The 56,065-nt window shown below is 58.8% G+C and carries 58 protein-coding genes (1 of these 58 cut by a window edge); 30 read left to right on the top strand and 28 right to left on the bottom strand.

Annotated features, from left to right (window positions below; all coding sequences use genetic code 11):
- Positions 1-759, bottom strand: the beginning of a protein-coding gene (gene mobF, locus CXQ94_RS18835; protein ID WP_104092132.1) for a MobF family relaxase. The gene continues 2,793 nt to the left of window position 1, outside the view; only the first 759 of its 3,552 coding nucleotides appear in the window; it begins with the start codon at positions 757-759; its stop codon lies off the left edge, out of view.
- Positions 760-839: 80 nt separating this feature from the next.
- On the opposite strand from mobF, the gene CXQ94_RS18830 reads away from it, so the two are divergent.
- A complete protein-coding gene (locus tag CXQ94_RS18830) occupies positions 840-1,244 on the top strand; it encodes a hypothetical protein (protein WP_104092131.1) in 405 nt (134 codons plus the stop codon).
- A 295-nt stretch (positions 1,245-1,539) separates the two neighbouring features.
- Here CXQ94_RS18830 and CXQ94_RS22725 read toward each other — a convergent pair whose 3' ends face one another.
- The gene (locus CXQ94_RS22725) at positions 1,540-1,689 is read right to left on the bottom strand and encodes a hypothetical protein (protein WP_181034306.1); all 150 of its coding nucleotides are present in this window, start codon (positions 1,687-1,689) and stop codon (positions 1,540-1,542) included.
- A gap of 65 nt (positions 1,690-1,754) precedes the next feature.
- On the opposite strand from CXQ94_RS22725, the gene CXQ94_RS22285 reads away from it, so the two are divergent.
- A complete protein-coding gene (locus CXQ94_RS22285) occupies positions 1,755-2,027 on the top strand; it encodes a hypothetical protein (RefSeq protein WP_146070365.1) in 273 nt (90 codons plus the stop codon).
- 275 nt (positions 2,028-2,302) lie between these two features.
- On the opposite strand, the gene CXQ94_RS18825 is transcribed toward CXQ94_RS22285, so the two are convergent.
- Positions 2,303-2,566, bottom strand: a complete 264-nt coding sequence (locus CXQ94_RS18825; protein WP_104092130.1) for a hypothetical protein — start codon at positions 2,564-2,566, stop codon at positions 2,303-2,305.
- A gap of 433 nt (positions 2,567-2,999) precedes the next feature.
- On the opposite strand from CXQ94_RS18825, the gene CXQ94_RS18820 reads away from it, so the two are divergent.
- Entirely contained in the window at positions 3,000-6,362 is a 3,363-nt protein-coding gene (locus tag CXQ94_RS18820; RefSeq protein WP_258067233.1) for an NACHT domain-containing NTPase, read from the top strand.
- 129 nt (positions 6,363-6,491) lie between these two features.
- Here CXQ94_RS18820 and CXQ94_RS18815 read toward each other — a convergent pair whose 3' ends face one another.
- The 9 genes from CXQ94_RS18815 to CXQ94_RS18775 all read right to left on the bottom strand — a co-directional run bounded on the left by CXQ94_RS18815 (position 6,492) and on the right by CXQ94_RS18775 (position 14,646).
- Positions 6,492-7,625, bottom strand: a complete 1,134-nt coding sequence (locus tag CXQ94_RS18815) for a DUF4192 domain-containing protein (RefSeq protein ID WP_104092128.1) — start codon at positions 7,623-7,625, stop codon at positions 6,492-6,494.
- A 24-nt stretch (positions 7,626-7,649) separates the two neighbouring features.
- Positions 7,650-8,618: a hypothetical protein gene (locus tag CXQ94_RS18810; RefSeq protein ID WP_104092127.1), complete on the bottom strand. Its 969-nt coding sequence runs from the start codon at positions 8,616-8,618 to the stop codon at positions 7,650-7,652.
- Positions 8,618-9,094 carry a hypothetical protein gene (locus CXQ94_RS18805; protein ID WP_146070363.1) on the bottom strand — a complete coding sequence of 159 codons (477 nt, stop codon included), beginning with the start codon at positions 9,092-9,094 and terminating at the stop codon, positions 8,618-8,620. Before CXQ94_RS18805 ends, CXQ94_RS18810 begins: the two co-directional genes overlap by 1 nt.
- Before the next feature lie 271 nt (positions 9,095-9,365).
- Positions 9,366-9,869 (bottom strand): SRPBCC family protein, encoded by a 504-nt coding sequence (locus tag CXQ94_RS18800; RefSeq protein WP_146070362.1) that lies wholly within the window; start codon positions 9,867-9,869, stop codon positions 9,366-9,368.
- A 350-nt stretch (positions 9,870-10,219) separates the two neighbouring features.
- Positions 10,220-10,615, bottom strand: coding sequence for a hypothetical protein (locus CXQ94_RS18795; protein WP_104092124.1), 396 nt, complete (start codon positions 10,613-10,615; stop codon positions 10,220-10,222).
- Positions 10,615-11,418, bottom strand: coding sequence for a hypothetical protein (locus CXQ94_RS18790; protein WP_146070361.1), 804 nt, complete (start codon positions 11,416-11,418; stop codon positions 10,615-10,617). The genes CXQ94_RS18795 and CXQ94_RS18790 overlap by 1 nt, the downstream gene beginning before the upstream one ends.
- A 736-nt stretch (positions 11,419-12,154) precedes the next feature.
- Positions 12,155-12,586 carry a VOC family protein gene (locus tag CXQ94_RS18785; RefSeq protein WP_104092122.1) on the bottom strand — a complete coding sequence of 144 codons (432 nt, stop codon included), beginning with the start codon at positions 12,584-12,586 and terminating at the stop codon, positions 12,155-12,157.
- A 351-nt stretch (positions 12,587-12,937) separates the two neighbouring features.
- A complete protein-coding gene (locus CXQ94_RS18780; RefSeq protein WP_104092121.1) occupies positions 12,938-13,435 on the bottom strand; it encodes a DUF2975 domain-containing protein in 498 nt (165 codons plus the stop codon).
- Positions 13,436-13,839: 404 nt separating this feature from the next.
- Positions 13,840-14,646 carry a DUF1206 domain-containing protein gene (locus CXQ94_RS18775; protein ID WP_104092120.1) on the bottom strand — a complete coding sequence of 269 codons (807 nt, stop codon included), beginning with the start codon at positions 14,644-14,646 and terminating at the stop codon, positions 13,840-13,842.
- Positions 14,647-14,919: 273 nt separating this feature from the next.
- Between CXQ94_RS18775 and CXQ94_RS22720 the strand changes: the two genes are divergently transcribed.
- Positions 14,920-15,258: a hypothetical protein gene (locus CXQ94_RS22720; RefSeq protein WP_181034305.1), complete on the top strand. Its 339-nt coding sequence runs from the start codon at positions 14,920-14,922 to the stop codon at positions 15,256-15,258.
- Positions 15,259-15,358: 100 nt separating this feature from the next.
- On the opposite strand, the gene CXQ94_RS18765 is transcribed toward CXQ94_RS22720, so the two are convergent.
- The 6 genes from CXQ94_RS18765 to CXQ94_RS18740 all read right to left on the bottom strand — a co-directional run bounded on the left by CXQ94_RS18765 (position 15,359) and on the right by CXQ94_RS18740 (position 21,855).
- On the bottom strand, positions 15,359-16,009 hold the full coding sequence (locus CXQ94_RS18765) for a DUF1345 domain-containing protein (RefSeq protein WP_104092119.1): 651 nt from the start codon (positions 16,007-16,009) through the stop codon (positions 15,359-15,361).
- A gap of 117 nt (positions 16,010-16,126) precedes the next feature.
- Positions 16,127-17,230, bottom strand: a complete 1,104-nt coding sequence (locus CXQ94_RS18760) for an enolase C-terminal domain-like protein (RefSeq protein WP_104092118.1) — start codon at positions 17,228-17,230, stop codon at positions 16,127-16,129.
- A 2-nt stretch (positions 17,231-17,232) separates the two neighbouring features.
- A complete protein-coding gene (locus CXQ94_RS18755) occupies positions 17,233-19,026 on the bottom strand; it encodes a thiamine pyrophosphate-requiring protein (RefSeq protein ID WP_104092117.1) in 1,794 nt (597 codons plus the stop codon).
- Between the two features lie 62 nt (positions 19,027-19,088).
- A complete protein-coding gene (locus CXQ94_RS18750; protein ID WP_104092116.1) occupies positions 19,089-20,729 on the bottom strand; it encodes a GMC family oxidoreductase in 1,641 nt (546 codons plus the stop codon).
- Positions 20,726-21,373 (bottom strand): gluconate 2-dehydrogenase subunit 3 family protein, encoded by a 648-nt coding sequence (locus tag CXQ94_RS18745; protein ID WP_104092115.1) that lies wholly within the window; start codon positions 21,371-21,373, stop codon positions 20,726-20,728. Before CXQ94_RS18745 ends, CXQ94_RS18750 begins: the two co-directional genes overlap by 4 nt.
- On the bottom strand, positions 21,370-21,855 hold the full coding sequence (locus tag CXQ94_RS18740; RefSeq protein WP_104092114.1) for a hypothetical protein: 486 nt from the start codon (positions 21,853-21,855) through the stop codon (positions 21,370-21,372). Before CXQ94_RS18740 ends, CXQ94_RS18745 begins: the two co-directional genes overlap by 4 nt.
- A gap of 144 nt (positions 21,856-21,999) precedes the next feature.
- Here CXQ94_RS18740 and CXQ94_RS18735 point away from each other — a divergent pair, with 144 nt between their 5' ends.
- Positions 22,000-22,557: a MarR family winged helix-turn-helix transcriptional regulator gene (locus CXQ94_RS18735; protein WP_258067231.1), complete on the top strand. Its 558-nt coding sequence runs from the start codon at positions 22,000-22,002 to the stop codon at positions 22,555-22,557.
- Position 22,558: 1 nt separating this feature from the next.
- Here CXQ94_RS18735 and CXQ94_RS18730 read toward each other — a convergent pair whose 3' ends face one another.
- The 3 genes from CXQ94_RS18730 to CXQ94_RS18720 are packed head-to-tail and all read right to left on the bottom strand — an operon-like array spanning position 22,559 to position 25,686.
- The gene (locus CXQ94_RS18730) at positions 22,559-22,894 is read right to left on the bottom strand and encodes a hypothetical protein (protein WP_104092113.1); all 336 of its coding nucleotides are present in this window, start codon (positions 22,892-22,894) and stop codon (positions 22,559-22,561) included.
- Entirely contained in the window at positions 22,891-23,913 is a 1,023-nt protein-coding gene (locus tag CXQ94_RS18725) for an SDR family oxidoreductase (protein ID WP_104092112.1), read from the bottom strand. Before CXQ94_RS18725 ends, CXQ94_RS18730 begins: the two co-directional genes overlap by 4 nt.
- A gap of 9 nt (positions 23,914-23,922) precedes the next feature.
- On the bottom strand, positions 23,923-25,686 hold the full coding sequence (locus CXQ94_RS18720) for a glycoside hydrolase family 15 protein (protein WP_104092111.1): 1,764 nt from the start codon (positions 25,684-25,686) through the stop codon (positions 23,923-23,925).
- Between the two features lie 403 nt (positions 25,687-26,089).
- Between CXQ94_RS18720 and CXQ94_RS18715 the strand changes: the two genes are divergently transcribed.
- A complete protein-coding gene (locus CXQ94_RS18715; protein WP_306418918.1) occupies positions 26,090-27,553 on the top strand; it encodes a sugar porter family MFS transporter in 1,464 nt (487 codons plus the stop codon).
- A 44-nt stretch (positions 27,554-27,597) separates the two neighbouring features.
- The gene (locus tag CXQ94_RS18710) at positions 27,598-28,524 is read left to right on the top strand and encodes a diacylglycerol kinase family protein (protein WP_104092109.1); all 927 of its coding nucleotides are present in this window, start codon (positions 27,598-27,600) and stop codon (positions 28,522-28,524) included.
- A 34-nt stretch (positions 28,525-28,558) separates the two neighbouring features.
- On the opposite strand, the gene CXQ94_RS18705 is transcribed toward CXQ94_RS18710, so the two are convergent.
- A complete protein-coding gene (locus CXQ94_RS18705; RefSeq protein ID WP_104092108.1) occupies positions 28,559-29,164 on the bottom strand; it encodes a hypothetical protein in 606 nt (201 codons plus the stop codon).
- Positions 29,165-29,527: 363 nt separating this feature from the next.
- Between CXQ94_RS18705 and CXQ94_RS18700 the strand changes: the two genes are divergently transcribed.
- The 7 genes from CXQ94_RS18700 (at position 29,528) to CXQ94_RS18675 (ending at position 35,209) form a co-directional block, all read left to right on the top strand.
- Positions 29,528-29,746: a hypothetical protein gene (locus tag CXQ94_RS18700; RefSeq protein WP_146070360.1), complete on the top strand. Its 219-nt coding sequence runs from the start codon at positions 29,528-29,530 to the stop codon at positions 29,744-29,746.
- A gap of 256 nt (positions 29,747-30,002) precedes the next feature.
- Positions 30,003-32,321, top strand: a complete 2,319-nt coding sequence (locus tag CXQ94_RS18695) for an FdhF/YdeP family oxidoreductase (protein WP_104092106.1) — start codon at positions 30,003-30,005, stop codon at positions 32,319-32,321.
- Between the two features lie 88 nt (positions 32,322-32,409).
- Positions 32,410-32,988, top strand: a complete 579-nt coding sequence (locus CXQ94_RS18690) for a hypothetical protein (protein WP_104092105.1) — start codon at positions 32,410-32,412, stop codon at positions 32,986-32,988.
- Positions 32,989-33,019: 31 nt separating this feature from the next.
- Positions 33,020-33,346, top strand: a complete 327-nt coding sequence (locus CXQ94_RS18685) for a hypothetical protein (protein WP_104092104.1) — start codon at positions 33,020-33,022, stop codon at positions 33,344-33,346.
- A 66-nt stretch (positions 33,347-33,412) separates the two neighbouring features.
- A complete protein-coding gene (locus CXQ94_RS22275; protein ID WP_219817089.1) occupies positions 33,413-33,637 on the top strand; it encodes a hypothetical protein in 225 nt (74 codons plus the stop codon).
- Positions 33,638-34,290: 653 nt separating this feature from the next.
- Positions 34,291-34,854 (top strand): Dps family protein, encoded by a 564-nt coding sequence (locus CXQ94_RS18680; RefSeq protein ID WP_104092103.1) that lies wholly within the window; start codon positions 34,291-34,293, stop codon positions 34,852-34,854.
- 85 nt (positions 34,855-34,939) lie between these two features.
- The gene (locus CXQ94_RS18675; RefSeq protein WP_104092102.1) at positions 34,940-35,209 is read left to right on the top strand and encodes a GlsB/YeaQ/YmgE family stress response membrane protein; all 270 of its coding nucleotides are present in this window, start codon (positions 34,940-34,942) and stop codon (positions 35,207-35,209) included.
- A gap of 567 nt (positions 35,210-35,776) precedes the next feature.
- On the opposite strand, the gene CXQ94_RS18670 is transcribed toward CXQ94_RS18675, so the two are convergent.
- On the bottom strand, positions 35,777-36,229 hold the full coding sequence (locus CXQ94_RS18670; RefSeq protein ID WP_104092101.1) for a hypothetical protein: 453 nt from the start codon (positions 36,227-36,229) through the stop codon (positions 35,777-35,779).
- A gap of 292 nt (positions 36,230-36,521) precedes the next feature.
- Between CXQ94_RS18670 and CXQ94_RS18665 the strand changes: the two genes are divergently transcribed.
- Positions 36,522-36,782: a DUF4235 domain-containing protein gene (locus CXQ94_RS18665; protein ID WP_104092100.1), complete on the top strand. Its 261-nt coding sequence runs from the start codon at positions 36,522-36,524 to the stop codon at positions 36,780-36,782.
- A gap of 53 nt (positions 36,783-36,835) precedes the next feature.
- On the opposite strand, the gene CXQ94_RS18660 is transcribed toward CXQ94_RS18665, so the two are convergent.
- Entirely contained in the window at positions 36,836-37,792 is a 957-nt protein-coding gene (locus tag CXQ94_RS18660) for a cation diffusion facilitator family transporter (RefSeq protein WP_258067229.1), read from the bottom strand.
- A 417-nt stretch (positions 37,793-38,209) separates the two neighbouring features.
- Between CXQ94_RS18660 and CXQ94_RS18655 the strand changes: the two genes are divergently transcribed.
- The 6 genes from CXQ94_RS18655 to CXQ94_RS18630 all read left to right on the top strand — a co-directional run bounded on the left by CXQ94_RS18655 (position 38,210) and on the right by CXQ94_RS18630 (position 41,567).
- Entirely contained in the window at positions 38,210-38,476 is a 267-nt protein-coding gene (locus CXQ94_RS18655) for a Rho termination factor N-terminal domain-containing protein (protein ID WP_104092142.1), read from the top strand.
- Between the two features lie 70 nt (positions 38,477-38,546).
- Positions 38,547-39,023, top strand: a complete 477-nt coding sequence (locus tag CXQ94_RS22715; protein WP_181034304.1) for a hypothetical protein — start codon at positions 38,547-38,549, stop codon at positions 39,021-39,023.
- Positions 39,024-39,108: 85 nt separating this feature from the next.
- Positions 39,109-39,333: a CsbD family protein gene (locus CXQ94_RS18645; protein ID WP_104092099.1), complete on the top strand. Its 225-nt coding sequence runs from the start codon at positions 39,109-39,111 to the stop codon at positions 39,331-39,333.
- A 199-nt stretch (positions 39,334-39,532) separates the two neighbouring features.
- Positions 39,533-40,264 carry a GAF and ANTAR domain-containing protein gene (locus CXQ94_RS18640; RefSeq protein WP_181034303.1) on the top strand — a complete coding sequence of 244 codons (732 nt, stop codon included), beginning with the start codon at positions 39,533-39,535 and terminating at the stop codon, positions 40,262-40,264.
- A 15-nt stretch (positions 40,265-40,279) separates the two neighbouring features.
- On the top strand, positions 40,280-40,555 hold the full coding sequence (locus CXQ94_RS18635; protein WP_104092097.1) for a hypothetical protein: 276 nt from the start codon (positions 40,280-40,282) through the stop codon (positions 40,553-40,555).
- Positions 40,556-40,757: 202 nt separating this feature from the next.
- Positions 40,758-41,567 carry a GAF and ANTAR domain-containing protein gene (locus CXQ94_RS18630; RefSeq protein ID WP_104092096.1) on the top strand — a complete coding sequence of 270 codons (810 nt, stop codon included), beginning with the start codon at positions 40,758-40,760 and terminating at the stop codon, positions 41,565-41,567.
- 46 nt (positions 41,568-41,613) lie between these two features.
- On the opposite strand, the gene CXQ94_RS18625 is transcribed toward CXQ94_RS18630, so the two are convergent.
- Entirely contained in the window at positions 41,614-42,222 is a 609-nt protein-coding gene (locus tag CXQ94_RS18625) for a flavodoxin family protein (protein ID WP_104092095.1), read from the bottom strand.
- A gap of 49 nt (positions 42,223-42,271) precedes the next feature.
- Entirely contained in the window at positions 42,272-43,636 is a 1,365-nt protein-coding gene (locus tag CXQ94_RS18620; RefSeq protein WP_104092094.1) for an Nramp family divalent metal transporter, read from the bottom strand.
- Positions 43,637-43,946: 310 nt separating this feature from the next.
- Here CXQ94_RS18620 and CXQ94_RS18615 point away from each other — a divergent pair, with 310 nt between their 5' ends.
- The 9 genes from CXQ94_RS18615 (at position 43,947) to CXQ94_RS18570 (ending at position 53,741) form a co-directional block, all read left to right on the top strand.
- Positions 43,947-44,417: a GNAT family N-acetyltransferase gene (locus CXQ94_RS18615; RefSeq protein ID WP_104092093.1), complete on the top strand. Its 471-nt coding sequence runs from the start codon at positions 43,947-43,949 to the stop codon at positions 44,415-44,417.
- Complete coding sequence (locus tag CXQ94_RS18610; protein WP_104092092.1) at positions 44,417-44,791, top strand: hypothetical protein; 375 nt, start codon at positions 44,417-44,419, stop codon at positions 44,789-44,791. The genes CXQ94_RS18615 and CXQ94_RS18610 overlap by 1 nt, the downstream gene beginning before the upstream one ends.
- 60 nt (positions 44,792-44,851) lie before the next feature.
- Complete coding sequence (locus tag CXQ94_RS18605; protein ID WP_146070358.1) at positions 44,852-45,928, top strand: aromatic acid exporter family protein; 1,077 nt, start codon at positions 44,852-44,854, stop codon at positions 45,926-45,928.
- 611 nt (positions 45,929-46,539) lie between these two features.
- Complete coding sequence (locus CXQ94_RS18600) at positions 46,540-48,066, top strand: MFS transporter (RefSeq protein WP_104092090.1); 1,527 nt, start codon at positions 46,540-46,542, stop codon at positions 48,064-48,066.
- A 2-nt stretch (positions 48,067-48,068) separates the two neighbouring features.
- Complete coding sequence (locus tag CXQ94_RS18595) at positions 48,069-48,524, top strand: universal stress protein (protein WP_104092089.1); 456 nt, start codon at positions 48,069-48,071, stop codon at positions 48,522-48,524.
- A 1,434-nt stretch (positions 48,525-49,958) separates the two neighbouring features.
- On the top strand, positions 49,959-50,159 hold the full coding sequence (locus CXQ94_RS18585) for a hypothetical protein (RefSeq protein WP_104092141.1): 201 nt from the start codon (positions 49,959-49,961) through the stop codon (positions 50,157-50,159).
- Positions 50,156-50,524 (top strand): type II toxin-antitoxin system death-on-curing family toxin, encoded by a 369-nt coding sequence (locus CXQ94_RS18580; RefSeq protein ID WP_104092087.1) that lies wholly within the window; start codon positions 50,156-50,158, stop codon positions 50,522-50,524. The genes CXQ94_RS18585 and CXQ94_RS18580 overlap by 4 nt, the downstream gene beginning before the upstream one ends.
- 738 nt (positions 50,525-51,262) lie before the next feature.
- Positions 51,263-52,288 (top strand): hypothetical protein, encoded by a 1,026-nt coding sequence (locus CXQ94_RS18575; RefSeq protein WP_219817088.1) that lies wholly within the window; start codon positions 51,263-51,265, stop codon positions 52,286-52,288.
- A complete protein-coding gene (locus CXQ94_RS18570) occupies positions 52,281-53,741 on the top strand; it encodes a hypothetical protein (RefSeq protein ID WP_104092085.1) in 1,461 nt (486 codons plus the stop codon). Before CXQ94_RS18575 ends, CXQ94_RS18570 begins: the two co-directional genes overlap by 8 nt.
- A 99-nt stretch (positions 53,742-53,840) precedes the next feature.
- Here CXQ94_RS18570 and CXQ94_RS18565 read toward each other — a convergent pair whose 3' ends face one another.
- Both CXQ94_RS18565 and CXQ94_RS18560 read right to left on the bottom strand, forming a co-directional pair.
- Positions 53,841-54,896 carry a hypothetical protein gene (locus tag CXQ94_RS18565; protein WP_104092084.1) on the bottom strand — a complete coding sequence of 352 codons (1,056 nt, stop codon included), beginning with the start codon at positions 54,894-54,896 and terminating at the stop codon, positions 53,841-53,843.
- 892 nt (positions 54,897-55,788) lie between these two features.
- On the bottom strand, positions 55,789-56,065 hold a 277-nt coding region (locus tag CXQ94_RS18560; RefSeq protein ID WP_146070357.1), incomplete at its 5' end, for an IS3 family transposase.

Raw genomic sequence — 56,065 nt, 5'->3', positions numbered from 1 at the left:
CGGATTCCGGTCATGACCAGCCGGGGGCCGAAAACCAGACACTGCTCCCAGCCTGTCTTGCAACCGGTCAAAGAGGAGCCCGTTGTAGTGCACGCTGGCGGCCACCGTGGCTCTATAGAGGGTTCGTGAATCCAAGGTGGCCCACGCTTGGTCGGTGATTCTTTGCGCCCTGTTAGCGATGACGACGTGCGTGTGGAGCTGGGGATCGCGGGCGCGAGATTCCCAATGGTCAAAGGCGGCAGCAATTGCGCCGACGGTTCCGACGTGGGCGACGCCTCCTCGTCCAGTGCGAGTATGAATGGCAGATTCTTCTAACCAGGCAAGGACTTCGTTGACGGCTTCATGGTGAGCGGCGAGGATCTGCCGTTGGGCCTCTTGCGGGGCCAGCGCCCATAGCGTGGAGACAGACTTAGGAACGCTGAAGGTTAGGTCGAAGCCAGCAACGGCATAGCGTTGAATCTCCTCGCCATTGCGATGGGCCACCGTCGTTTGGCCATGATGGTGTCCCAGGGGCTCGTGGGTGTCGGGATGTTCGGCATGTGTGAAGACTGCGTTGGCATCACGTGAGCTCACTGGATCCAACGACTTGCGACTGATACCGGCGAGTCCTTGACCGAGCCACTTGCCGGGAGGAGTGCCAGCCTTCATGTAGTAACTGGTGGCATCGCCCGAGGCGAGGGGGACGTCGTCGGACAGAGTGGTCTTCAGCAGGTACTTCACCCCACTGTCAGCGGTGAGTCGGGCGATGGAGACAGTCATCGTGTGCCTGCCGGGATTTTCATATTCCAGCCGCGGCGGCGAAAGATATCCGCCGTCGGACGGTCAAGGGGGATACCGAGATGGTCGGTGAGCTGGAGCATGCGAACCGCGATCTGCATCAGGTCCTGCATGTCAGCATGCCGGTCCTTCAAGATCCGCGAGACTTCCAACTTCAACTCGACACATTCTGCCTTGGCCTCTGCAAGCTGCCCGGACTGATCAAAATACTTGGCACCCAAAAGTTGGAGCCGAGTTCGCTGATCATCAATGACTCTGTCTCGGGCCAGAACCGTTTCCTGAAACCGCGACACAACCAAAGAAGTCTCGGAGTGCAGGCTACGTTGATGCTGCTTCTCAGCAAGCAGCAGGCGAGCATTCCCATCGGCACGCTCTACGGCGACAAGCGTTTGAGAAGTTACTCGCGCCGTGGCACGTCGCTTATCCCGACGACGGCGTTCGCGGTATCGCCCGGAGCACTCGGCTGAACAGTACAACTGGGTGGACCGACGTGGATCAAAAGGGACGTGACATTGGGGGCATTTTTGCGTAGACATACAGACTCATGGTCGTGGGGGCGTCTTCCCCCATGACTGCCTGTGGGACTTCCCGCCTCGGGTAAGACCTTGGATGCCAGACGTGTAAGGATCTTTGGCCTGGGAAAATCGGGCTGGGGTGGTCGGGCCGCGATGGGTGGGCAAGAGGGACGCGCTAGGAAGAGTCGGTGGCGTTGGTGGAGCAATGCTTATCTATTTAGATCGAAAGCGTGCTCGGGCGGCTGGACTATCGCTGTGGCAGAACGCTCAGTAGGCGGACGCCTTCGGGCAGCATGCGGCGCAGCTGTTCAAAGCCGAAAGTGTAGTCCTGGCATTCGACGGTCGTTGTCTCGAGCTCACCGGTCTCGATGGTCTCCGAGGTTGCTGTGATGATCATGATCTGGGGATAGGCCAGTATTCGAACACTCTATCTATGTCATAACCTCGGTGCATATTTTTCTCGTGAATAAATTCGATATTGAAAACAGTGCACCTCTCATTGCCATCATCGACGCCGAAGGAAGAGAACCCAAACCAGCGGATGGGCCAACTCACCGTTTCACTGTCTGGAACACCCCACTCGTGAAAGTCACCGAGATGTATGGATGCGCCTACGCATGGACCAGGTCATACGGACTGATTGGCTGGCGACACGACACTGGCCGGCAACACTTTGAATGGTTCCCGGCTGGACTGATCAAGCGGGTGGAGCGCAGCGACTGGCACGGTCGCTGACAAACCCCGTCTGTACTTTAGGGTGGGTCCGTGTCGCCACAGACTTTTTCGCTTCACCCGGCGTGGGATCGAAAGTCCACGTCAGGGATGACCGTTCAGGAGATCACGGACTTTACCGGCCGAGCCCGTTCAACCGTCCACCGCCACCTGCAAGTCCGTGACGCTGCGGGTGCGGGGCTGCGTGCCTCCATGAAGCCACTCGACTGGCCCGCGGTCCAGACTGGCCAACAACACACTGGCAGCATCACTACAAAGCGGCCCAAGATTTCTAAAAGTTAAACGGCAGACTCCCGAAGGCCGATGACGACGTTGCAGCTGAACATAAACTTGTCGCGTGGCTTGGCACCCAGCGCGCGGCGCACCGCAGCGGAGCCTTGCCGGCCGTCAAGGTCACTCTCATGGAAATGATCCCGGACTGGGAGGTAACGGCGCACCAGAGGATTCTTGCCGACCGATGGCAGCAATGCCTCGATGAGTTGGTGGCCTGCGTTACTGAGACAGGGCGCATGCCTCGTTACAGGAGGCACAGCAGCGAGCATGACCATCTCCTAGGCGTGTGGCTTCATACACAACACCAGCGACGTGCAGAGTGCCGCCTGATGGACTGGCGGCTCTCTGCGCTCGATGCCGCAGTGCCAGGTTGGCACAGCTCCATGTAAGGGTAGGACAGCTATCCCATCCCCAAGCCACCGATTTGTGCGCGAAATCCAGCGACGTTGTAATGCCTTGGTGATTCAGAATCATGTGGGCGAATACGGCGCCAGTCGTCCGCAACCCCATGCCCAATGGTGGACTTCAGCTACGACAACTCGGCTGTCGCCACTCTGGTGAGCGTAATGAGCTGGGTAGTCACCATGTTGTCTGGGAGGATTGATTGAGCACCGGAGACGAGGAGCAAGATTGTCAGTATCGGCGAAAACACGGAAAACCCTGTGGACTCGGGCTCACAATCAGTGCGCTTTTCCGGGTTGCTTGCAAGCACTCACAGTTGAGGTTGAAGATGCAGAGTCGGGAGCGTCTGGGGTTACGGTTGTCGGGCAAGAAGCGCACATTCGTGCCCAAAGCGTCGGCGGCCCACGGTTCAATCCAAAGTACGCGGATGTTGACGGATACGAGAATCTCATCCTACTGTGTCCGACTCATCACACCTTAGTTGATGCAAACGACGGTGCCGGATATACCGTAAAAACGTTGATCGAAATGAAGACGACGCATGAGCGCAACCAAGGCCGGCGAGAGGCGCTCGATGCGACACTACGCAGCTATATTGGAGACCGATACGCCGCAGAAAACTCGGTTCAGTTCCAGCAAGTCGAACTTCGTGGCCCGTCAGTCGAATCCATGTTCGTTGACGTGCCGGTGGGATGTCGCCGTGATGGCTCTGCAGTAGCCAGTCTTCTGGAGACTATTTCAGTGTCGTCTCCAGGGGATACAGAAGAATTGACGCGGGCGTCGGGACTTGTGATTACGGGCGCTACCCAGGCACTTCTTCATCCAGATTGGGTCGGTAACGCGGTTCTCGTGGGCGGACCGGGACAGGGCAAGTCAACGTTGCTGCAGTACGTCTGCCAGTTTCACCGCGCACGACGGCTTGGAAAGAGCGAGTACTCCGCCGGTGATTCGGATCTGGCCCGATCAAAGTCGACGCCACGGTTCCCAATACGTATCGACCTGCGAAAATACGCGCAATGGGCTGCGGGCTCGACGTCCACCTCGACGCCCAAAAAAGGGAAGAAAACGAAGGCTGTTTCCAACGACGGTGAGGATTGGCGTAGCCTCGAGGAGTTCCTCATCGAAGATATTCACCGCCACGTAGGCGCAAATGATTTCACGCCCCAGCACTTTGTCCTCCTCCTAGCGACAGAACCAGTACTACTGGCCCTAGATGGGCTTGACGAAGTCGCCAACCTACCCACGCGTGCACGCGTCGTACAAGAGATCATTCAGATGTACGGGCGGCTAAGTGCAGACGCAGCCGACTTGGTCATACTTGTCGCCACCCGTCCTGGCACCTCTCTGCAACCTTTGACATCCTCCGGTTCATTTCCGCTGCTACACCTGCAACGCCTCACGCCGGGACTGAGATTGCAGTATCTCAGCCAGTGGTGCGCAGTGTCTGCATTGGCGTCTGAGGCAGCAGAGAAACTCAAACTGACCTTTATGGACAGTCAGCACATTCCTCACATTAGTGAGCTAGCGTCCTACCCAATGCAGCTTGCCATTCTCTTGCATCTTCTGTACCGGCGCCGACTTCTCCCTCAGCAGCGTACGGAGCTATATGAAGAGTACCTAAAGACCTTTCTTGACCGCGAACAGACCGAGGACAAAGAGCCGCTCCTTGCTGAAAAGCGCCGCGTCATTGAAGACACCCATGCCTACCTTGGCTGGTACCTCCAAGCTAAGGCAGAGAAAGGCAAAAGTTCGGGGTCTATCACGCGAGATGAGCTGAGGGAGCTTCTACGCCATTATCTGGTTGGCCGTCCCAAGCAACAAGAACTCGCCGATGAGCTCTACTCTGCGATCACCGACCGAGTTCTCTGCCTGGTAGAACGAGATGACGCCTTCGAGTTCGAGGTGCAATCACTACGAGAGTACTTTGCTTCTCTTCATATTTTTGATAATCTCACGCCGAAAGGCAATGGAAACTCGCGAGACGATGCACTGAACGCGCTGCTTGAACGTCCCTATTGGGCCAATGTCTGCAGATTCTTCATCGGTAAACTCTCCACCGGGGAGGTACGCGGGTTGGGCAGCAACCTTCAAGCCGTTGAGAAGAAGATTGCACCACACCCTCAAATCCGTGCAATGGCAGTTACCGCGCTCAACGATCGCATTTACGAGGGCCTTACCAGTGCAGAGATTCGCGTTGTAGTAGATTTCATCTTTGGCGGCCCTGGCGCGGCTTTGGCTGAAGACGGTGTCCTTGATCCGGCAGGAAGTCCACTTTGGCTAACGGAACAAGCCGGGCGGGCCCAAGCAGTTGAGCACTTGGAAGCGCGGCTCGAAGGTGAGCGTGCCAGTGTCCTTCGCGATATTGTTGGACGCAGTCTTCTTGCGCACGCGGGCGCAGAAGACAGGCTTACTGAGTGGTGGTGGGCGAAGTTTGAACCAACAGGGGCATGGTTGAGGACTGCCGCGCAGCTTGCGTGTCTCAGGAATCTCAATGCTGAACAGACCGTCCAGTTGGAAACAGTCCTTGCGAGTGTGACGGACCCACGAACTTGGTCAACCGACCTTCTGCTGACTAGTGGGTATGACAGCGCGAATGAGGCAATTGAGCATGCCGTCCTAGCGTGTTTGAACGACGGATCCGCAGAAATCTTTGAGCCTCACGCAGCGCTCACAAACATTGAAGTGCTCGCCGCCTGCGCGTCGAGTATTTTAGAAGGGCCCTACACATCGCCTCCTAATATCGCGCCGCTGCGAGTCTCGGCAACGATTTCTCAGACTACCGGCAGAATAGAACGTGCTGTGCATCCAACCCTGACTGATTCAGCTGGACCGCCGGCCCGATCGGACTGGAACGGCTATCTGGGCTCAGTCGCAGAAGCTTGGGGCGACGGGTGGGTGCTTCGTCGAGCAGTCTCGATGCTACCCTCGTCGATCGCTCTCTCCTCAATTGCCTCTGGTGCGACATCTGCAGCACTTAGCGCGGCAGCACGTTCTGAGGCAGACTACCGCGACAACAAGTCCAATCCCACCTGGTGGAGAAAACACTTCGATTCCATCGACGACAAACGAGGACAAATGTTGAGTGTACTTGCGCTCCTGGAACTCGCGAGAACCTCGGTAATCGTAGATCTCGCCACTGTCCTCGATTCAGTCGTCCTCGGGTTCGACGCCAAACGATTCCGGGTGATGGAACGGGCCCTCAAACGTGACGCCGCATCACGACGAATCCGGCTTCTGGACTTGCATGAAGAACTTCGACTTCGGAAAGTCAAACTTTCAGGAAGGGTCCTTTGGCTTATTTGGATCATCGCCAACGAGTCAACGCGCGACCGCCTGCCTATACACCTAGAGGCAGGCCTTCAGGATATTTTTCAGGCTGGTGTCCTTGATGGCCGCACCGTCCTCGCGGCCACGCTGTCTAATAAGAAACGTAAGTTAGAAATCTTTAGGGGTACTCGTGACGTCTTTCCGCTTGGGGGTTGGCTTGACCAGACCCAAATTTCCTCCATGTCACAAGCAGCTGCAAAATTAGTCCTCCAGCATCCTGGAGATTGGCCGCCGGACATCGTGCAAATGGCCGTTGACAGGCTGGGGACCCTGGCTGAAACACGTACTCCACCACTTGCTGACATTGCTGTCCGGAATCATTGGTTCCTGCACTAGTCTCAAGTTGCGCAGGCCCTTCCCCCCAGAATTCGGAAGCAAATCGAGGAAAGGGCCTGCGCAACTTGAGTCTAAATACATGCGCCACCCAAGATTCGGATCAACTTTCCACGCAGGCCGGTTAGCCATCTATGCTATCCCCAGACCACCAATTTCAGGCCCTCGGGTGTGGGGTGGTTGGTAGGCGGTTTGTCGGTCGGTGGCCCAGTCGGAGAGGATCCCCTCGCGGACGAGGTGGTCGGTGAGTTTTGCGAGGCGGTAATCGGGGTCTGCTTCGAGGGCACGTTGGAAGCATTGGTGGGCTTTGCTGCTGTGGCCTTCCCACCACTGAATTACGCCCAAGCTGGTGAGGACGGGTGCGGCATCAGCGCCATCTGTGCGCATGTAGAGCTGGAACAGGAGCTCGGAGGCTCGGTCGACGCGGTTCCAATGGGGGCTTTGTTTCGTTTGGCCCAAGAGTAGGTCGCGCATGCTGTCATCGATGCCTGGGATATCGGCCAGGAGCCGGTCCCTGACGCTGATGAACTTTAGGTTCGCAATCAGCTCGGCGGCCTCGTCGTCGGTAGGTTCGCCACCGCCGTCGAGCATTGTGTTCCAAAGGATCCTGGCGCGGGTGATGGCAGCCTGTGGGTTCATTGCTTCGATGCGGAAGCAATGCCGCATGATTTCGGTGCTGAGCGTCGGGCGGGCAAGCACTGGGATGCGGAACCCGGGGGAGGCCTCGATGCTGGACCCGCGAAAGACCAATTCTGCATTGAGCTCGCTGGACAGCACCCCGTCCAGTGGGTAGTTGGTGCTGCCGGCGGTGCCGATGCGGAGGTAGTTTGTGAAGGTGGTTTCTCCAATCAGCCAGCCGTCACGGACGATCACTCCGTGTTGGCTGAGCCTGCCCGTCAGTTCCTCCATTACGCCCTCGTGTGGTCGCGATTCGTTGGGGGGCCAAGTCTCGTTGGTGAACATGCCGAAGACGACGCCGGTGGCCTGGCGGTCCGTGCCGACATGATGCAGTACCTGGTCAATGAAATGTTTGGTATCGGTGAGGGCGCCCGGAAGGTTGAACCTGAGCGTAGCGCCGATGCGCTTGTCATCCAGGATGACGCAGACCAGGCTTTCGGAGGGCCAGAATCCCAGACTGTGGCCCATGAGGGCAATGAAGTCGTCCGGGGTTTTGATGCTGAGCTTTTCCATGATGCCTCCGCGTACAGGTGCCGCCGGCAGATGCCAGTTACACACCTTCATGGTTCGCGGGGGTGAAAACTCCATGACCGTATGCGGGAGGTGCCTATTTCAGTGTCCTTGGAGGAGTTGTTCGGCTTGGTTGACCAGGATGCGGTCGCGGGGGAGAAGCGTCATGCCACGAAACTGGCAGTCTCGTATCTCGATGACGCGTCTGTGAAGGTGCGGAATGGTGTGTCCCATGATTGGATCGAGGAGGGGAGTCCAACGGTTGCGGAGCAGGTATTTACGTTCGTGGCTGCTGCGGCGCCAGACCGGGGTCAAGAGGACCATGAGCCAGCGTGAGCGGAGATTGCGCCGGGCAAGCTGTAGGAACTCGCTTAGCCTTGGCAGCATCAGGCCCACGCTGACCAACAGAACAGCCAATGTTTCCAGGATCGTGAAGGACCAATTCAGCCCGCCAACGACCGTGCCATTTTCGATGGGTGATGAATCCATCATCCCCAAGATCAACGCGTTGCCCAACGCCAGCGCCATGATGATGCAGCCAATGGCAAAGCATTCGAACCCGGATTTGAAAGCTCCGTTCCGCAATTCAGGGAGAAACCGCAAGCAGGTCAAAGCAACATCGGCGCACACCCAAATGATGAACGCCGATCCCATCCAGAGAAATAATTGCATGCCGGGCTGGTCGGCGAAGGCCAGCGGAAGATTCTGACTAGTCCCCTCCACTTGGCTGACTGAGAATCCGACAATTACGCAGCTACCTGCCACAGCGATGGCGAGGCGTCCGCGGACGAGGTGGCGACGCCGTCGTGCGTCATCATTAATAGCTGCCAGAATCGTAGCGGTGTGGAACTGCCAGAACCCAGCCATCACGGCGATAACCAAGATCAGGCCCACAAGGTTGCGCCCGCCAAGGAAGGGATCTACTGCGGTGTAGACGGCAGGGATGAATAAGGTGCAGGCCAGGGCGGCGAAGAACGTGGCGCGCAGAACGGGGGCGCGTTCCTTGTTGAGAGCAGTGGGGAGCCTGATGACGGTGAGCAGCCACAACATCGCGGCCGGCACGTAGTCCATTATCCAAAGACCTTGTTGAAGCCTGATTGGTCATCTGGCGGGTCCTGGATATGAGGGAGGATGCGGGCCATTAGGAGATCAGCCAAGTATTCTGCAGCGGCCTCGTCGTCATCTGCAAAGCTGCGGCGGCCGAGCACATTCAGTGGAGTCTCGGGCAAGCCTGGAAGATGAACTAGCTCAAGCGATGTTGCGGTGCGTTGGTGATTCAGGATCATGTGGGCGAATTCGTGCAGGGTGATGTGTCGCTGGTGAAAGGCTGACTCCGGCGGTGCATGAACGACGACGTCGCAGCCTTTGTAGGAAACCCAGAGTCCGCAGAGGTCGTCTCCGCGCAGGGCGGGTAGTTCAACGATGGTGATGGGCTTGCCTCGTTTGACCTCAAGCCACGACTGGATGCTGTGCAAGTCAGGGTGGGGGCCCAGCTCTAGCTGGCGGTTGGCTTCCCGGGCTTCGCGGCGGATCCTCCGGTCATTCACGGCAGGACCTTTGCCTGGGTTTCCCTCGAGCACTTTCCGTTGACATATTGCCGGGTTTTAAGCGAACGAGTGTGTTCGCTCGCGGGACATGTCCATGACGCCTGCCCGGCCGCCAGATTGGAGACCGTAGCGGCGAACTTCGCAGCGTGGTGCTGGCAAGCGTTCATGCGTGGACCCCTCGACTAGTTTCAGCGACCGTGTCGATTCGCTCTGTAATTCATGCTAAATCCGTGTTTGGCGGCTGAACAGGGGCGGGGCTCATAATTACTGGCTATTTCTTGTTAGGCTGCCGTGCCAAGTATTCTCTGAGGCCCGTTTCCCCGCGCTTCATGAGCGCTGCGTGGGCGTAGGTGAATGCGGGTGACGCTACAGGGCTGAGCAAGGTCATCCATCGATTGGTTGGCCTCACCCGCCATTCAATATCCATTTGGGTCTGTCCATTGTCAGCTGCTGATAGGACAACGCGGCCGTTGCCGGCAAGGTCACCGCCGGCGTCAAAGACGACTTCACGGGGGCTGTCGACAAAGGTCGGATGGTAGGACACTGAGAGCGTGTATCCAAGTGATGCCTTGAAGTTCAAGGTGGCTGTGGTTGCAAGAAGCAGCTCTCCAGCTGACGTACCGGTATTTGGTTCGCGCTCCAGCGGTTTTGCCAGTGTGCAGCCAGGCCACCAGTCTGGCCATGCCATGTTCGGATCGGCAATGACGTCCCAAACTTCCCGTTGGCTGTTTGGGAACATCCATGTGGAGGAGAGATCGTACAAGCGAGCTGTCATGAGGATATTGTTGCATGTCGTTTCGCGGCATTGACATTAATGTCTGGCAATGGATCGAAGAGACCAAATGATCATTGGGAACTCCGAGCTTGTTTGCCTAGAAGCCGCCGTGGGTGCATTGTCGTCATTCATTGGGCAAGCGTTGATTGGCGCTAAATCCAGGCGCCGATTGATTGCCCCCTAAACGTCAACCTGGTCTATGCGGTGCTTACAAGTAGTTCGGACGCATCACTGAGTCGGTTTGGATGCTGAAAAGTCTCAGATGAAAGTTGTAAAGTGTGGGTCAGCTCGTAGTCCTTCTTAGCAAGGGAGGGGGGCCTTATGGGTTTTCGCCGGTCCTAGCAGTGCGTCTATTCGAAGCGGTAGAAGTCCTGCACCGTGAGGATGCCAGCCCAGATGAAGAATCCCATGCCAACAAGCCAGATGATGAACAAGAGGCAGTAGGCGATTGTTCTAGCATTAGTTGCAGGCTTAGCCGCCTGGTACTGGAACACTTTAGACCTAACTAAATAGCTGGTAAGACTCAAATAGACGCAAATGCTAAAAATTGTCGATATCAGTCCCTGCAGAAAATGTGGTTGCTTTATGAGTCCAGCAGCGTAGGCAGTAATGGCGGCTAGTACTAAAACGACAACTCCCGATACGGCGCGGGCAGTCACCTCCCGCCAGAACTTTTCGTCTCTGACCCACTCACTTGGCCACTGCCAAGGCTTGGACTTCTTTTCTACCTGTACCGTCTCGTTCATCAGATAATTACGTCCGAGTCTGACACGGGGCCCAACGATTCATCTGTTGGTATGACGTCCAACACTTTCTCGGTCACCTGTCCCGCCCAGCTGCCTGCAGTTGCTCCTGCCCCAATACCAAGAACATTGAAAATTGTGAGCAACGACGGATTCTCGACACTCAGATTCAAGAGGTAACCGGCGACGTACAAGGTCACTGCAGCTCGCACAAACCAGATGATCCCCAGGCGCTGGTTGCGGGAGAGGGTTATGAGAATAGGTAGCTCGGAGATCGCGGTGGCGAGTTTAGGCTGTTGCTGGAAGAATTCGTCAGTGAGCTCCTCCAGCTCGTAATCATCAATCTCGGCACGAAATGCTTCGGCCTGGTCGAGGATGTCAAAAATTGAAGCGGTTTTAATCGTTCCCAAGATTGACTCGGTGATACCCGCTGATGCGCTCATTACTGCGCTGGTGAAGTCGAAAGCACCTGCCAGTTTCAAGTCGGCTGTGAAATCATGCGCTAGCACTGCGTTGATCGAAGACAACTGAGGCATGAGCGAAGCGATTGAAATACCCACGGGCTTCAGCGCGGACATCTCTTTTTGCCACGCCGGGATCGTTAGTCCAATACCTATACTCTTAGCCAGGCCGCTAACCGCTGCACTGGTACCTAGATCGAAGGTGGGGATGAGCTTCGAGAAATCCAGTGCATCAGTGAACGACTTATTAGCGAGAATTCCGCTGGCAAGAATGCGCTTGTCTACGAGAGAAACGCTGGCCATTGGAGCACTCAAGCCTTGTATCGCTAGATAGTCCTTAGTCATGTCCTCAGACTACTTGGAGGCGCCGACTTAATGAGCCGTACTCAAACTGCAAGGCACCGCGGATAGTCAGGATCAGTATGATCGTGTGACCAACCGCCATTCGTAGGAACTTGGTTGGATTACGAGCCATCTTTGTCTTCGGCCTCTTCTCTATACTCGGATTCCATCAGCTGCCCAATGGGATCGCCGGCTTCTACAGCGGTCTGGAGTGGGTTGACCCCCAGGGCTTCTGCAAAGTCGTTTAGCTGTTCGTCCCTGGCGACTCTCTTTCTTACTAGTGCGGGGAATTTTCTCCTCCGTCACCCTATTCATGGCCTGTGGGCGCTTTTACTACATGACCTGGGGTGCATTGATCTGGCAGGATTCCGAAAGTTAGGATTGGTTGCCCCTGTTGAATCCATCGGTGCCGGGGGAGCGGCGTCAACGGCTGTGAGGTGGGAACTTTGTGCGGCCGATTCGTGCCTGGGCTCAGCGCGATGTTGGCGACGTCGTGATCGGGCCATCCCCGAAATCACCTGCCTGCATCCCTGCCCAAAAGACCTGCAAAAGATCCGGACGGAAAAGGATTGAATACTTCGCCCGATCAACAATCATTCACTAAGCGTTGCAATCACCGCAAGAACCCAAGGATCGCCAACCGGGGACGCTCGAGCGTTGCCTGGGATGAAGGTGGAAGTCGGTTGCTTGTGCTGAGGGTGGCGCCGTTTGCGTTGGCCAGGACGGTGGTGATACCGGCTCATCCCAGGGGCGCAGTCAACTCGATGTTGATGTTGTCGGGGTCTTGGAATGACAGGATTGCAATGCCGGCATCGGTCAGATCGGTCACCTCGCCGTGCTCGATCCCGGCGTTGTCCAACTCGGTTGCGGCCGCCTCGAGTGCGGTCCGTGATTCGACAGCGAAACTCACGTGATCCAACCCTGTGACGTCAGGGTTGAACGCCTCGGTGCCTACCGGGCGTAGTCCGAATAATGTGCCCTGAGGCGTTTGGTAGATCACGCCGCCGTAGAACTGTTCCGGCGACTGGCGCACTCCGGGATCTTCGGCTTGCGCGGAATTGTCCACCGCCACTTGCCATCCGAAAAGGCGGTCGTAGAAGTCCTTGGATCGGCGGATGTCGGTGACTGTTAGGCGGACGTGGGCGAAGCCTGTGCTTGAGATGAGTGTCATGCCCCAGAACTTTACACCTCCCGGCCAACCGTGTCCTCGCATCGAAGTCTCGACTCAGGGACGTTGACCCACCCTGGTCACCTGTGGCCGCGGGTTCGATGATGCGGTCCGCAGGGGAACGGTCTACGGCAATTAGGGTCATTGACCATCCCATGCCGTTGGATGCTAGAGCGCTTTCCTCTAGATCCATCCGAGGACGCCGACTGGTGGCCATGGTTGGCCGCCGCAGCCTGCACAGGGTGTCGAAAATCGCAACGGATTGGCGTGGTCATTCCTCTGGGCTGGGATTTTCACGATAGAAATTACCGATGACTCTGAGCTCTCGCCTACGAACTATATTCGTTTGACCATCTACGCATCAATATCGACGTTGTAAAGCTTTGCCAGCTCGTTCTCCATGGTGGTGGCGTTGTGCAACAGGCCACGCATGACGAGCATGAGGAGAACGAACGCCGTTCCACAGATGGTGGCCCCACCGATGGCCAGCAGCACTCCGGGCCCACCGACCTGCATTACGCCAAGTAGATGTACTCCAAGAGACAACACGAGCATCGTGGCGCCAGCGGCCGACCATATGATGACGTTGACCCATCGAAAGGCCTGGCTCGTGAAGATCACATCACGCTGGACCATCGACAGAAGGATCCAGATTGCCAAGCCCATGACCTGGAGGCAGGCGATGCCAGCATTGACCACGATCGTATAAGGAGCGGCAAGAAAAGCGAGTTCTGGAAATGCGGCTGTGGATTCGTTCGCGAAGGCAGGAACGATAACTAATTGTCCGAGAAATGCACCCAGGAAGATCATGACAAGGAATGCCCGAAGTATGACGATCGCTGAATCTTTCATGGATTGAGTATTGTTCAGTCGGCAACGAATATCAATGGATTAATCGGAGTCATAGATGGCTTGTCGGTGGACGGGTCTTAATCGAAGGGGCAGCGTCGTCCGTTTCGTCACTGACCTCGTGACAGGAACCACCCCAATAAGGCCTAACCAAAAGCTCGCCATTATTGACGGTGAGACCGCCTTGCAATCGGAGCCATTGATGGCATTCCGATGGCGGGCGACCCACTCGTCGTCCCGCAAGGTGTGTGCCCGGAAAACCAATGTGGATCGCCCCGTATGCCGGTCGGTTCTCGGGCAAGGAATCATCGGAATTTGGATCTGAACCATCGGCGGCAGCTCGTCCCGCAGGAGGTTGGCGAATACTTTTGGTGCATTCGGTAACGGGTCCCGGCGCCGTCTTGCCGCTACATCTGGGCGAATCTGGCTTTGGTGAGTTGGTAGATGCCGTAGCAGACCAGGCCAGTGCCGATGAGGGTCAGTAGGTAGGGGCCGTAGGGTTGCTCCCGCACGGCCTTGAGTGCGCCATCGAGTCCTGTGGATTCCTGGGGTCGGGCTTGAATGGTGGCGACGATGAACAGGACGCCAACCAGGAGCAGCGCAATACCTTTCGCTACGTAACCGATCATGCCGACGGCGGTAATGATTGAGCGGGCAGTACCCGACGTCGGCAACAATAGTTGCTTTTTGAATGACCTGTTGATGCCTCGTACCCCAAAGACAATTCCGACGGCGGCGAGACCAACGCCAATGGCGATCAGCAGCAGCGGACCTGCTGGTGCTTTCATGATCTGGGCGGTCGCGTCGCTGGTGGATTGACCGCTATTCTTTCCGCGGCCAAGTGCGAATGAGGTGAAGGTGACAGCAATGGCCACAAACACAACGGCCTGTCCGGCTGCCGAGAGTTTCTTCCAGAGCTTCTTTTTGGATTCCAGCTGCCGATACCCGAATACGGCCTCGCTGAGCTGCCACAGGGCCAGTGCCACGCAAGCTGTGAAAGCAATCCATAACAGGAATACTCCCGCCGGCTGCTTGGCAAGTTGAGCTATGGCACCGCTCTGGTCCGCCTGTCCTGTTTTGCCGAACGCGAGCTGGATGGCTATGGCCCCGATCAAGATGTGCAGGAGGCCGCTGACGGCGAAACCCGCACGGGCGGCGATGATGAAGACGCGCGAATTCGACGCGTCCTGCGCCACCTCTGCGGCGTCGTTCAATTCCTTCTTGATCGGATTGCCTTTCGAGCGCCATTGAACCGGGCACCACCGTGCACGGGTTCATTACCATTTTGTCACCCTGGTTGATTCAGAGATAGGGGCGGCGATCTGCTCGCCCTGCGTCCACTCGAAAGAGAGCTGGGGACCAGGCAGTGTGTTGCCGGCACTTCCTGATAGAACTTGCGGCCGTCTTGCTTGGCTCCGTTAACCTTTCTCTGTCCGAGGAGTAGAACTAGAAGAAGGGTGAAGTGTTATGTATGTTGGGAGACAGCGATGACGGACATGGAATCAGAACCGGTGGAAATTTCCACTCTTCTTGGTCCCGGTGAGTGGACCGAGGAGACCTTGCCTTTACTCGCCCAGTCCTACAGGGACAGACTCATCGATATGGGTGCCGAACCAGAAAGCCTCCTGACCTCCATCGATCGGGGCAACAACGGTTCGGTCAAGGTCTGTGTGAGCTGGGACAGGCGCAGTATTCTCCCTGGTGGGCCCTCCACTCCCATAGCGACAGGGTCCTTGACCTCGGGCCCATCCGAGGAAAAGATTGTCATGTACACCGACGACGACGGCACCACGTGGGTGGAGGGGCGCGGCGATTCCGAGCGATGACACGACAGTAGTGGGCCTCGAAGTGACTTGTCAGCGCCCTCACCGTCCCAGGTTTGCCCGGGTCCGGGTGAACCAGGTCCGGTTGGATGGGGCATACATTCTAGTGGACGAGTCCAGAGACCAGATTGATGGTGGTAGCCAACACGATGGCTCCCAGCAGGTAGGAGAGCAGCGCATGCCGCAGAGCAGTGGAGCGTATGGCGTCGGTTTTCAGGTCTGTGTCCGAGACTTGAAACGTCATGCCCACGGTGAACGCCAGGTAGGCGAAGTCGCGGTAGTGGGGGAGGGTTTCCTCGTTGAAGTCCACCCCTTTGTGATCGCGGTAGTAGAGCCGGGCATACCGGAGGGTGAACATGGTGTGGACGAGGAACCACGACAGCGCAACACTGGCCAGGGCCAAGCCTAGGATGGCGGCTTTCATGCCGCCCTGGGCGGAACCGGCGTTCAAGAGAATCAAGACCACTCCACCGAAGCTGGCGACCGTCGCCGCCAGAACAAGCACATCGGAGGTGGCCTGCCCGGGGTCTTCGCGGCCCGCATGCCTGGCGGTGCCAGCAGGATCCAGTCGGCCGATAATGGCCCATACCCACAAGAGGAACGTCAGCGACGCGGCGTCCCACCCCAAGGATGGGGCGTAGTCCCAGGAACCGAAAATGCCCACCAACGCGGCGGTGACTGCGCCAACGGCAAACATGACGACGAGCCGAAACCGTGAGCGGTGGGCGCGTCGGTCAAAGCGTTGAATGCTCATGGCTTATCTTGGCATACACGTCGAGGCTCAGACGCTCTAGAGTGCGAACTCCACCATAACGCCGCACCGTTAGCGGGCCCGCATAGCCCGTTCGTCTTTATGATGGTGTTCATATTCCTATGCGATTCGGTATGGATCCATGTCTGCTTTGCGCAGACTGAGTCCGTTGCCGGGCGAAGCGGAGGGAGTGAGGGCCCCGCCTGCAGGGTCCAGGCAGCCGTCGAAGAACATGGTTTCGATGCGGACGTGGTCGTGGAACCATTCCAGGTGCCTAAAGTTTGGTGTTGCTGCCGCGACGTGGACGCTGAGGTGCGGGGCGCAGTGCCCGGAGATCTCCAGCCCGTACGCTTCAGCGAGAGATGCTACGCCCAGCCATTGAGTAATGCCGCCGCACCGTGAAACGTCCGCCTGAATACAGTCCACCGCATCGGCGTCGCACATTCGCCTGTAGTACAGCAGATCGGTACCGTACTCGCCGGCGGCAACGTCCGCATCGACCTTGTCACGGACCTCCCGCAGCCCGGTGAGATTGTCGGAGGAGACGGGTTCTTCCAGCCACCGGATGTCCAGATCCCTCACCTCGGTCATGACGCGGATGGCTTGTTTGGCACTGTATCCGGCGTTGGCGTCAACGAAAAGTTCGACGTCGGGCCCGATCACCTTCCGTGCCTGACGCATGCGTGCCACATCCCTGTCCATCCGGGTTCCGGCGGATTCGCCGATCTTGATCTTCACTCGCGGGATTGCCTGCTCCAGGGCCCATCCGGTGAGCTGAGCCGAGAGATGCCGGTCATCGTACGTGGTGAATCCGCCGCTGCCATAGACGGGCACCTTGTCCCGGACGGCACCGAGGAGCCGATGCAGGGGTAGTTCCAGCAGCCTGGCCTTGAGGTCCCACAAGGAGCAGTCGACCGCGGAAATGGCATAGCCGACGGTTCCTGGGCGGTTGGCGTTGCGTACGGACTGGAGCATCGAGGAGGAGGCTCGCCCGACGTCGAAGGCGGGTAGGCCCACGACGGCGGGTGCCAGGAGTTCTGTGATCAGGGACGCGGAGGCGGCCGGGGCGTAGGTGAAGCCGATCCCGGTGGTGCCGCCTGCCTGGGCTTGGACCAGGACCATGATGGTGGAATCCCAGGCGAAGGTGCCGTCAGCTTCGGGGGCATCGGTGGGCACCCGGTATGCAGAGACTTCAAGCCGTTCGATGGCGGGATCGGAGTCCATGGCTAGCTGTCCTTGTGGGGCAGGAATTCCTGCAGCTTGGTCTTGACGCCCTCCACGATGAACCCCAAAGCGCTCTGATCGCCCTTGAGAACCGCTTTGGCACTGTCCAATGCCTGCTCGAAGGTTGCGTGCGGCGGGATCGGCGGGACATCGGGGTCAACGCGCACGTCCAAGACGGTGGGTCGGTCCGCTGCCAGGGCCCGTTCCCATGCCGCCCCAATATCTTCAGGGTTGTCCACATAGATGCCCTGCAGCCCCAGCAGTTCAGCGAACTGCGCGTAGGGGACGTCAGGGAGGGTTTGGGACTCTGTGAACGACGGCGCACCCTCCATGGCCCGCATCTCCCAAGTGACTTGGTTCAGGTCGTCGTTGTGCAGGACGGCGATGATCAGCCGGGGGTCTTCCCATTCCTGCCAGTAGTGCTTGATGGTGATCAGCTCGGCCAGCCCGTTCATTTGCATGGCCCCGTCTCCGGCGAAAACGATCACCGGTTTCTCAGGGCTGCCGAATTTGGCACCAATGCCGTAGGGCACACCCGGGCCCATGGTGGCGAGGTTGCCCGAAAGTGAACCACGCATACTGCCACGGAACTTCAGCTGCCGGGCGTACCAGTTAGCCGATGACCCAGAATCGGCCGTCACGATGGCATTTTCCGGCAATCTGGGGGAAAGTTCGGAGAACAGGCGCATCGGGTTGATCGGCTTCGCCTCCACCGCGGCTTCCATCTCCATGGTCTCCCACCACCGGGCGACGTTCGCCTCGATGGTTTCGCGCCAGGACCGGTCCTCCTTGCGGTCCAGCAGGGGGATCAGGGCCTGCAGGGTGGTTTTCGCGTCGCCGACAATATTTGTCTCGTACGCGAACCGCATGCCGATCATTTTGGCATCAATATCGATCTGGACCCCGCGAGCCTGGCCGGGTTCGGGCATGAACTGGGTGTACGGGAAGCTGGAGCCAACAGTGAGCAAAGTGTCGCAGTCCGTCATGAGCTCGTAGCTGGGGCGAGTACCCAGAAGGCCGATGGAGCCTGTCACGTAGGGAAGCTCGTCGGAGAGGACGTCCTTGCCCAGCAAGGCTTTTGCCACGCCTGCGCCGAGGATTTCGGCTACCTGCTGTACTTCTTCACGGGCGTCCCTAGCCCCGGAACCCACCAGCATGGCCACCTTGGTTCCGGCGTTGAGCAGTGCAGCCGCCGCACGGACCCCCTCGAGGTCCGGGGTGATGGTGGGCCAGTGAATCCCGAGGCTGGAGGGCACCATTTTGAAGGCGTGGGTGGGAGGCGAATATTCCAAGTCTTGCGCGTCCGAGGGAATGATGATCGCGGTGGGTGCGCGTTCGGCTAGGGCGATGCGGATAGCCCGGTCCAACACATTGGGCAGCTGTTCCGGGACGGTCACCAATTGCACGTAGTCGCTGGCAACATCCTTGAACAACGTCACCAGGTCCACTTCTTGCTGGTAGGAGCCGCCGATGGCCGACTGGGCGGTCTGCCCGACGATGGCCACCACCGGGACATGGTCAAGTTTTGCATCGTACAGTCCGTTAAGCAGGTGGATGGCTCCGGGGCCCGAGGTTGCCATGCAGACACCGAGGCGGCCGGTAAATTTGGCGTAGCCGACCGCCTCAAACGCGGACATTTCCTCGTGCCGGGATTGAATGAATTTCGGCTGGTTGTTCGCGCGTCCAAAAGCCGCCAGGGTGCCGTTGATGCCGTCTCCGGGGAAGGCGAACACGTGCTCCACACCCCATTCACGTAGTCGTGCCAGCAGGTAGTCCGAGACTGTTTGCTTTGCCATGCTTCCGTCCTCCAACGATGGGTATGCTCAGGTGTCGCGGCTGCGAGACCCGTTTCTAGGTCTTAGATTCGCCGGTTCGCTCTCCCCGAAATCAGCAGTCGGTCGGCGGCGCGGGCGGCGACGGCCATGATGGTCAGTGCTGGGTTGGCGCTGCCTTGTGTCGGCAGAACGCTGCCGTCCGTGATGAGCAGGTTCTCAACGGCGAAGCTGCGGCAGTTCGCGTCAACGACGCCTTCCTCTTGCCTCTTGGCCATGCGTGCGCCGCCGACCAGGTGGGCGTAGCGGTCGATGGTGATGACCTCAGCGGCGCCGGCGGCCGTCAGGATGAGCTCCATTTGTTCTTGGGCGGCCTTCATCAGGGCGCGGTCGTTCTCGCCCTGGGAATAGCTGAACCGGGCCACCGGGAGTCCATGCCGGTCCTCCTCTTGTGCGAGGGTGACCCGGTTCTCGGCATGGGGAAGAAATTCGCACAGGGCACCCAGGCAGGCCCAGTGGACGTAGTCGCTCATGTAGTTGCGCAGGCCCGCACCCCAATGCCCCTGCGCCATGACGTGCTCGGCCCAGGTGATCGGCAGAGGGGAGACCGTTTGGATGGAGAAGCCACGTTTGTAGGGTTTCGTGGGGTCGGTTTCGTAGAATTCTTCGCTGCTCACCTCTGGTGGTGGGCCCTTCCACATCCTCACCTCGGCGTCGAAGCGCCCTGCCGTCTGGGGTGCCCCTTGGACCATGAGGTAGCGGCCTACTTGGTCGAAGTCATTGCAGAGACCGTCGGGGAACCGTGGCGAGTCGGAGTTCAAGAGCAGGCGTGGGGTTTCGATGGAGTAGCCGGCGACGGCGACCATGCGGGCCCGCTGAAAATGGGCCACGCCCCCACGCATGTAATGCACGCCCGTGGCCTGGCCAGTTCGTTGGTCAATGGCGATCCGGGTCACCATCGAATCGGCGCGCACCTCGGCACCATGGGCCAAGGCATCGGGAATGTGGGTGATCAGGGGCGAGGCTTTGGCATTGACCTTGCACCCTTGCAGGCAGAAGCCGCGGTAAATACAGTGGGGTCGGTTGCCGAAACGGCCATTGGCAATGGCCACCGGACCGACTTTGGTCGTGATGCCAGCTGCCAGGGCACCGCGCTGGAAGAGTTCGCCATTGCCGGAGACCGGGTGAGGTCGGTGGGGGTAGCTGTGCGGGTCCCCCCACGGCCAGTGCTCCCCGGCAACGGGCAGTTCTTCCTCGATGTCCTGGTAATAGTGTTTGAGGTCTTGGTATTGGAGGGGCCAATCGGCTCCCACCCCGTCCAGTGTCTGCGTGCGGAAGTCGCTGGGATGAAAACGGGGCACGTAGCCCGCGTAATGGACCATGGATCCACCCACGCCCCGGCCGGAGTTGTTGGACCCCAGAGGCACCGGATCCGTACCTGCGATCACCCGGGGGTCGGTCCAATAAAGGTGGTGTGAGCCGGCCTCATCACTGACCCAGTCACGTTCGGGATCCCAGAAGGGGCCCGCGTCCAGTGCCACGGCTCGCCACCCGGCCCGCGCAAGGCGCTGCAACAGGGTGGATCCGCCGGCGCCAGCTCCGACGATGACAATGTCGACCTCATCGTCGTCGGCGAAATGACGCATCAGTTCGCGCAAACCGTGGTTAGTGCCCGTCCCGGCCGGCAAGAGCCACGCCGATTCGTTGCGATCGCGTACAGCACTCATGAGGGTTCGGCCTTCGTTCGTATCGGATCATCGCCGGGGTTGGCATCTGGAACTTCGAACGGCTCCAAGGCGTCGACGCCCATGTTTTTGTAACCGCGCGGATAGGCCGGCCCCGCAAACCCAATTTCATTCCACGCCCACGGGTGGGAGTAGAAAGCGGTGCACGCGTAACGGGTCCACAGGCTCCACACCTGCTGGGCGGGCATCCCATGCCACATGTCTTTTCCCAGGTTTTGGATGCTCTGCAGCAGGCGTGCCTGCTCGTTCAAGGACGCCGTGGCGAACAAGGTACCGCAGCGAAGCCCGGCATCCTCATCCAGGGCCGCCAAGGTTCGGGCCCACGCCTGTGCATCCGTGGGCATGTCTTCGTAGTGCCACCCATCCGTCTGCTGTGCGGCCAGGCGGGCATCGACTATGGATACCACGGGCACCCGTGGCTCCCGATGCTGGTCCAATAGTTGGTTGAACAGGGCACCCGCGGCGGCCTCCTGGGCAGGGGTAAAGAAGCGAATATCCTGTGGCCGGCCGAGGCGAGCCATGACGACGGACGCCGTCGCCGTATCCCAATGCTTGACCTGGCTGGCGGCGTCAAAGCCGGGAAACCGGGCTCCACCGTCGCTGCGGGGAAGGGGGAATGTGCTCATTTTTCCCGCCTTAGCACGGCAGCCAGGATCCCCATGCCGCCTACTAGGGTCACCAGCAGGGGAGCGAGCAAGGGCGGTCCCATTTCCATGTTGTAGCGCAGGTTTTTGAAGCCGCCAGGTTTTTGGGCGATCCCGCGGGCATGAAAATAGGTTCCCTGAAGTCCGTTGGCGACAATGACGGCAGAGGCCAGCGGCAACGCGGTCTTTGCCATCCGCTTGCTGCAGACTCCTGCCACGCCCGCCACTGCCCCGACGGGGCCCAGAACCACCGGCACCCACATCCATTTGTTGCCAAAGCTGGCCTTGTCGTGTTCAAAATAGATTTCAGCGGCGGTGACCAACGCCCCGGCGGCGGTGAGGGCCGCGAGGGAGCGCTCAAAGCGGCCTGTCTCAATATTGCGCACCATCTTGTCGATGCCGTGGACAACATCGGCAGGCGCAATCCCTGGGGCCCCGGCGGAACGATTGCCTAGATTCTTCATGAAGAGTCCTTCACTTTAAGTGGCGCTACGGCGACCGCCACAGTAGCTTCTGCGTCGGCCACAGCCGGAAGAGTTGCGGCCGCCAAATAGTTAATTGAACGCAAACATTGCAAGGACGCAACGAAAGGATGGATACTCGGAAGCGTGAAGCCCTTGAATTCCCCCGGCCCTGCCGATAAAACCCCGGCGACTGTAGACGACGCAGCTGAATCTGCCAGCGATATTGATGCCGCGATGCGTGCTGCTCGGGTATTTTTGGCAGTCATCGCCCAATCGGTGGCAGAAGTCGAACACCAAGTCACCTCACCGCAGTTGCGGGTACTGGTCCTCATCGCCACGAGGGGGCCACAAAACCTCGGTGCCGTTGCCGCTGATCTGGGTGTACACCCCTCCAACGCCACCCGGACCTGTGACCGGCTGGTCGCTGCGGGCCTTCTGGATCGCCGAGACAACCCTGCTGACCGCCGATATCTGCTACTGGCCCTCAGTACACAAGGCAAGGCGCTGGTGGATAGAGTGATGGAACATCGCCGCGGGGCCATCGCCGCCGTGATGAACCGGATGCCCACCGCTCTGCGCCACTCCATGGGACCGGTGCTGGACGCTTTTGCCGAGGCGGCCGGGGACGTCGCCAACGATGACCGATTCGCCCTAGCATTGAAGGAAGACACGCTTCGGGAACAGTCCCGGCCTGGCATCTGAGTCATCGGGCCTCCAATGCCGCGAATGTTGAGGCGAGAAAAGCATCGAGCCCAGCCGGCTTGCGCCAACGCCGTTCGGCGCAGGCCATGGCCACCATGGTTCCGGCGTGGACCAGGTCGACCAGAGCCCCGCACCGATGCAACGTCTTCCCGCCGGGCACTGTCGGCCCGAACCGTGCCAACACCAACGCTTGGAGCACATGCCGGGTACCGAGAACCCTTATGATCAGGGCTGCTCCTGGAGTCGGCATGGTTCCGGTGACCGCCCGGTAGAGCAGCTGGGGCCGGATCAGCTGGCACAATCCGTAAATGCCTCGGAGGGTCTCGAGCGTTTTCATCGACGCACCCAACGTCCCAGAAGTGTCCCCGTCGCGGCGGCCGCCCCCAGCACAGCTGCGCCGACGCCCGCCGCAAGAAGCCAATGGTGGTGGGATGCCCACAGTTGGGAGCTCCGGGATGTGGAACGGTCATCGAACGCGCCGTGCGTGCCAAAGTCGGTCACCGTATCCGCCGGCTCCCAAAGATTTTCTGGCTGGTCCGCCGGTCGCGGTTCGCTGGTTTGTTGCGAGGCATACCCGGTGCGGCCTAGGTATGCATCCAGGAGCCCGGGCGCTACCGCGTTCGCTAACAACGTGCCCGCGGTGCTGGCCCCGACCCAATATTCACGCCGCTGCGGGTGGTCTGCGGCATAGACGACGGCCCGGGCTGCCACCTCGGGCTGATAAATAGGGGGTACCGGTTGCGCCTTCTTGGGTAGCCGGGATAGGACCCAGGAGAACTGTGGGGTGTTCACGGCGGGCATTTGAACCATGGTGGTGTGGATGCCGCTGTGGTCGTGGAGTAATTCACAGCGCAAGGACTCATTGAAGCCTTGGATTGCATGTTTGGCACCGCAGTAGGCGCTCTGCAGAGGTATGCCGCGGTAGGCCAAAGCGGATCCGACCTGAACAATCGTGCCCTGATTGCGGGTGCTCATGCGGTGCAGTGCGGCCATGGTGCCGTAGACGTAGCCGAGGTAGGAGACGGTGGTAACCCGGGCGAATTCTTCGGGTTTGATCTGGGTGAAGGGGGCAAAAACGGACGTGAAGGCCACGTTGACCCACACGTCGATGGGGCCTAGTTCGCCTTCCACCCGATCAGCTGCGGCATCGACGGCGGCGAAATCCGACATGTCCACGGCAACCGTCATCGCCGTGCCTCCGGCCGCCTCCACTTCCGCGGCGGCGCCGTCGAGCCCTGCCTTACCCCGGGCGAGCAGGGCAACCGTGTCGCCCCGGCGCCCAAAGGCGATTGCGGTGGCCCGCCCGATGCCTCCGCTTGCTCCTGTGACAACAACTACCTGGTGAACAGTTCCCATGATTACTCCCTAGGATTGGATCCGGTTCGGTGGCGTGGCGAGCCGGCTTGCGGATTCAAGCATGGCGGCATGAACGAAGGCCTGCGGGAAATTGCCCCGAAGCTGACGCTGTTCCACGTCGTATTCCTCGGTGAACAGCCCGGTGGTCGCGCAGGCGGCACGGTTGCGTTCGAACCACCGCATTGCCTCTACTTCGTGGCCTTGCTGGTGGACGGCCATGGCCATGTCAAAGCCGCACAGGAGGAACGCGCCCTCCGCCTGATTAAGGGAGCGGGCGTCTTGGCTGAACCGGTAAACATACCCGTCGCGGCTTAGCTCGGACCGGACAGCATCCACTGTGGCCAGGCTGCGCGGGTCAGCGGCCGGCACCGCGCCCCGCAACGTGGGCAGGAGCAAAGCCGCATCCACCCGAGCGTCGCTTGGGCTGCGCTGCCACCGGCCGCTGGGGTGCAGGCAATCGGCGGCGGTGGAGGCAACGATCGTGTCTGCCAGTGACGTCCATGACCCACCCTGCGCCGGCGGGGCGTGGACGGCCATGGCGCGCAGTCCCGCGGCACACGTCAGCCGCGAATGGGCCCAGCTGTCATTGTTCAGTTCCCAGATTCCGGCATCCGGCTCCTGCCACCGGTCCGTGACGGACTGCACGGCTACCTCGGCAGCCCGCCAGTTCTCAAGATCTAGGTGGTCGTGGGTGGCGGCGGCCGCGAAGAGCAGTAAAGTTTCACCAAATGCGTCCAACTGGAATTGTTCATTGACCCAGTTGCCGACCTTCGCGGAACCGCCCGGGTAGCCGGGCAGCTTGAGATCAGTTTCGTCCGGAACACGCCCACCGCTGACGGTGTACGCCGGCTTCAGCCCGGGCCCGTCCTCCAGGAGCCGACCGGTGATGAACCGGACGGAGTCATCGAGCAGGGAATAGTCTCCGCACGCGGCGATCGCTTGTCCGGCGTAGCACTGGTCGCGGATCCAAGCGTAGCGGTAGTCGTAATTACGTTTCTCCTGGGCGCGCTCGGGCAGCCCCAGTGTGGCTGCAGCTACCATGGCGCCACTGGTGCCAGTCATGCCACGCAAGACGGCGTAGGACTGGCGGGCGTCGTCGGGCGCTATGGTTGTCAGCAGTGAAGGGACGGCATCGTGCCAGCTGGACTCCGTTTCGGCCCAAGCCGCGTCCGCATCCACCGGTGCCACGTGAAAGGGTTGGTCGGCCAGTTCCAGCACAAGATCATGAACTCCACCGGCGGCCACTTCGAAGCCAAGATGCAGAACGCCGTCTTGCACTGAGGCGTCGCCGGCCCCGCTCAGGCGGACGTACAAGGGGCCGCTGCGGCCCGTCCAGACGTTGTCCGCACACTTGAGCCGTGTCATGTTGTGCTGGCCAAACTCCGCGGCAACCTCAAAGACCACCGTCATCAACGCCGGACCGGAGACGGCGCGCACGCGGCGCAACAGGACTGCCCTATGCGGGTCGGCCGGTTGTGCCAGCGCTTCCTGGCATTCTATGATCGCGTTGGTGGTAACCCAGCGGCTCGTCCAGATCAGCGTCCCGTCCTGGTAGCTGCCGCCCCACACATAGCGGCCACTGGCGGGGGTCACCGCGAAACTGCCGCCACCGCCAATGAGCGAGGAAAAAGCCGCCGCACTGTCCCACCGTGGCGCACACATCCACGCGACATCCCCGTGAGGGCCGATCAAGGCCGCGCGTTCACCGTCGGAAATCATGGCGTACTCACGCAGTACGTGGGGGGATTGCGGTGTTTGTGATGCAACCAACATAATTCCACAGTAAGCGCAACGATTGCGATAGCGCAAGGGCTTGTGAGGCGCTCACCGCAACACCAGCCGAGGAGGACTTCTCCGAGATTTGGAAACTTTTCTGTTCGGTCAGGCGCAGCCGATCCGCTGAGATTGTCACAAGATTTCCCGATCATCGTCAACGGCCTTTGTGCCGGACGTGGACCATTGCGGGCTTCTTTGTACCGGAGTATGTTTGGTGGTGTTCACGCCAGTTGAGCAGATGCTTGGTGATGTTCACCTTGGCAAAGGTGTGTCCGTCAGACGGCACGATAGCCGGTTCCGGAAGCCACCCCGCCCACGAAGTTGTTCGATGATTAGCGCTGAACGGCGGCGTCGAAGGATGGAGGGGCGCGGCGGCCCATCCTTGCTGAAGTCTCAACGAATGGGTTGGAAAGCCGGTATCGAAATGGCTACGTCTGCATCTGAGGGCCCCAGCTCGGGTTCGTCCTCAAAACGGGGAAAAGTTGTGGGGGTCACGATTGCCGCGGCCCTTGGCGGGTTGCTCTTTGGGTTCGACACATCTGTCATCAACGGAGCAGTGAACTCCATCCAAGCCACCTTCGGGCTTAGCGCGGCAGTTCTGGGCTTCGCGGTCGCCATCACCCTGATTGGCTGCGCCATCGGGGCCTGGTTTGCGGGCCAGTTAGCCGATGTTTGGGGCCGGAAACCAGTCATGGTTCTCAGCGCCTCCTTGTTCGTGATCAGCTCAATTGGGTCCGGATATGCGTTCGCGGTGTGGGATCTCATGCTGTGGCGAACAGTCGGAGGACTGGCCATCGGGATCGCCTCCGTTATCGCGCCGGCGTACATCGGTGAAATCGCACCTGCCAACCGACGTGGCGCACTAAGCTCGCTACAACAACTGGCCATCACCCTTGGTATTTTCGTGGCGCTGCTCTCCGACGCCGCATTCGAACGAACCGCAGGTGGGGCCTCCGAAGTTTTGTGGTGGGGATTGCCAGCCTGGCGGTGGATGCTCTTGGTCGGGGTCATCCCGGCACTCGTGTACGGGGCGCTTTCGCTTTCAATTCCCGAATCCCCGCAATTCCTCATCCGCAAGGGCCGGGACGAGGACGCACTAGGCGTCATCCGAAACACCACCGGTTCACCCGATCCTGCCCAACGCGTGAAAGAAATCAAGGAAACCCTGGAAAACCAGCGTCACTCCAGCTACCGAGACTTGCGCGGCAACGCTCTGGGGCTCCAACCCATCTTGTGGATAGCAATCGGCATGGCTGCCTTTCAACAACTCGTTGGAATCAACGCGATTTTCTACTACTCAACCACGCTTTGGCAGTCTGTTGGCTTCAGTCAACAGGACTCTTTCACGACCTCCGTCATCACGGCCACCATCAACGTGGTGCTGACTTTCGTGGCCATCTTGTTTGTCGACAGGGTGGGACGCAAGAAATTGCTGCTGGCCGGTTCCATCGGAATGTTTGTTGGACTCGTTGCGGCGGCTGTTTCATTCGCACAAGCCACCGGTTCCGGGACGAACATCACGCTGCCAACGCCCTGGGGCGCGGTGGCCCTGATTGGAGCGAACCTCTTTGTTATCTTCTTCGCCGCCACATGGGGCCCGGTGATGTGGGTTGTCCTTGGGGAGATCTTTCCGAACAAGATGCGTGGGCTGGCTTTGGGGATTGCTACCGCCTTCAATTGGATTTTCAACTTCCTTGTCACCCTTCTCTTCCCGATTCTGAGTCAGGCAGTAGGGCTAGGCCTTGTCTACGCAGGATTCGCACTGTTTGCCGCCCTATCCTTCTGGTTCGTGAAGGCTTTGCTGCCTGAGATCAAGGGTTTGGAGCTTGAGGACAAAAACAAGCTGCTCCGGCCCAATCGTTAAGAGACCGTCGCCACGTTGACCCCTGACCTGCAGGAGAATCACTGATGCCACAATCCAGTTCCGCCCTTTCCAGACGTGTTGCCGTCATCGTCAATCCGCTGAAGTGCAAAACTATCGATGTGCCCCAGATTGTGGGAACGGCGTGCGCCCAGGAGGGCTGGGGGAAGCCTCTGCTCCTGGAAACCACAGCCGAGGACCCTGGAACGGGCCAAGTACAACATGCCCTCGCCGACGGCGTGGATCTGGTGATAGCTGCCGGCGGCGACGGGACGGTTCGTTGCGTGGCACAATGCCTGAAGAATACGGGTATTGCGTTGGGGCTTCTTCCCCTGGGAACGGGCAACCTATTAGCAAGAAACCTGGGCCTTGATATCAATGACCCGGTGGTCGCTACTAGGGAAGCACTCAGAGGCACCAAGGCGGCCATCGACGTCATCGAGATGATCGTGGATCATGCCACGACGAAACAGACGTTTGTGGTGATGGCAGGTATGGGATTCGACGCGTCCGTCATGGCGGACATGAAAGAAGGCCTCAAGGATGTTGTGGGGTGGCTGGCGTACATCGAAGCTGGCATCCGAAAGCTACCCGGGCGGCCAGTCAAGGCAACCATTGCCATCGACGGCGGAACCCCCACCGCCCACCGGTTGCGTGGCGTTATGATCGGCAACTGCGGAAAACTCCAAGGAGGGGTTGAAATCTTCCCCGGAGCACGGTTCGACGACGGCATCCTCGAACTGATGACCGTCGCTCCAAATGGCACGTTCGGCTGGCTGGCGGTGCTTGCCGGACTGCTGAATCGCGGAAAAACTAAGGACCCGTCGATTCAGTATTTTCGTGGTAAGCGAGCAGAAATCTCCCTTGCCGGTCCCCAAGCCCTCCAGCTAGACGGTGACGCAATCGGCGAGGTTTCGCACGTGATCTTGACGGTTGACGCTGGGGCACTCCTGGTACAAAAATTCTGGTCATGACGTCAGTGTGCAGACACCACCAGCAGCGCTGATTTCAGGCAGGTAAATGGTGTTCGTCGGTGCCGTGGTGCAGAAACTTTTGTGGGCCACCGCGAGGTCGTGGGCCGGAATTGAGCCAGGCCCCTAGACCCGCAGGATCGCGGCGCTCCAGTTCATCTAGATATGCCTGGCGGAGGGTGACAATATAGGCCTGCAGCGCCAATGAGTCAGCGCCCTCCAACCAGGTGTAGCTGCGGCCCCACGCCTGACAGAGGTCGTGGTTGTCAAGGACTCGGATTGACGGGGCGAAAACGGCCGCCTCCACAGGGACATCGGGAGGGGCTGCCATTCCGGAGCTGAAGGGCGCAGGTGGAAGGTGGCGCGACACGTGCCCGAGGAAAAACACCAAAACCTTGGGGGACAAAACAACAGCGGTCACGATTAGCGGCCACAGCCAGACGCCGAGTACAGGTCCGTATCCCTCGACCGCCAAGCACGCAACGCCGACCGACACTGCAACCACACCGGCCCGATGGTGACGACCCTGCTTGTTCGATTCGAGACCGGCAGAGAAGGTCCCGTACGAAACCACCGCCCCCAGGGCAGTGCCGAGGCACAACACCGCAATGATCGACGGCAGTGGATAGATGATGATGGCCAAACACGCCCCAATGACCGCGAAGGATCTGCAGCACGCAAGCCAAACTCCCCGGTATTGATTCACGGGATTTCACCGCCCAGGCAATGGAAAGAACTTTGGCTGTAGGACGCTAACTCGTTAGACACTAACGTGCCAGGTTCGAGCCGTGGGCTTCTCCGAAACCACAATGTAGGGTGGCCAAATACCGTGTCTGATTCGGTGCTGGTGATGATCATGGCTGACCCTCGAACCCGTAGGGCAACTCTCGATTTGCCAGCATGCTGGGCAATGAGTCGTCCTTCTCAGACTATCGCTTTGACCATGATGTCGATAGAGCTCGCTGAGGTGTTTCCTTCAACCACTTGAGCGTGCATAATGGCGTCCATGACTGGACTATATTCGGCCTCGCGGCCGGTCACCTCCGATACCCCCGATGTAGTATCCGCCGCCATTCGGGAGGCCACGACAGAACTCCACGAGATTTTGGGCTCGAATGGAATTGAGGTCTCCTTTGAAGCTATCGCGCTCTTGGGTCACACCGAGTCCTGGGACAGTGATGGGCAGCGGTGGGTGCACGTTACTTGGCGCACCGGCGACGTGTAACCTGCCGAAGCAACCATACGGGTGGTGTTTCAACCTGGCCAGCGTGGGTGAACCTGGTAGGTAGCGCCCGCTTCGCAAGGATTGCGCCTGGATAGTAGTTGCGAGTCGCAAACTTTTTTGGCCTCTTACTCCCGGAACCATTGCTGGGATCGGAAGGTGCTGATATACCGAGATTAGGCCCAATTTCGGCACCAAGGATCTTCGAGCACCCGCCCGGACACCGGTGCCTGAAAGCCTCCATAAAGAAGGTGCCGGCATGATAGGCAGAAAACCACTGTCAGAGGATCCCAGCGATGAGGATTTGAAAGTCAGCGCACCGGAGCGTTGGGCGGCTGGCTGGCCCAGCCTGTACGAATCGCTGCCACTCGCCCTGACCGAGATGGGAGTGGAGCGTTCGATCAAAACGCTGACAGCCCTGAATCAGAAGCGCGGTATTGACTGCATGAGCTGCGCGTGGCCGGACCCGCCGCACCGCAAGACCGCGGAGTTTTGTGAAAACGGTGCCAAGGCTGTGAGCTGGGAGGCAGGCCTACTGAAAGTCCCGGCGTCGTTCTGGTTGGAGCACACCGTCTCCTCATTACGTGAGCGCAGCGAATTTTGGCTTGGACAGCAGGGCCGCTTGGTCGAGCCAATGTACAAGGCAGCGGGGGAGGACCACTACCGCCCGATCGCCTGGGAGGACGCCTTCGCCGTCATCGCAAGGGAGCTCAATGCCCTCGATTCACCCAACGAAGCCACGTTCTACACCAGCGGGCGCACCAGCAATGAGGCGGCGTTCGAATACCAATTGTTCGCGCGAGCCTTCGGTACTAATAACTTGCCGGATTGTTCGAACATGTGCCACGAATCCACAGGTGCCGCCATGGGAGAGGTTATTGGTGTTGGCAAATCGGCGATTTCCTACGAGGACTTTGCCAAAGCCGATCTAATCATCATCATGGGCCAGAACCCGGGCACCTGCCATCCGCGCATGCTGACAGCTCTGGAAGATGCCAAACGCGGCGGCACCAGCATCGTTGCGGTCAATCCGCTTCTAGAGGCCGGGCTGATCAACTTCCGCAACCCCCAGCGACCCCGTGGCCTAATCGGCAAGGGCACCGACCTTGCGGACCAGTACCTGCAGATCCGCCTCGCCGGGGATATGGCCTTGATGCAGGCGGTCTCTAAACGCGTCCTCGACGCCGAGAAGGCGGCACCGGGGACGGTGTTGAACCACGCCTTCCTGACCAGACACTGCCATGGGCTAGAAGAGTTCCGGGCCCATCTAGAACACCTCGAGGAGGCCGACGTGCTGGCCGCCACCGGCTTGCGGAGCACCGAAATTGACGAGCTAGCGGACCGCTACATGAAGGCAGACAAAGTCATCATCACATGGGCCATGGGGCTGACCCAGCACAAGAAAGCCGTTCCCACGATCAAAGAAATCATCAACCTCATGCTGCTGCGCGGCAACATTGGCAAGCCCGGGGCTGGCCCCTCACCCATCCGCGGCCACAGCAACGTCCAGGGGGACCGCACCATGGGCATCTGGGAGCAGATGCCGGCAGAGTTCCTGGACGGACTGCAGCGCGAGTTCGGCTTCGACCCGCCCCGGGAGCCAGGACTCGACGTCGTCGACAGTATCCGGGCCATGCGCGACGGCAAGATCAAAATCCTTATCGCCATGGGCGGCAACCTTGTCTCGGCAGTCTCGGACACCACTGTGGCTCAGACGGCCATGCAAAAAACCACACTGTCCGTGCAAATCTCCACGAAACTCAACCGCTCCCATGCCTTTGTCGGCGACCAGGCGCTGATCCTTCCCACGCTGGGGCGCAGCGAGATCGACCGGCAATCCGGCGGCCCCCAATTCGTGACCGTGGAAGATACCGTGTGTGCCGTGCACGGATCCGCCGGGCGAATCGAACCCATTTCGACGACGGTCCTCTCAGAGGTCGCGATCGTCTCCCGGCTGGCCCGCGCCGTACTCGGTGAGAACCATCCGGTGAACTGGGCTGGCTTTGAGGCCAGCTATGACACGCTGCGCGAACACATCGGCCACGTTTGTGCGGGGTGCGAAGATTACAACGCCAAAGTTCGCCAGCCCGAGGGCTTCGTGCTTCCCCACCCTCCTCGGGACAGCCGTACCTTCCCCACAGCTAGTGGCAAGGCCATGATCACCGTGAACGATTTGGAGACCATCGAGGTCCCCTCGGGTCGTTTGCTGCTCCAGTCGATCAGGTCTCACGACCAGTTCAACACCACCATGTACAGCCTCAACGACAGATACCGTGGGGTGAAGAAGGGTCGGCACGTGCTTCTAGTGAATGCCGAAGATCTCTCAGAGTTGGGGTTCACAGACGGTGACTATGTGGATGTTCACGGCGAGGCCGCCGATGGCGTCGATCGGGTCCTGGCCCAACAGCGCATCATCAGCTACCCGACGGCCCGGGGCTGTGTTGCTGCCTATTTCCCAGAGGCAAACGTCCTCGTCGCATTGGATGACGTGGCCGAGGTCAGCAACACGCCCATCTCCAAGTCCGTCGTCGTACGGCTTGAGAAGGCCCAAGCACCTGATTTCGCCCCAACCCACTGACGTCTTTCTCGCCCGCCGGAAAGAAGGCACGCGCCTATGACCCTGCTTGGAAACCATTGATGCGCATCCTAGTCAAAGGAAATTCGAGATGTCATTTGAAATATCCGCGTTCGTCCCGCTGGCGCTCGGCTTCTTTGGGCTCGGCACCGGCTACCTAATCTACGGGCCCCAAGAACTCTTCCGCTGGCCCACACGCGATACGGCGGTGGACAAATCCACCGGTGTTTGGGGCATCTGGATGCCAGGGTTCTGCCAACTCCTCACGGGCATCTACCTGTTCGTCGGCCTCACCTGGTTTCAGGTATTTAAGGACCCGGCCCTATACATGGCCGCTCTCGCCTTCTCCGCCTACGGCATTCACTGGTTTGCCTTGGGCTACAACCGCTGGCAGGGCAGCGACCCCCGCCCAAACGCGGGAATGGCCGTAGCTTTCACCCTCATCTCCGTTCTGGGTCTGGTGGTGTTTTTCAAAGCTGGCGACTGGCCGGTGGGCCTGCTGTTCTGTGGGCTGACCGGCGTCTATGTGAGCGACTTCGTGCACAGCATCGGCATCAAAGCCGGGGAGCGCGCCTTGGGCTTCTTCCACATCCTGACGGGTCTGTGGCTGATGTACTTGACGTTCGCCACCGTACTGAACATTGCCTCGGGCATGAATCTGCCGCTATAGCCCAGAACCTATCGACTGAAGGGAATCGCGCATGAACAACTTGATCCATCAAGATGATCTCAACCATTTAATCCAGAACGGAGGGATCGTCAATGACATCGCCGGGAAACAAATTGGCACCATTGGCCGATTCTATATCCCCGATGGCACCCGCGAGGTGGCGTGGGTGACACTGGCCCCCGGGCTGCTCGCCATGTCGGAGACGTTCATCCCGCTGGATGGCGCCTGGATCGATGGCTTGGCCCTGTACGTGGCATTCTCGCAAGACGTCATTGATGCACCGCCCCGACAGAACAGGGACTGGGTCCTCACGCAGGAGGAGGCGGAGGAATTGGTGGCACACTATGGGGGCCGCTGATCGGGCGGCGAAGCCGACCCGGGTTGCCCGCCGAGTGGACACTGCATTCGCCACCACCAAATGGCTGTGGCGAATGCAGTGATGTTACGCCGGTCGCTGGTAGGGGCACATATACCTCCGTCGGCCTTTGCCTTTGTGATGGCGACGGGGATAGTCTCTGCAGCGTTCGACGACGTGGGACACCATGGCCTGGCAATGTGGTTGTTGCTGCTGGCTACCGGCGCACTTGCCCTGCTGGTGGTTGGACTGTTCGTCCAAATCCCGCGTGACCGCTGCCGCCTCGTCCGCTGACGGGAGCTGGCTGCTGTGGGTGGTTGAAACCCAGTCTCTATCCCTCTCCGTCTCGGTTTAGGTGTCGTCGGGGGGTGGAACTCTTCTGGCCGAAGTTGCGGTTGCCCTGTGGGGAATCGGCGTCCTGCTGTATCTGGTGGTCAGCACTGTAGTGAAATTGTGCCTGATGGGGTGGTGTGGATCCCCGGAAGTGCATAGTTTCCGCCGATTGGATCGACAGGGGCGCAACGGCTATTACTGTGCTGGCCGGCGTTCGCCTTCTGGCCCTGGCATCAGGTGGGCGGGTGGTCCAGCTGAGCGGACCGGCGATAGCGGGGATCAGCCTCATGCAGTGGGCGTTTGGGCTTTGGCGGGCTCCGTTGCTAGTGATTTTTGACTACTTGCGCAACGCCATTGGTCATGGTTTGTTGCACTACAGCAGTGGGTGGTGGCACCCATGCTGGCCGCATTTAACAAGGGCTGGCGGCACTCGCGCTCATACCTCAACGGACACGCAAAGCGTTTCATTACACAGCAATAAAATTGCTTGGATCCCAGTAACTGCAAGGCCTGTGGCCGAATTTCATCAAAAGGGTGGTGGTATTACGGTGGGGCATTCGCTACGGTGAAAATAAGACGGTCGATGAAAAATCGCCGCTTAGAGAGGAATTCCAATGGTTTCCAAGAAGACTTCCACTGCAAAATTTACCGTGCCAGGCTTGTCCCTCAAGGATGGGCATCACGTGGCAACCATCCTGCAGGACCGGTTGCATGCCCTGAATGACCTGCAACTCACACTCAAGCACGCACACTGGAATGTGGTGGGCCGTGACTTCATCGGGGTCCACGAAATGCTCGATCCCCAAATTGAACTGGTCCGGGCCATGATTGATGAAACAGCCGAGCGCGTTGCCACCCTCGGTGTCTCCCCGAATGGGCTTCCGGGGGCGCTAGTCAAGGCGCGGTCCTGGGACGACTACGCCATTGGCCGCGCCTCTACCACCGAGCACTTGTCCGCACTTGACATTGTTTACGACGGCGTGGTCTCAAGCCATAGGGACGCAATCACCGCCACTGGGGAACTTGACCCCGTCACCGAAGACATGCTGATCGGCCAAACTGCCAAGCTTGAACTTTTTCAATGGTTCATGCGCGCCCATCTGGAAAATGACGACGGGCAACTCCGGCACGAAGAGTCGCCCGGCCACAAAACCGGCGCATCAACCGCCAAGAAATAGATAGACGGTTGCGAGGCAGGGAGCAGCCCCGCCTTTCCAACAAAAATCATCCCATTACTGAAGCAACGTTTCTCAAGGAGGAATCATGGGCTTCATCGGATGGATTATTCTCGGTTTGATTGTCGGAGCCATCGTCAAGGCAGTCATGCCAGGCAGTGTCGGTGGCGGTTGGATCACCAGCCTCGTTCTGGGCGTCGTCGGCGCCATTGTTGGCGGGTGGATTGGGGATTTGTTGTTCGGCCACGGGGACATGCGGTTCTGGAACCTCGGCTCTTGGATTCTCGCTATCGTCGGTGGCTTGGTCGTTGCCGGTGTCTACGGGGCAATCACAGGCCGCTCCAAGAGCAGGGCTTAGGCAGCAACTACGCCAAAAGTACGCTAAGACTGCCCCGCCTTCATGACAACGGCGGGTCAGATCGGAGCCGACGCTTACGGCCGATCCGCCGTTGCTATGACTACCTTTGAAAGAATCCCGGCTGGCGAAGCCCCTGCCACATTGAGTTCATCCTGTCCCGCCAGGGAAAGGATGGACAGGGCGTCAAGATGCGGCTTCGATGAGGCGCGCGGAGCTCAAGCCGGCTGCACCCAGCGTTGTCAACTACATCAACAAGGCCAGAGTCCGGATCAACAAGGCCAGAGTCCGGCCTTGTTGATGTAGGGGGACTGCCGAGCTCAGGGTTCGAGTCAGTTTCAGCGTGGCCGGTGTGTCTTCGTTGCATCGCTGTGCCGCAGCATGCAAGCCATCGAGCATGGCCAGATCTTGCCCAGACCCAGGGGGATGTCGCATCCAAGAGCACTCCACCATGTTGCGTCAGCTCTTGCAAAGCATCGGTACTCGGTGCTTTGCGGGGTTCGCTGGGAACTTCAGTAGTCATGAAACCGGCTCCTCGCCTTCGGAGTGGATGGATTTTCCCGGCGCCGATTAGGTGTCGTCACCGCCCGCTTCGGCGTCACTTTCCGAGGAGAAGGACTCCCTCCCATCACGGGTGCGCTCGGTATTCCCATCGTCCATAGGCGCTTCACTGGAGGGCAATTCAACGGGAGTTTCATCGCGGGGGTCCACGCGGGCCTCGTCGGCGTCGGCGGTGGCGAGCTCGTCGTGGAATTGTTCATCGGTTCCGCCAAGCCTTCCCGCCCCGGGCTCGCCGTCGCTGCCGGCATCCTCCTTGTCGAAGAAGTTCTTCTCCGGGACGCCCAGGCTTTCATCACTGGTCAGGGCTTCGACGTCGCCTTCCTGACCGCGCAGGGTCGGATCCGGTGAACCGGGGTTGGTGTCGGCACCATCGGGTAGTTCGTCCTCGGGGACCGGGGCCCCGTAGCCGCCCTCCGCCTTCGCGGGGTTGTGCTTGTCATTGGTGGCGTCGTAAGTGTTCATGAGGTTCTCCTTCGATCGCTGCGTCGCTTGAGCGGCCCAGCCGTGATGGATTTTCTGCGATACTGGCCGTGAATATGCGGGCCGGTTGCGGCCAAGCCAAAAGGCCCAGACATACGCGGGGAATGCCCCACTGCTCGGGGCCCGTGCCGCGCGTGGCCGGCGACCGGAGGTCCGTAGGAATGGACCGTCCTTCTCACTCTATCCACAAGCGGCGGCTTGCGAAACCCCGCCTGGTTCGGAACAGTGGGTGGTGAAAGCAACATCGTTCAGAGCAGAAAATGGAGACCATGCCATGAAAATCCTGATCAAGCTTTTGAGTATCGGCGCAAGCCTGGCAGCCGGCGCCGCGGCCCGCAAGGCGTTGGAGGCAGCCTGGCGCAAGGGCACAGGGAACGAGCCTCCCAAGGAAGCCACAGACCTTCGAAACCCTCTGCCCGGCGTGTTGGCGTTTGCACTAACAACCGCCATTTCCGGGGCAGCCATCCAAGTCATCACCCAGCGCCTTGGCAAGAAGGCCGCGGTGAAATTGGAAGCCAAATCCCACCACGTATAGCGCCAACCACGCAGGTGTGCCCGCGGTGCTTGTGAGGTGTTCTTCCACCCTACTCACAGATCAAGCGTGGGCTCCTCCTCCGTGGCGAGCGTCAGGACTGCCTCTTCGATGACATCGTGGTTTTCAATCATCCGTTCAATGGCACGCAGCCTGCGGGCCACCTCGGATTCGGGCCTGTCACCGGCGAGATCGACGGCCGCCACCAAGTACAGTTTGCGGGGCCCGACAAATTCCAGGTGTAGGTAGGTGATACGGACGATGTCAGTGCCTGCCATCAACTGGGCGGCCACACTTCGCCTGACCTCGGGTGTGACTGCCTGGCCCACCAAGAAGCGCCGGTTCTTTTGGATCAGCACCACCGCTATGCAACCGAGCAGGACACCCACGGCGATGGAGCCTAGCGCGTCCGGGACGGGAGATCCTGTCAACTGGTGGGCCAGGATTCCCGCGAACGCTATGACGATCCCTGCTAGTGCGGCCCCGTCCTCGGCGAACACCGCCCGGGTAGTTGCGTCGGAACTGTTCAGCACATGCTCCAAGATGGCACGGCCTTGTTTGCGGGCATCGCCACGGGCCTGACGCAGCGCCTGCAGGAAGGAAGAACCCTCAAGGACAAAGGCAATGGCAAGCACAACGTAGGCAATGGCAAAGTCGGAGGCCGGCTCAGGGGCAATGAGTTGTTGCACGCCGTTGGTGATCGAAACTGCCGCTCCGGCGGCGAAAAGCCCAAACGCGGCAAACATGGACCACACATAGGCTTCACGCCCGTACCCCATTGGGTGAGTGGCGTCGCGCGGTTGGGCGGATTTGCGTTCGGCGAACAGCAGAAATATCTGGTTGCCGGTGTCCGCCCAGGAGTGCGCCGACTCCGCCACCATGGACGCCGAACCGGTGAGCAGTGCGGCGGCGGTCTTGGCCATAGCCACCACAACATTCATGCAGAAAGCCAGCACCACTGTGGGGGAAACGCGAGGACGGGAATTGTTTGGGTCGGGACTTTCCGTGGGCAATTCGGGCTCCTTGACGTTGGCGCGCAGGCACTTGCACCACTTGCAAGCTCATATTTCATTGTGCGCCGCGCTGACAGAACTAGGAAGTGGCACCACGGCGACGATTATGGCCTCTTAGCGCTTGGTAAATGCGACCCCGATCCCGCCAACGGGCTGGAGGGGGCATGGCTATTGCGGCCAGTCCCCGATACAGTTGAAAGTGGGAGATGAAGCAACCATCGGCCCGTGGAATACAGCGAGCAGCGTACGCGCCAACTAACGGCGTTTCCGACTTATCCTCCCTTAGGTGTTCCACCATTCCTCGCACAACTTGCGCCCACCCTGCCACTACATTCATTGGGCAGCTTGGAAATGCACGTGACGCCCCGAATTACCCTAAAGCCCCTGACGAATGCACAACTCGAAAGGATGAGCGACATGCCGCAAGATAAAAACCCCAGTATCAAAGACCCGGAGATGTATGAGGCGCTGCGAGACGACGGCGCCTCGGCCCAGAAGGCGGCCAGAATTTCCAATGCCGCGGCAAGAGACGGACGTTCCTCCGTGGGCCGCAGGGGCGGCAAATCCCCTGCCTACGAGGAGTGGACGGTGCCGCAGCTCAGGGCAAAAGCCAAGGACATAGGGCTCAGCGGCTACTCAAGGAAACGCAAGGACGAACTGATCGCGGCGTTGCGCGATTCTTAGCAGCGTAGTGAGCCGTGCGCTCAAGAGCAGTTCAGCACGTCCGCCGCCTCAACCGAACCAGGAGAATGCGATGAATGACATCAACAGAGAACCAGTGGAAATTTCAACACATATGCGCCCAGGTGAATGGAACCAGGGCACGCTGACGGAATTGGTAGGTTCCTATCAGCACAAACTGTGGGAAATGGGCGCCCCTGAGGACGAGATTGAAACATCTGTCCAGACGCCCGACGACGGTTCGGCCGAAGTCAACGTCAGTTGGCGCCGTTCAGGTATTCACACCTTTGCAGCCACCGGCCAGAGTCCTGTGCCGGAGGCAGCAAACTCGCGGGGACAAGGAGAAGTTATCTCTCCGGGCGAGTCGACCAAGGACGCCCACGGATTGGGTGCCGTATTGGGCGATGCGGAACGCTCTGCCATCGATGCTCCCCCCACCCGCCGAGCAGCAACTGCTGACGAAGATAACCGGCCGAATCCGGACTTTGTCCTTTACTCCGATGAGGGAGGGAAGAGCTACCTTGAGGATTTAGGGCCAGCCAAGGACTAGGGGAGTTACCGGCGGCGGACATGTCCGTCGTCGGCCATGTAAGAACACACCAAAGAGGAACAGCAAACACACAAGGAGGAATGCAATGGGTATCGGAGACAAGATGGATGCGGCAAAGGACAAGGTTGCCGGAAAGGTCAAGGAGACTGTTGGCAAGGCACGAGATGACAAGTCCCAGGAGATGGAAGGCAAGCTTGAGCATGCCAAGGGAGTCGCCAAGGACAAGCTGGCAGACACTAAGGCGCACCTGAAGGAAGATGCCGCCGACCGCCACACCGATGACACCGAGGGTGGCGCGCGCAGCGTCTAGGCGCCCACCATCGCACGAAGGGACGGGGTGACATGCTTCTCTGGCCGGTCACCCCGTTCATGCGTTCCACAGGGCAATTGCCTCTTTGCACTTTGATCGCCACAGAGGGAGATCTAAAGGCAGCAACCGTGTGTAGTCTTGAAGAACTAATAGATGAATGTGTGATGCTTGCCGAGCGTCCGGACAGGAGGAGCTCACAGTGATTAACGCAGAAGAGGCACTTCCCCTTGCTGACGAACTTGCGACGGTTGCGGCCAGGGCCTCCGGGCTGTTACTGAGCGAGAAAACCGTGGCGGAAACGCTCAAGCTGATCACGGAAGCCGCCAAACTCAGCTTCCCGGATGCAGTGGGTGCCGGGGTCACCCTCATCGATGAAAACGCCCGAAAGACAAGTATGGCCGCCTCAGATCCCATCGTCGAAGAAGCCGATGCCTTGCAGTACGCCTTGGAGGAAGGTCCATGTCTCACCGCGTGGGCTACAGGAGAGACGGTGGTGGTCGACGACGTCGCCACCGACCCGCGCTGGCCGCGGTGGTCCCAAAGTGTTGCATTGTTGGCCGTTACGGCCTGCATCAGCGTCCCCATGAACTCTGGCGGGCGGTCCTTTGGTGCGGTGAAAGTATATTCGGATAAGGCGTGGGCGTTTAACACCAATGCGCGGCGGGTCCTGGAATTGTTGGTGGCCCAGGCCACGGTTTTGCTTGAGCATGCGCAGTCAGCGGAAGGCGCCCACCGGCTGAGCACGGAGCTGCAGCACGCGTTGCGTTCGCGCGACCTCATTGGTATGGCCAAGGGGCTGGTCATGGAGCGCAGCGGGGTTGGCGAAGAGGACGCCATGCAAAAGTTGATGAAACTGGCCGTCGCAGACCGTGCGACGCTCAGGGATACGGCGGTGCGGCTAGTGGAGGCGGCTGCCCGGCATAGCAAGTAGCGGCTGGGATCGGCCATGGGGACTGACGATGACGATCAACAATTCACGGATCTGCGGTGGGCGTTAGCGCTTGCACAGCTGACCGTGGGTGAGTTGTGGTTGAAATATTTTGCCTTGGGTGGTTCCGCCGGGCAGTTTGAGGTAGAGGCCTACCTGTGCGAGGCTCATGCGTTTCCTGTCCTCGAACGCGACCTGCTGGCTCAGGCTCTCAATGAGCAATTCATGGCATTGACTCTTGACATCAGGATTCCCTTCTCCCATGACCCCGAGGGGGAGTTCCCCAAGCCGTGAGAGGCCGCTCTGTTTGGGCGCGAGTAAACAATTCGACGCTGGAACTATTGGATGCGCCTAGAATGAGAGGAGGCGTTCAAGCAGTGGAGGCCTGCAGTGTCGGGGCTTCTGCCGCGGATGGGCGATAGCCTACCTGGCGGCGGGAATACATGGCCTTGATCGTCCACGGATCTTTCCACGGGCGCCGTACTAAGGATCATTGATGACGACGAACGTAACCGATGATGAACGACCCAACGACGTCCCCGCAGGTACTTTCGTAAGCGCAGTGGAGGAATTGGTGCCCGAGGGTCCGTCGACCACCGTGTCTGAGCAACTGCAAGGGCTCGTTATTGACAGTGTCGACGTGGCTGATTTCTTGCGCGAACTCTGCGAGTACTCCGCCGCTTTGGCCACGGTCGACGGCGGGCCCGTCTTGGACTGTGCCGTGACGCTCTACCGTCGACGCAGAGCCTTGACAGGAACAGGAAACACCGCCAAGGCGCACATGCTCAATGAGGTTCAGGAGCGCATGGGGCAGGGGCCTTGCCTGACGGCACTTCAGGAGGAACGCACCGTGGTGATCCGTGAAACGCTCACCGACGATCGTTGGCCGAAGTACGCCCGGGAACTTTTGAAGGAAAACGTGCACAGTGTCTTGGCCGTTCCCTTGATCCTTGACGAAGGGGCTGCTGCTTCGATCAATTTCTTTTCCTCCGTCCCAGACGCGTTTGACGAAGGAATAGTAGCCAGTGCTGAGCAATACGCCACTCAAGTACAGTTGGCCCTGCGTCTAGCTGTCCGGATTGGCGTTAAGCAGCAAACGGCCGACGACCTTCAGGAAGCTATGAAGTCACGCACCACCATTGATTTGGCGGTGGGGGTGATCATGGGCCAGCAACGCTGCTCGCAAACTGCTGCGTTTGAGATTCTTAGCAGGGCCGCTTCGTCTCGAAATCAGAAAGTACGAACCGTGGCCCAGGAAATGTTGGAGAACCTCAGCCATGTCAACGTCGCAACGCATTTTGACTGACAGTGAGTGGGCTTTGAACTGGTAGCAGGCGCCCGGCCGGCGCTTTTTAGCTGGCCGGGTAATTGTTTTCACTCAGGAACCGTGCCAAATAGGCCGCGTTTCGGGCCAGTCCAGCGTTGGTCGAGGCAACCGGATCCGGTACCTTTTCAAGGTCCTTGTAGTCCAGCGTTTGCATGGCTTCACCCACCCAATACGTTCCGCCTTGAGCTGGGAGAGTGAACCCTATGTCGTTCAGGGCCTGCATCATGTCGGCAATCGTTTTGTGGGCCCCGTCTTCGTTTCCAACTACCGCGACCGTTGCTACTTTCCCATACATGATGGGGCGGCCTTGGGCGTCGGTTTCCGAAAGATCGGCGTCCAGGCGTTCCATCACTTGTTGGGCAACGCTGCAGGGATGGCCCATCCAGATGGGCGTGGATAGCACCAAGATGTCCGCGGCGAGGATTTGTTCCCTGATGGCTGGCCAGGCATCGCCGTCGCCCATATCCACCTGCACCCCCCGCTTGACGTCATGATCCACTACACGTAGCGAAGAGGTAGTGACTGAGTGAAGTTCGAGTTGGCCCAAAACATGCTTAGCCAACAGTTCGCTGCTGGACGCTGCGGGGGAAGGTGTGAGAGTGCAAATGATGGCGATGGCTGAAAGATTAGTCATGAGTCCGTTCCTGATGGTGTTGGGGGATGTTTGTGTGCCGGTGCGTTGGTCAGCCGCCGGTGATGGTGTACCAAATTCCGTAGGCTCCGGCGAGGCACATCAGGACCGTAGTTGTCCAGCCAAGGATTGTTGAGAGTTTGCCATTTCGGTATTTGCCCATAATTTTTCGGTCCCGGGAAATGATCATCATGATGATCAGGAAGGGGCCAGCAGTGATTCCGTTGACCACGGCGCTAAGGACTAGTAACCCGATGGGGTTGGTGTCGATAACGGCGAGGACTGTTCCCAGAACCATGCCGGCCCCGAGCAGGACGTAGAAAAGGGGGGCCTTGCCGGGTTTTCGTGCCAGTCCCCAGTTCTTGTTCAACAGGCCCGTCAGTCCCGCGGCCCCGGAGGCGGCCAGAACGGGCACCGCGAGCATTCCGGAACCAATGAACCCCAGGGCGAAAAGGATCCCTGCATAACTTCCCGCGACCGGCTCCAGCGCCTGGGCAGCGTCGGCGGCACTGCTGACGGTTTTGTGTTGCGTCCCGAGAGTCGCGGCGGAGGAGGCGATGATGGCGAACATGACAAGTACGCTAAAGGCCATGCCGGTGAAGACATCAGCCCTGCCATTACGCAAGGTGCGGCGGGCCTCGCCCCGGGGGCGTTCCTCCAATGCCGGAGCTTTGTCCCCGCCTCTAGATTCGGCGCGGAGTTCCTCGATCCGTTGGGCCGACTGCCAGAAGAACATGTAGGGGGAGATAGTGGTGCCCAGCACGGCAACAATCAGTCCCAGATATGCCGGTGAGAACTGGAATTGCAAGCCCACCAAGCCGCGGGCGACGTCGGCCCAGTCGACACCGGAGACAAAGAGGACACCCACGTAGACAAGGAGCACCAGGCATAGCCATTTGAAGATCCGGCCGATCCATTCGAAGGAGCCAAAGGTAACTGCCGCCATGACACCGGCCCCGGCCATTGCGCTCCATAGAAAGCTGGGGCCCGCTTTCAAAAGCGTCATACCCTGGCCAATAGCATTGAGGTCCGCGGCCAGGTTCAAAATATTGGCCGCGATCAAGGCAACTACCAATATGGTGATGGCAATCCGGAATCCGCGGGTGAACTTACGCCGGATCAAGGCGCCCAGACTGTCGCCGGTGGCCAGGGCCATGCGGTCACAAATTTCCTGGACGGCCATCATCAATGGAAGCGTGACGGGCACTGTCCACAGGAGGCCGTTGCCGAACGTGGCGCCGGCTTGCGAGTAGGTCGCAATACCGGAGGGGTCGTCGTCGGCCGCTCCCGTCACCACACCCGGGCCAAGAATCCCAAAGAACCTAGCAACCGGATTCCGGCGCCGGACCTTTGCTCCGGGCTGACCATCGTCGGGCCCGGTCTGTTCTCGCTCTGCTACTTCGCGGCGCACGCTCATGCCGGGCTGCTCGATGGGGGCAACTTCAGACGGCGTCCCGGGATCATTTGTCCGGGGGCTCTTAATCCAATATTAGTCAGGTGGGCCATGGGCCCTCGATTCCACTTGTTCCGCATAACGGAACGGGAATGGGTGGCTTTGCACTAAACCTAGTCCTAGTCTACGCGCCCACCATGGCGTCGGCCGGAAACCGGAAATTGGGCGCCGATACCACCGGGTAAGCAACGTGCCCTTGTCTTGTGCTCCTCAGGTTTGTAAGCTGAAGTTGGTCGAGCAGAGGACCGCCAAACCCACTACGTATGGGGCTGTCATGGAACCTTCTTCTGCGCTTACTTACACCGCCACCTCCCTTTCATCTGCCTACGCACTTGCTGCAGACAGTCCCAACGCTTGGGCGCGACCCACACTTGCCTTTTCGCACAACCAACAGTTGTCACAGTTCGAGGTGTACCGTGCGGGCACACTTGCCGGTTTTACCAGATACAGCATGCGCGGCTCCGAGATGTGGCTGTTGTTTACTCACCTCACCCGTGAAGCCGATTCGCACACCACCGAGGCCCTCATCCGAGACGTGCTAGACGATGCAAGCCGGCGCCGTATCTCCGTCCACCCGTACTGCACCGTCACCCGTGAATTTATGCGGGAGAACCCGAGCTACATCGCGTTGGTTCCGGCCGCAGTCCATCAGCGCTTCCGGTTAGGCGCGCAATCCGAAGCAGCGACCCACCGGATTCGGGTCACGCGTCAAAGCGCCCCGTCGCAACGAAAGGAAATCGCGTGATGTCTACCATGGGATGGATTTGGATCGTCATTGTCATCATCATTTTGTTGATCGTCATTGGAATACTCGCCGGGCTTGGACGCCGACGCGGACGAGTACACGCCCAGCAGCAGAGTGCCGACCGACAAGAGGCCGCTACGATGAGGGTCGCCGCCCGCGATACAGCGTTGGATGCGCGTGAGTCCCGGGCCGCCGCGGCAGGCACTGCGGCGGAGGCCGAACTGGCAAACGTCGACGCCGAGCGGTTGAGTGCCCAGGCCGAGGAACGCAACACTGTCGCGAGTGCCCAAAATGATGAGGCTGCAAGGGTTCGTCGTGACGCCGACGCCCTTGACCCCGACGTCAGGCAGAAGCCTGGCAACGACGGTGTTTAGGCAAAGGTGCCCGGTCGTGGGGGAGTGTCCATAACCGGCGGGAATGCCGTCACGGGGAGCATGAAGGCTTGGGTGAAGCAAACGGTCACCGGCCAGCGAATCCTGCTCGCGGCCAAAGCCGCCGTGGCAGTGGGAATCGCTTGGTTTCTGGGAACTCACGTGCCTGGCTCCGCCGACAAGTACCCCTACTATGCTCCGTTGGGGGCACTTGTCAGCATGTACCCCACATTTATGGGCTCTATACGGGCGGGCCTGCAAACGCTCATCGGTCTGGCTCTGGGCATTGTGCTTGCCGCTGGCGTCTTGATGTTGGGCAGCCCCAACATAGTCTCCATTTCCGTCGCCGTAGGTGTGGGCGTGCTTCTCGCCGGCCAAACACGTTTGGGAGCTGGCGGGGAATACGTGCCTGTCGCGACGCTTCTGGTGCTGATCATTGGCGGGCGGGATGCCGACGCTTTTTCGGTGGGTTACGCGATACAAATGGGACTTGGCGTGGTGGTTGGATTGATCGTCAATGTGACCATCTTTCCGCCTTTGACGCTCGACGCCGCCAGGCTGCGTATCTCGCGAGGACGCCTTGTGCTGAGCAGCCAACTCGAGGACATGGCCAAGGCCCTCACAGAGCAGTGGCCGCCGGCTCATGAGGATTGGGCCGGACGCCAGAAGACGTTGGCATCCTCCGTCAGTGAGATCCGTGGTGCAGTCCACGGGGCCAGGGAGAGCCACAAAGCCAATCCTCGCGCCTACCGCCACTCCCGTCACCGCCGTGTGCAGGAGAGCTTAGGGGACATGGAAGTTCTGGAAAATCTCACCGTCTACGTACGAGACATCACGGAAGTGTTAACCGGCACCATCTGGCCCGGCCACCTCGACGTTCATCTGGAGTCAGAACTAAACGAGCCGGTGAGCCGTTGCCTTCAAACACTGGCCGAGCTATTGAAGGCGTGGGACGAAAGGAAACTTGATGCGGAATTGTTCGAGGACTCAGACGCCGCGCTCCAAGGCCTCACCGCCGCACTTGCCAACACGGACGGCAAGGCGGTCCTTGCCCTGAACCCGGGGGTCGCCGTCGCATTGGATGTGCAGCGAATCCTTGTAACGTTGCGCCACAGGTCAGCGGACTCAAAAGAAGACTGATCCCATCCTGCCCAGCGCTAGGCCTTCAGGTGCAGGCTGGTTGACGTACCATTTGGAGTCCCTTTCGGGAACCGAAATCATTGCGGAAGTCAGCGAACGGGCATACGCTTAAGAATCAACCGCCAATTGCGGAGAATAGATTCCAGAGCCCTTCGCAGGACGATATTCGTAGTTCCTGCCTAGGCAATCTTGGAGCACGGGAAGCAGCCCCCGTCCATGCAAAAACACGTGAAGCCAAAGCTGCCACCAATGAGGGCTCGAACCTTCCCAGAGGCGTCAAAGACCATTTCCTGGAATTGGAAAAGCGCGTGCAAATATAGTCGAGGTGGGAACAATGGTTGGACTTATTGTCTTGCTGCTCGTTGTCTGGGTGGCCGTTGCATTTTTTGGATTTGCAGTGAAAGGCCTTCTATGGTTGGCAATCATCGGGATTGTCTTGTTCGTCGTTACCGGGGCCATTGGATGGCAACGCAGGAATGCCGTGCACAAATAGAATAACTAGAAGGATAAGAAGAGTGCGTTTGTGAAAGTTCAATGGCGACGGGCCACTCGGCAATTGACCCCACCACTGGAATTGTTTTCCGTGAGTGTTGAGATCGAGGCGACAAGTTATGGCGACGACTAACGCGATGCCCAAGCAGGTACGATCGCTCGTGCCGGCACGAATGGACCGGCTGCCCTGGACCAGATTCCACTGGGCAGTCATCGTCGGTCTAGGTATCTCTTGGGTCCTTGACGGCCTCGAAGTCCAGATTGTTGCCACCGCTGGATTCCAGCACGACTTGAACATGTCCCCAACCCAAGTCGGTCTTACCGGAACCATCTATCTAATTGGCGAAGTGGTTGGTGCACTCTACTTCGGCAGGCTTGCGGACAAGTTGGGCCGGAAACGACTGTTCATTCTTACTCTGGCGATCTATCTTGCCGGAAGCGGAATCGGCGGGCTTGCTTTCGCCATGTGGTTCCTGTGGATCTTTAGATTCATTGCGGGCATGGGTATCGGGGGTGAATACACGGCCATAAACTCGGCCATAGATGAACTAATTCCTTCCCACTATCGGGGGCGGGTGGACATCGCGGTCAACGGCACCTATTGGGCGGGAGCGGCTTTGGGTGCAACGGCGAATCTTTTTCTGTTGGCAAATACTGACTTCGCCAACAGTTGGGGTTGGCGGATTGGCTTCTTCATTGGCCCCTTCTTGGGGCTGATTATCATCTACCTGCGGCGGCACATCCCGGAAAGTCCGCGCTGGCTGATGACGCATGGCCGCGAGGAGGAAGCAGAGCGAACCGTCGACAAGATCGAGGCTGATATTCGGGCGGCTGGGCACGAACTTTCGGAGGTGGACGACTCCAAGGCCCTGGAAGTTACACCCCTGCCCAACATCCCATTTGGGACAGTGGCACGTGTGTTCCTGCGCCAGTATCCAAAAAGAACTTTTCTGGGCCTCAGCATGATGGTCACCCAATCATTTCTTTACAATGCTATCTTTTTCACCTACGCCTTGGTTTTGCAAAAGTTCTATGGCGTCTCATTGAGCGGGGTCACCTTCTACTTCTTCCCCTTTGCCATAGGAAATCTGCTCGGACCGCTAATTCTGGGCCCGTTGTTCGACACTGTAGGGCGGAGGAAGATGATCTTCGGCACCTACGTAATCTCTGGACTTGTTTTGGCGGTATCCGCCGCCATGTTCCAAGCCGGCGCGCTGACGGCGACCACACAAACCATCTTCTGGTGTGTTTCGTTCTTTTTCGCTTCCGCTGGGGCGTCCTCGGCATACCTGACCGTCAGTGAGATTTTCCCCCTTGAACTTCGAGGCCAGGCTATCTCCTACTTCTTCGCAATTGGGCAGATTGCCGGTGCGATTGCACCCGTCCTCTACGGTTCCATGATTGGTGATGGATCGAGCAGAGGACCTCTCGCCGCAGGCTACTACTTGGGCGCGGCAGTCATGGTTGTGGGCGGGGTCATTGCCCTCATTTTTGGCATCGACGCGGAGCGCCAGTCGCTTGAGTCCATCGCTGACCCCCTCTCGAAAGTCAAAAAGTCTCCGGACGCTACCGGAACCTCGGGGCGCAACGGTGAATTAGGCGAATCAAATGCCCGCGGGGGACAAGAACCGGAAGTTAGGGGTTGAGAATGTCACGGGTAGTTGTGGGGGTTAGTGCCTCGAGCGGGTCCCCAGGGGCCCTGGCTGCAGGGATAGAACAAGCGCGGTGGCGCCATGCCGAGTTGGTAGCCGTCCAGGCATGGCGTCCGCCCCGGCCCCCGTCATCCCCTGGCGGGCGCATGCCCGGAGTGACCCGCGACGTGGAAGCAGAGCAGCGCGCCGCTGAAGAGCAGCTGAAGGAGCAAGTTGCCGCCGCCGTCGCCCAAGCAGATTGGGCCACAGAAGAAGTGAGTTGTGAGCTGATTCTCGGGGCACCCGCAACCATCCTGGTTCATGCCGCAGCAGGCGCTGAGCTACTTGTCCTCGACGCACCACGGCGGCCGGTGGCAACACGTTCGCCCATGCTTGCGCACCGAATCATCTACCAAGTCTCCTGCCCGGTGCTTGTCTTGCCACCGGTAAACCATTCGGGGCATACGGTCTAGAGAACCGGCTGACGCTCCGGCAAGGCCGTTAGAGCGGTCGGACCAGTCGAAAGCCACAGCGACAGCGAAGAGTACTGTCTGCGTTTACGACATCTGCCAGTTTCCAGGGTCGGTCGTCGTCCCCGGCCGGTTGCATGACTTCCCCGCAGTGGAAGTACTCGTGTCCGAACCGCAGCACACCAGGCACTCCCGTGTCCGTTTGCAGCAGGCTGGCCGTTTGGCAAACTGTAGCCTGGTGGGCGTAGAAACTCTCACACTCGGCGCACGAGTACTCGATTTCCACTAGATCGCGCGCAGTTGGGGACAAGGGACCAATGGACTCGACCACAAGGTGTTTGTCGGAGTCGCAACGCGAACACCATGGCTGAGTGGCGTGGCTTTGCTGATCGATGATGTGATTCTTAGTTGGCGGACTAGTCGTCATGTTGTCCTCCCAAGGACGACTGGCAGCACTTTGCGCGATGAGGCTCGCCAAGTCCTGTCGTGAATGAGGTCGGTCAACTCTGAGCCAGCTCGAACGTGGCCCCACAAATTTGCGGCCTAACAATAAATTCAAATGCCAACTCGAAATTATGGAAGTTCGGACCCCTGCCGTTTGCTTAGGCGATCAGCGCCTATGCTGATAATTCAATAGTAGCCCAGGCTTTTGTCGCCGTCCATGATTCAATGCCCTAGGTGGTCGAAGGTGGCACCGTCGATACAATGGAATTACACACTCCAATTAAGCAATGGCGCGGAGGTAGTGGCCATAGTTGGTCATCCCAAAATTTCTGGCAAACTGTTTCCGCGGATGATGTTTGCCTAAATTTTCTTGCCAAATAATTTTCGACTTTAATGATTCTCAATCCCTACGGGCCAAGCTTGACGGTTGGAATCTTGATAGGGATATTTTCATTATCGTTTATCAATTCGTTTGCTTGCCGTCACCAGGAATGAAGGCGGGTAGGAAGGTCGACCTGAAAATGTCATCTAAATCCATTCATGAGAAAGCTGCCAAGGAATCCGCCTTGCTCACCCCCCGCCGACAGTATTTGGAGTCAGATTTGTGGGGGCGAAGGATATTTCGTGTCCGACGGGGCGCAGTGGCGCAGAAATGATTGGGTGGGAATTTTGGGTATCGACTAAATTTGCACATCATGTCGACGCTTCTATGGTCATGACTTGAAAGAGGAGCTCAGCACCTCGTTTATCTAGCTCCATGGAACCCAGCTCGACAATGCAGAGGGGACTGCCCCCGGTTTCATTGACTCGAGCCGTCGCTGTTGGTGGACCGGTAATAATCTCAGACTCGGCTACGTCCCCGTTGGAAGCACCAAAGCACGGGTTACAGGTAGCGATTGCGACTCCTGCACTTTGCTCTGAGTGAACGGAAACTTGTGAGCTCAATTCCCATTGGGCAGGCTACGTACCGGAGTGGTACCATGAGGTATGGCTATGAATCTGCGAGTACCCGAGGAGCTGGATCGAGAGCTGGAGAAGCTTGCTCTTGAGGAACACACCTCAAAGTCCGCGCTGCTGCTTCAGGGCGCCGAGATGGTGCTGCAACGTCACCGGCGTCGTCGTGAAATCGCTGCGAGCATTGAGTTCGTCAAGAGCCATGATGCCGAGCTGTTGACCCGCCTCGCTGATGCATGACGCAGTATCTCGATATTGAGGATGCTCTCCAAGTCGTCGACGACTATGGCTTTCATATCCGGGACATCGGCCTGCTTGGCTCCGCCCTCGCCCGTCCGGGAACCACCGTGCTGGGAACGGAAGCATATCCGGACCTTGCCTTGAAGGCAGCGGCGTTGCTGGATTCAGTGGCCAGGTTTCACCCGCTTCTGGACGGAAACAAGCGCACTGCATGGACACTGATGGTGTCAATTCTTTGGATCAACGGATTCAAGCACAACTTCGCGACAAACGACGCGTTTGATCTTGCCCTGGGAGTGGACGCTGGAAATATTGGATTGGAACAATCGGCCGCGACGATCGTGTCCCATATTGTTCCTCGCTAACCGATGGCAAGGACAGTAGGCTCTAGTCGGAGTCGGCGGGAGTACCTAGCCAGGATTCATAAAAATGGGCCTGTTCCCGCCAGGAACACTTTTCCTTCTGGACCGGTCCGGACTGCGTCGTACTGGGCCGAACTTCCGCAGTAACTCGCCACTTCCCAGTGTTTGCAAGGGCTAAAAGCCGGTTCGAATCCCACCTTGGGCACGCTAAACCCCCTGGTCACAGGGGGTTTTCGTGTTTAAGTGTTGACACGATGTTGACAGCTGTTGACCGGTTGCTCCCCTTGACGGGATCTTATTGTGCGGCGTCCTGGGATTCTGACACTGATATAGCTGTTTGTTATTGGCGGTTCCTTTCTGACTGCTCGGGGATACTTTCCCCTTCACCTAGTTCATGGTGCGTCGGAGCCTTGACGACGTTGGTGGGGTGGCTTTTGGCCAGGCGTTCAAGTTGACCGTGGCTGCGCCCCCCTGAAGCTCTAGTTGTTGGGGGGGATTGCCGGTTGATGAGGGCTCCTGGTCGAACAAGGCCAGTGATCCGCTAAGGCTGCCCCTGTCTCCTTGGTGCGCCTGCTCTTGAGTCATCTCGCTGGTAGCCTGTGGGTAGTTATTGCGAGGAAGATTCTGGGGCTGGGCAAATTGGCGTGCTGGTTTGCGTGCGCGATTGCTGACCAAAGACTGTCTGTGGTCTCAGATAGTCTTTCTTCCAAGACAGCGCCTAACCTTTTTGGCTGGGTTTGAGTGCATGCGGTTTGGGGGATTGCGATGGTTGGACCATTCAGAATCGGTAGTGCCAAGGAGGGCGTTGCTCGGACTACTGATGGTCTTGGCAAGGCCGCTGAGACTATTTTCAAGGCCACCCGAGTCGCGTCGAATCATGTTGTTGACCAGGCCGGCGCTGCTAAGAAAAAGGTCGAGGAGCTGACAGTAAGGGCACCTGAACCTTACGATGAGGCCGTTGCCGAATACAACGGTGTGTTCACCGCTATGAGCGATAAGGGTGTATCACTGCTACGTCAACGAGAACGCTCAACAGATCAGATCGAGCTGGTCGAAATGTTGGTGAACAGTATTGCAAACACGCCGAAGAGCTTCGAGACCGATTTCGAAGAAATAGTGTTGAACAAGAAGGAATTCTTGCAATCTGAAGAGTTTGCTCGACGGGACCTGGAGGCGGCGCGACGATCAGCCGCGGCCGCTGGGGCTGGTTTCACCTCCGCGGCTGCCGTTGCCAGCATGGCGCCGACGGCAGCCGTATGGGTCGCGACCACGTTTGGGACGGCTTCCACCGGTACCGCAATCTCTACCCTGTCGGGGGCAGCTGCCACCAATGCCACCCTGGCATGGCTCGGTGGCGGGGCACTGGCTGCCGGAGGTGGTGGTACCGCTGCCGGGAGCGCTTTGCTCGCGTTGGCAGGCCCCATTGGATGGACGATCGCTGGTGCGACCCTGCTCACGTCGATCGTGCTCTTTACCAAGAAGAAATTTGAGAATCGAGAGGCAAAAGAGGCGGCACTCACTGCGGTGAAGCAGAACACCGCGTTTGCTAAGAGCATGGATGCCCAGATTGCGGTCCTCTTGCATGAGACCACCTCCCTTCGTGAGGCGTTGGTGGCCCTCTATGGAGAGTGCGTTACGTTCTTCAACGCTGATTTCTCAGCCTTGGGTGATGCTGAGCAATCGCGGCTTGCAGTATTGGTCAACAATACGAAGTCGTGTGCTGCCTTGCTTAGCAAGCAGATCGAGGAGGGCCCTGGCGATGAGTGAGGTGGAGAAGCTTATCAAGACCAGCCAGGAGCAGGCCGTCGCTTCCTGGGTTAATTATCTTAACCAGCTCCGGATAGACACCCTTCTGAGTTCCTTCGCGAAACAGGATGTGAATCTCCGGGACGCGATCACCAGTGTTGATGAAGCCATGAGGACGATTGACCTCGAAATCGTATTGACCAACCGTGGCGGGCACAAGGGAATGCACGGCTTCATCGCTGAGATCGCCGAAGTCGGGGTCGGCAACGCAAGGGAACAGATCCTTGGTAAGGGTGCCGTTTACCAGTGGGTCAATGACAACGGTCCCGTGGACATGGTGCGCAGAGGAATAGACATTCAACAGAAGTTCTCCGCCGCAGGGGGCCGTTTGTCGTTGGGCGCAGTCACGGAACACTTAGGCAAATATCCTGACTACGTTAAGAACGGGGGAAGGTATCAGATTCCTCGCGACCATTTCGAGAAGATCCAAACGTTGCGCTCCATATCTCCCGACGAAGCCGTACGACTGCTGTCCCGAAGCGGGGAGGGTCCGTCGTTCAAAGACTGGCAGAGAGTGGACACGTTCTTCAGCGAGGGATCGATCGGTATCGACGCACTGGAACCCTCAAAGCTCGAGTACCGCGACGTGCAAAAGGGTGCTTACGAGTCCACCTTGGAGGCCGAGAAGGATTCACTGAGGTCCACAGACCAGGCACTGCGCGACAACGCCTACCGGGGGAGTCGGCCGAAGCTCCAGGAAGGTGCACAAACTACCGTCGTGGCCGCCATCGTTGAAGGCGGGACTACTTTTGTGTTGGCTGTGACGGCGAAACGCAGAGAAGGGAAACGACTCAAGGACTTCAGTGAGGAAGATTGGTCCGCGATCCGTGCGGAAACCGGCATCGGAGTCGCTAGGGGCGGAGTCAGAGGTTTGAGTATCTATTCTCTGACGAACTTCACCGTAACATCGGCAGCAGTCGCCAGTTCGGTAGTCACCGCCACCTTTGGCATGGCCGAACAGGCCCACAAGTTCCGCAAGGGCGAGATTGATGAGCTCGAATTCATTGAGAACTCCGAGCTTGTTTGCCTAGAAGCTGCCGTGGGTGCTTTGTCATCATTCATTGGACAAGCATTGATTCCCGTGCCGGTGCTCGGCGCTGTTATTGGCAACACGGTCGGCACCATCATGTACAGGGCCGTTTCTTCCAACCTGTCCAAGAAAGAAGTGGAACTGATCAACCGCTACCTTAGTGATCTGCGTGCGCTTGATGAAGGCCTTTCAACTCAGCACAACGAACTCATCGAGAAGCTAGAGAAAAGCATGTCTAGCTACCTGGTATTGCTAGAACGGGCGTTCTCTCCTGACATGCAGGTTGCGCTGATTGGTTCGGTTGAACTCGCACGAGAACGAGGTGCGCCCACTGAGGAAATACTCGACACCAAAGACAAGGCTCTTTCCTACTTTCTCGAGTAGCCTTCGACAGGCAAACCCAAACGAGACAGCTGCCCCTGCCCTACTTGAGAGTCAATGAAACCGGGGGCAGTCCCTTCCCCTGGATTGAGAGCTGAGAGATCAGGAAAGACTGAGTTCTTCCTCTTCGTAAAACGAAACGGGGACACCGAGCTCTGACTCTAAGTCCTGCACCGCCCTAGCTGCCTGCTTCATCAACGTTGCGGGGTCTCGGCTTAGGCGTCTCCATGCATCGAGCGGATCAAGGTCGATAATCTTCTGAAGATCGGTGTGGCTGACTTTCAGCGAAGACCTCATCCGCGAGAACGGCATGACACCATTTCCTGTGTCGATCACTGCCTTGAGCTCCGTTCCCAATCGCAGAAGGGTTGGGTCTGCGTCATAGGTCACAAGTACGGTCTTCTTCTTCCGCGCCCCAGATAGAAGGCCGTAGGTTATCCCTTCGCCGAGGCTGGTCATGGCGATATCCCAGGCTACATTCCAGGCTATCCTGGACATCTCTTCTGGGGTGGCAGTGTCCTTGAACTTGAGGATCCTGCGCACAGCATTCTGTGATTCGCCGTCGCCGGCGAGGAGCATGGTGGCGAGGTTTAGCGTGTAGGAATCCCGGACCCCGAAGACGTCGGTCACCCAGGTAATGTATTGCTGGATAGCCCAGAGTGGGCCCTTTGACTTTCTCCGCGCCCGCTGCTTTTCCAACGAGAGTAGGTAGAGAAGCGACCCATAGTGTGAGATGAGCATAATCCTCGGGTCGGGCTGGTCCGCTTCGTTTTCAAGCGGCACTCGCCCCCACTTTCGGTCACGAGCAACCGGCGGGCGTCGATACTCCTCGAACTGCTTGATAATCTGCTTACGGTCCCACCAGAGCACCTGTTCAGCGGCATAGACCAGGCGTCGTCGTTGAACTAGATCTACGCCTGTCCCTCGTACCCAAGACGCTTCGATAGTGGCCCATCCATAGTTGATTTCCACGAACCGCCTTCGGGCCGTATAGGGGAACTCGAGCAGCAGGTCCTTTAACTCGGCCGGCACACGGCCTTCCCCGAAGTAGAAGTTCCGAATATCGATGAGCACATTCGTGTCGAGAATGATTTGTTCCGGGGTCCAGTCATCATCAGCGGAAGGGCCGACCAAGGTATATTTTCCGATGTTGCGCATGCACTCACTCCACGTTGTTGATTCGCGACTTGGGGGATCAACTTTAGCCGGTGAAGCTACGCTACGCCTCGGTAATTGCGAAGAAGGAAATATTGCCCGGGGCGTTGGATCTCTGGCGCAAGCGACTATACACGCACGATCTGAATAGAATTCTCAGCGATTTGGTACTTTCGCTGTCTACGAGTGGGGGACTCAGAGGGTCCTAGCTATGCTGCCTCCGTGAGATGCCTCACAAGTTGTCTGCAGCAAAGCAAGGGTTAGAGGATTCCGCTCCTTTCATCCTCTGACGTATTTCTGTTGATTGGTGCAGGTGGAAACATGCACATGCGGGGACTGTCGCTCCAACTGTGCCTGAACGTCGCGCTCAGTCGCCGATAACTTTGTTGGACAAGCCTTTGTAAGCAGTTGAAGTTCGGCAAGCCCGCCTCACTTGGGGCAGGTACCGACTGCTGCAGGGCTGGTGGGGTTTCGGTGATCGTCCCGCCTGCTGTCGATACATAGACATTGAGTTGGGGCGCTCCGGCACCTTGGGCATGACGGTCGATAGTGTAATTTTTCCAATTGGCGGTCTGTTAGCGGTCTTCGTAAGTGACGTGAATCGCTGTACAAACCATGTCGATCGAATCGATGGCGAAGACTCCGCCTTGACGCTTCTGCCCTCCGGCCATTCGTCGACCTGGTTAGCAATGCGGGGAGGGCGCCGTGACTCCCGAGGATGTCACACCGTCAGGGATCCGAGCGGCATATGTACCCATGATGTTGACACCCATTGACATGCACAATTATCGGCTGTCTGACGAGGGGGCAATTCGGCGTGTCAAGAAGCTCACGGAGGACCAACTAGATCAAGGGGATTGCCCCGGGTTTCGTTGACTCTCGGGGTTTAGTGTTTCTAGGCGACTTTGAGGCCGGTATTCATTGTCTCAAACTCGATCGGGGTTAGCCGGCCAAGGCGGCGCTGGCTGCGTTTTCGGTGGTAGGTTTTCTCGATCCAGGTCACGATCGCCGGCCGCAGCTCCTGCCGCGTGGCCCAGCGCTGCCGGTCGAGCAAGTTCTTCTGTGGGGGCGCAAAGAATGACTCCATCGCGGCGTTGTCGGCGCACGCACCCGCCCGGCCCATCGACCCGGTCAGGCCATTGCTCTTCAGGGTCCGGACGAAGGCGTTGGAA

It is taken from the genome of Arthrobacter sp. GMC3 (assembly GCF_002929305.1).
Taxonomy (GTDB): Bacteria; Actinomycetota; Actinomycetes; order Actinomycetales; family Micrococcaceae; genus Specibacter.
The sequence above is the reverse complement of the archived record's forward strand: the minus strand, read 5'-3'. Positions and strand labels throughout refer to the sequence as shown.

What these genes read in the sequence shown, in the direction of transcription:
- CXQ94_RS18780 (WP_104092121.1), bottom strand. Translation starts at nt 13,435, where the DNA reads ATGAAAGATTCAGCGATCGTCATACTTCGGGCATTCCTTGTCATGATC.
- CXQ94_RS18655 (WP_104092142.1), top strand. Translation starts at nt 38,210, where the DNA reads ATGCCGCAAGATAAAAACCCCAGTATCAAAGACCCGGAGATGTATGAG.
- CXQ94_RS18665 (WP_104092100.1), top strand. Translation starts at nt 36,522, where the DNA reads ATGAAAATCCTGATCAAGCTTTTGAGTATCGGCGCAAGCCTGGCAGCC.
- CXQ94_RS18725 (WP_104092112.1), bottom strand. Translation starts at nt 23,913, where the DNA reads ATGGGAACTGTTCACCAGGTAGTTGTTGTCACAGGAGCAAGCGGAGGC.
- CXQ94_RS22715 (WP_181034304.1), top strand. Translation starts at nt 38,547, where the DNA reads ATGAATGACATCAACAGAGAACCAGTGGAAATTTCAACACATATGCGC.
- CXQ94_RS18675 (WP_104092102.1), top strand. Translation starts at nt 34,940, where the DNA reads ATGGGCTTCATCGGATGGATTATTCTCGGTTTGATTGTCGGAGCCATC.
- CXQ94_RS18830 (WP_104092131.1), top strand. Translation starts at nt 840, where the DNA reads ATGGTCGGTGAGCTGGAGCATGCGAACCGCGATCTGCATCAGGTCCTG.
- CXQ94_RS18645 (WP_104092099.1), top strand. Translation starts at nt 39,109, where the DNA reads ATGGGTATCGGAGACAAGATGGATGCGGCAAAGGACAAGGTTGCCGGA.
- CXQ94_RS18595 (WP_104092089.1), top strand. Translation starts at nt 48,069, where the DNA reads ATGTCACGGGTAGTTGTGGGGGTTAGTGCCTCGAGCGGGTCCCCAGGG.
- CXQ94_RS18620 (WP_104092094.1), bottom strand. Translation starts at nt 43,636, where the DNA reads ATGAGCGTGCGCCGCGAAGTAGCAGAGCGAGAACAGACCGGGCCCGAC.
- CXQ94_RS18670 (WP_104092101.1), bottom strand. Translation starts at nt 36,229, where the DNA reads ATGAACACTTACGACGCCACCAATGACAAGCACAACCCCGCGAAGGCG.
- CXQ94_RS18815 (WP_104092128.1), bottom strand. Translation starts at nt 7,625, where the DNA reads ATGGAGTTTTCACCCCCGCGAACCATGAAGGTGTGTAACTGGCATCTG.
- CXQ94_RS18755 (WP_104092117.1), bottom strand. Translation starts at nt 19,026, where the DNA reads ATGGCAAAGCAAACAGTCTCGGACTACCTGCTGGCACGACTACGTGAA.
- CXQ94_RS18695 (WP_104092106.1), top strand. Translation starts at nt 30,003, where the DNA reads ATGATAGGCAGAAAACCACTGTCAGAGGATCCCAGCGATGAGGATTTG.
- CXQ94_RS18750 (WP_104092116.1), bottom strand. Translation starts at nt 20,729, where the DNA reads ATGAGTGCTGTACGCGATCGCAACGAATCGGCGTGGCTCTTGCCGGCC.
- CXQ94_RS18710 (WP_104092109.1), top strand. Translation starts at nt 27,598, where the DNA reads ATGCCACAATCCAGTTCCGCCCTTTCCAGACGTGTTGCCGTCATCGTC.
- CXQ94_RS22725 (WP_181034306.1), bottom strand. Translation starts at nt 1,689, where the DNA reads ATGATCATCACAGCAACCTCGGAGACCATCGAGACCGGTGAGCTCGAG.
- CXQ94_RS18690 (WP_104092105.1), top strand. Translation starts at nt 32,410, where the DNA reads ATGTCATTTGAAATATCCGCGTTCGTCCCGCTGGCGCTCGGCTTCTTT.
- CXQ94_RS18715 (WP_306418918.1), top strand. Translation starts at nt 26,090, where the DNA reads ATGGGTTGGAAAGCCGGTATCGAAATGGCTACGTCTGCATCTGAGGGC.
- CXQ94_RS18790 (WP_146070361.1), bottom strand. Translation starts at nt 11,418, where the DNA reads ATGACTAAGGACTATCTAGCGATACAAGGCTTGAGTGCTCCAATGGCC.
- CXQ94_RS18785 (WP_104092122.1), bottom strand. Translation starts at nt 12,586, where the DNA reads ATGACACTCATCTCAAGCACAGGCTTCGCCCACGTCCGCCTAACAGTC.
- CXQ94_RS18630 (WP_104092096.1), top strand. Translation starts at nt 40,758, where the DNA reads ATGACGACGAACGTAACCGATGATGAACGACCCAACGACGTCCCCGCA.
- CXQ94_RS18565 (WP_104092084.1), bottom strand. Translation starts at nt 54,896, where the DNA reads ATGCGCAACATCGGAAAATATACCTTGGTCGGCCCTTCCGCTGATGAT.
- CXQ94_RS18610 (WP_104092092.1), top strand. Translation starts at nt 44,417, where the DNA reads ATGTCTACCATGGGATGGATTTGGATCGTCATTGTCATCATCATTTTG.
- CXQ94_RS18605 (WP_146070358.1), top strand. Translation starts at nt 44,852, where the DNA reads ATGAAGGCTTGGGTGAAGCAAACGGTCACCGGCCAGCGAATCCTGCTC.
- CXQ94_RS18685 (WP_104092104.1), top strand. Translation starts at nt 33,020, where the DNA reads ATGAACAACTTGATCCATCAAGATGATCTCAACCATTTAATCCAGAAC.
- CXQ94_RS18600 (WP_104092090.1), top strand. Translation starts at nt 46,540, where the DNA reads ATGGCGACGACTAACGCGATGCCCAAGCAGGTACGATCGCTCGTGCCG.
- CXQ94_RS18580 (WP_104092087.1), top strand. Translation starts at nt 50,156, where the DNA reads ATGACGCAGTATCTCGATATTGAGGATGCTCTCCAAGTCGTCGACGAC.
- CXQ94_RS18740 (WP_104092114.1), bottom strand. Translation starts at nt 21,855, where the DNA reads ATGAAGAATCTAGGCAATCGTTCCGCCGGGGCCCCAGGGATTGCGCCT.
- CXQ94_RS18720 (WP_104092111.1), bottom strand. Translation starts at nt 25,686, where the DNA reads ATGTTGGTTGCATCACAAACACCGCAATCCCCCCACGTACTGCGTGAG.
- CXQ94_RS18810 (WP_104092127.1), bottom strand. Translation starts at nt 8,618, where the DNA reads ATGGACTACGTGCCGGCCGCGATGTTGTGGCTGCTCACCGTCATCAGG.
- CXQ94_RS18570 (WP_104092085.1), top strand. Translation starts at nt 52,281, where the DNA reads ATGAGTGAGGTGGAGAAGCTTATCAAGACCAGCCAGGAGCAGGCCGTC.
- CXQ94_RS18730 (WP_104092113.1), bottom strand. Translation starts at nt 22,894, where the DNA reads ATGAAAACGCTCGAGACCCTCCGAGGCATTTACGGATTGTGCCAGCTG.
- CXQ94_RS18795 (WP_104092124.1), bottom strand. Translation starts at nt 10,615, where the DNA reads ATGAACGAGACGGTACAGGTAGAAAAGAAGTCCAAGCCTTGGCAGTGG.
- CXQ94_RS18625 (WP_104092095.1), bottom strand. Translation starts at nt 42,222, where the DNA reads ATGACTAATCTTTCAGCCATCGCCATCATTTGCACTCTCACACCTTCC.
- CXQ94_RS18635 (WP_104092097.1), top strand. Translation starts at nt 40,280, where the DNA reads ATGGGGACTGACGATGACGATCAACAATTCACGGATCTGCGGTGGGCG.
- CXQ94_RS22720 (WP_181034305.1), top strand. Translation starts at nt 14,920, where the DNA reads ATGACGGACATGGAATCAGAACCGGTGGAAATTTCCACTCTTCTTGGT.
- CXQ94_RS18800 (WP_146070362.1), bottom strand. Translation starts at nt 9,869, where the DNA reads ATGACAGCTCGCTTGTACGATCTCTCCTCCACATGGATGTTCCCAAAC.
- CXQ94_RS18585 (WP_104092141.1), top strand. Translation starts at nt 49,959, where the DNA reads ATGAATCTGCGAGTACCCGAGGAGCTGGATCGAGAGCTGGAGAAGCTT.
- CXQ94_RS18825 (WP_104092130.1), bottom strand. Translation starts at nt 2,566, where the DNA reads ATGCTCGCTGCTGTGCCTCCTGTAACGAGGCATGCGCCCTGTCTCAGT.
- CXQ94_RS18615 (WP_104092093.1), top strand. Translation starts at nt 43,947, where the DNA reads ATGGAACCTTCTTCTGCGCTTACTTACACCGCCACCTCCCTTTCATCT.
- CXQ94_RS18680 (WP_104092103.1), top strand. Translation starts at nt 34,291, where the DNA reads ATGGTTTCCAAGAAGACTTCCACTGCAAAATTTACCGTGCCAGGCTTG.
- CXQ94_RS18765 (WP_104092119.1), bottom strand. Translation starts at nt 16,009, where the DNA reads ATGAGCATTCAACGCTTTGACCGACGCGCCCACCGCTCACGGTTTCGG.
- CXQ94_RS18745 (WP_104092115.1), bottom strand. Translation starts at nt 21,373, where the DNA reads ATGAGCACATTCCCCCTTCCCCGCAGCGACGGTGGAGCCCGGTTTCCC.
- CXQ94_RS18700 (WP_146070360.1), top strand. Translation starts at nt 29,528, where the DNA reads ATGACTGGACTATATTCGGCCTCGCGGCCGGTCACCTCCGATACCCCC.
- CXQ94_RS18760 (WP_104092118.1), bottom strand. Translation starts at nt 17,230, where the DNA reads ATGGACTCCGATCCCGCCATCGAACGGCTTGAAGTCTCTGCATACCGG.